At 52.4% G+C, this 57,671-nt stretch carries 52 protein-coding genes (1 of these 52 running past the window's edge); 28 read left to right on the top strand and 24 right to left on the bottom strand.

What is annotated here, in order from left to right; genetic code table 11:
- The 3 genes from trbC to A3OW_RS29205 all read right to left on the bottom strand — a co-directional run.
- Window positions 1-347: the 5' portion of a conjugal transfer system pilin TrbC gene (gene trbC, locus A3OW_RS0123590; RefSeq protein ID WP_026223898.1), read on the bottom strand. The gene continues 34 nt to the left of window position 1, outside the view; 347 of the gene's 381 nt are visible here — the first part of the coding sequence; it begins with the start codon at window positions 345-347; its stop codon lies off the left edge, out of view.
- Between the two features lie 18 nt (window positions 348-365).
- Window positions 366-1,343, bottom strand: a complete 978-nt coding sequence (gene trbB, locus A3OW_RS0123585; protein ID WP_083918302.1) for a P-type conjugative transfer ATPase TrbB — start codon at window positions 1,341-1,343, stop codon at window positions 366-368.
- A gap of 106 nt (window positions 1,344-1,449) precedes the next feature.
- Window positions 1,450-1,719, bottom strand: coding sequence for a helix-turn-helix domain-containing protein (locus A3OW_RS29205; protein WP_083918301.1), 270 nt, complete (start codon window positions 1,717-1,719; stop codon window positions 1,450-1,452).
- Window positions 1,720-1,991: 272 nt separating this feature from the next.
- On the opposite strand from A3OW_RS29205, the gene A3OW_RS0123580 reads away from it, so the two are divergent.
- Complete coding sequence (locus A3OW_RS0123580; protein ID WP_020565927.1) at window positions 1,992-2,300, top strand: hypothetical protein; 309 nt, start codon at window positions 1,992-1,994, stop codon at window positions 2,298-2,300.
- 15 nt (window positions 2,301-2,315) lie between these two features.
- Here the strand turns inward: A3OW_RS0123580 and umuC are convergent, their stop codons facing one another.
- From umuC to A3OW_RS25780, 5 genes are all read right to left on the bottom strand, one after another.
- Window positions 2,316-3,611, bottom strand: coding sequence for a translesion error-prone DNA polymerase V subunit UmuC (umuC, locus tag A3OW_RS0123575; protein ID WP_020565926.1), 1,296 nt, complete (start codon window positions 3,609-3,611; stop codon window positions 2,316-2,318).
- On the bottom strand, window positions 3,592-4,029 hold the full coding sequence (locus A3OW_RS0123570; protein WP_020565925.1) for a LexA family protein: 438 nt from the start codon (window positions 4,027-4,029) through the stop codon (window positions 3,592-3,594). Before A3OW_RS0123570 ends, umuC begins: the two co-directional genes overlap by 20 nt.
- 171 nt (window positions 4,030-4,200) lie before the next feature.
- Entirely contained in the window at window positions 4,201-4,938 is a 738-nt protein-coding gene (locus A3OW_RS25785; RefSeq protein WP_020565924.1) for a DNA methylase, read from the bottom strand.
- Between the two features lie 64 nt (window positions 4,939-5,002).
- Window positions 5,003-5,569, bottom strand: coding sequence for a recombinase family protein (locus A3OW_RS0123560; protein WP_020565923.1), 567 nt, complete (start codon window positions 5,567-5,569; stop codon window positions 5,003-5,005).
- A gap of 140 nt (window positions 5,570-5,709) precedes the next feature.
- On the bottom strand, window positions 5,710-6,093 hold the full coding sequence (locus A3OW_RS25780) for a helix-turn-helix domain-containing protein (protein WP_033413154.1): 384 nt from the start codon (window positions 6,091-6,093) through the stop codon (window positions 5,710-5,712).
- 247 nt (window positions 6,094-6,340) lie between these two features.
- Between A3OW_RS25780 and A3OW_RS0123550 the strand changes: the two genes are divergently transcribed.
- From A3OW_RS0123550 to A3OW_RS0123485, 14 genes are all read left to right on the top strand, one after another.
- Window positions 6,341-6,685, top strand: coding sequence for a TrfB-related DNA-binding protein (locus tag A3OW_RS0123550; RefSeq protein ID WP_020565921.1), 345 nt, complete (start codon window positions 6,341-6,343; stop codon window positions 6,683-6,685).
- 16 nt (window positions 6,686-6,701) lie between these two features.
- Window positions 6,702-7,790, top strand: coding sequence for a hypothetical protein (locus tag A3OW_RS25775; protein WP_020565920.1), 1,089 nt, complete (start codon window positions 6,702-6,704; stop codon window positions 7,788-7,790).
- Window positions 7,791-8,670: 880 nt separating this feature from the next.
- Entirely contained in the window at window positions 8,671-9,648 is a 978-nt protein-coding gene (locus A3OW_RS0123540) for a DNA-binding protein (RefSeq protein ID WP_198291396.1), read from the top strand.
- A 16-nt stretch (window positions 9,649-9,664) separates the two neighbouring features.
- A complete protein-coding gene (gene kleE, locus A3OW_RS29200; RefSeq protein WP_020565918.1) occupies window positions 9,665-9,997 on the top strand; it encodes a KleE stable inheritance protein in 333 nt (110 codons plus the stop codon).
- Between the two features lie 26 nt (window positions 9,998-10,023).
- Window positions 10,024-10,260 carry a hypothetical protein gene (locus A3OW_RS0123530; protein ID WP_020565917.1) on the top strand — a complete coding sequence of 79 codons (237 nt, stop codon included), beginning with the start codon at window positions 10,024-10,026 and terminating at the stop codon, window positions 10,258-10,260.
- Window positions 10,261-10,345: 85 nt separating this feature from the next.
- On the top strand, window positions 10,346-10,777 hold the full coding sequence (locus A3OW_RS0123525) for an antirestriction protein (protein WP_020565916.1): 432 nt from the start codon (window positions 10,346-10,348) through the stop codon (window positions 10,775-10,777).
- A 41-nt stretch (window positions 10,778-10,818) separates the two neighbouring features.
- Window positions 10,819-11,970 (top strand): hypothetical protein, encoded by a 1,152-nt coding sequence (locus A3OW_RS0123520; RefSeq protein WP_020565915.1) that lies wholly within the window; start codon window positions 10,819-10,821, stop codon window positions 11,968-11,970.
- 472 nt (window positions 11,971-12,442) lie between these two features.
- A complete protein-coding gene (locus tag A3OW_RS0123515) occupies window positions 12,443-12,754 on the top strand; it encodes a TrfB-related DNA-binding protein (protein ID WP_020565914.1) in 312 nt (103 codons plus the stop codon).
- The gene (locus A3OW_RS0123510) at window positions 12,751-13,512 is read left to right on the top strand and encodes a ParA family protein (RefSeq protein WP_020565913.1); all 762 of its coding nucleotides are present in this window, start codon (window positions 12,751-12,753) and stop codon (window positions 13,510-13,512) included. The genes A3OW_RS0123515 and A3OW_RS0123510 overlap by 4 nt, the downstream gene beginning before the upstream one ends.
- Window positions 13,509-14,570, top strand: coding sequence for a transcriptional repressor gene korB (locus A3OW_RS0123505; RefSeq protein WP_020565912.1), 1,062 nt, complete (start codon window positions 13,509-13,511; stop codon window positions 14,568-14,570). The genes A3OW_RS0123510 and A3OW_RS0123505 overlap by 4 nt, the downstream gene beginning before the upstream one ends.
- A 26-nt stretch (window positions 14,571-14,596) precedes the next feature.
- Complete coding sequence (locus tag A3OW_RS0123500) at window positions 14,597-15,076, top strand: hypothetical protein (protein ID WP_020565911.1); 480 nt, start codon at window positions 14,597-14,599, stop codon at window positions 15,074-15,076.
- Window positions 15,061-16,242: a nucleotidyl transferase AbiEii/AbiGii toxin family protein gene (locus tag A3OW_RS26720; RefSeq protein WP_083918299.1), complete on the top strand. Its 1,182-nt coding sequence runs from the start codon at window positions 15,061-15,063 to the stop codon at window positions 16,240-16,242. Before A3OW_RS0123500 ends, A3OW_RS26720 begins: the two co-directional genes overlap by 16 nt.
- Window positions 16,243-16,722 carry a hypothetical protein gene (locus A3OW_RS25760; RefSeq protein ID WP_020565909.1) on the top strand — a complete coding sequence of 160 codons (480 nt, stop codon included), beginning with the start codon at window positions 16,243-16,245 and terminating at the stop codon, window positions 16,720-16,722.
- A 12-nt stretch (window positions 16,723-16,734) separates the two neighbouring features.
- Entirely contained in the window at window positions 16,735-17,085 is a 351-nt protein-coding gene (locus A3OW_RS0123485) for a hypothetical protein (protein ID WP_020565908.1), read from the top strand.
- Between the two features lie 16 nt (window positions 17,086-17,101).
- Here A3OW_RS0123485 and A3OW_RS0123480 read toward each other — a convergent pair whose 3' ends face one another.
- The 3 genes from A3OW_RS0123480 to A3OW_RS0123470 are packed head-to-tail and all read right to left on the bottom strand — an operon-like array spanning window position 17,102 to window position 18,674.
- Window positions 17,102-17,536, bottom strand: a complete 435-nt coding sequence (locus A3OW_RS0123480) for a hypothetical protein (RefSeq protein WP_020565907.1) — start codon at window positions 17,534-17,536, stop codon at window positions 17,102-17,104.
- The gene (locus A3OW_RS0123475; RefSeq protein WP_020565906.1) at window positions 17,533-18,258 is read right to left on the bottom strand and encodes a nucleotide-binding protein; all 726 of its coding nucleotides are present in this window, start codon (window positions 18,256-18,258) and stop codon (window positions 17,533-17,535) included. The genes A3OW_RS0123480 and A3OW_RS0123475 overlap by 4 nt, the downstream gene beginning before the upstream one ends.
- Window positions 18,258-18,674, bottom strand: coding sequence for a TraK family protein (locus A3OW_RS0123470; protein WP_020565905.1), 417 nt, complete (start codon window positions 18,672-18,674; stop codon window positions 18,258-18,260). The genes A3OW_RS0123475 and A3OW_RS0123470 overlap by 1 nt, the downstream gene beginning before the upstream one ends.
- A 316-nt stretch (window positions 18,675-18,990) precedes the next feature.
- Here A3OW_RS0123470 and traJ point away from each other — a divergent pair, with 316 nt between their 5' ends.
- The 12 genes from traJ to A3OW_RS0123410 all read left to right on the top strand — a co-directional run bounded on the left by traJ (window position 18,991) and on the right by A3OW_RS0123410 (window position 39,918).
- Window positions 18,991-19,362, top strand: a complete 372-nt coding sequence (gene traJ, locus A3OW_RS0123465; protein WP_020565904.1) for a conjugal transfer transcriptional regulator TraJ — start codon at window positions 18,991-18,993, stop codon at window positions 19,360-19,362.
- Between the two features lie 25 nt (window positions 19,363-19,387).
- Window positions 19,388-21,583 (top strand): TraI/MobA(P) family conjugative relaxase, encoded by a 2,196-nt coding sequence (gene traI / locus A3OW_RS0123460; protein WP_020565903.1) that lies wholly within the window; start codon window positions 19,388-19,390, stop codon window positions 21,581-21,583.
- On the top strand, window positions 21,580-23,436 hold the full coding sequence (locus tag A3OW_RS0123455; protein ID WP_020565902.1) for a type IV secretory system conjugative DNA transfer family protein: 1,857 nt from the start codon (window positions 21,580-21,582) through the stop codon (window positions 23,434-23,436). The genes traI and A3OW_RS0123455 overlap by 4 nt, the downstream gene beginning before the upstream one ends.
- Window positions 23,433-23,954, top strand: coding sequence for a conjugative transfer signal peptidase TraF (traF, locus tag A3OW_RS0123450; protein WP_020565901.1), 522 nt, complete (start codon window positions 23,433-23,435; stop codon window positions 23,952-23,954). Before A3OW_RS0123455 ends, traF begins: the two co-directional genes overlap by 4 nt.
- A gap of 7 nt (window positions 23,955-23,961) precedes the next feature.
- A complete protein-coding gene (locus tag A3OW_RS0123445; RefSeq protein WP_020565900.1) occupies window positions 23,962-26,145 on the top strand; it encodes a DNA topoisomerase 3 in 2,184 nt (727 codons plus the stop codon).
- Between the two features lie 3 nt (window positions 26,146-26,148).
- On the top strand, window positions 26,149-26,367 hold the full coding sequence (locus A3OW_RS0123440) for a hypothetical protein (protein WP_020565899.1): 219 nt from the start codon (window positions 26,149-26,151) through the stop codon (window positions 26,365-26,367).
- Between the two features lie 5 nt (window positions 26,368-26,372).
- The gene (locus A3OW_RS28975; protein ID WP_020565898.1) at window positions 26,373-34,784 is read left to right on the top strand and encodes a strawberry notch-like NTP hydrolase domain-containing protein; all 8,412 of its coding nucleotides are present in this window, start codon (window positions 26,373-26,375) and stop codon (window positions 34,782-34,784) included.
- Between the two features lie 316 nt (window positions 34,785-35,100).
- On the top strand, window positions 35,101-35,787 hold the full coding sequence (locus A3OW_RS0123430) for a Fe(II)-2OG oxygenase family protein (protein ID WP_020565897.1): 687 nt from the start codon (window positions 35,101-35,103) through the stop codon (window positions 35,785-35,787).
- Window positions 35,788-35,790: 3 nt separating this feature from the next.
- Entirely contained in the window at window positions 35,791-36,750 is a 960-nt protein-coding gene (locus tag A3OW_RS0123425; protein ID WP_020565896.1) for a hypothetical protein, read from the top strand.
- Window positions 36,751-37,117: 367 nt separating this feature from the next.
- Window positions 37,118-38,026 carry an S-4TM family putative pore-forming effector gene (locus A3OW_RS0123420; protein WP_020565895.1) on the top strand — a complete coding sequence of 303 codons (909 nt, stop codon included), beginning with the start codon at window positions 37,118-37,120 and terminating at the stop codon, window positions 38,024-38,026.
- A gap of 27 nt (window positions 38,027-38,053) precedes the next feature.
- Window positions 38,054-39,496: an SMODS domain-containing nucleotidyltransferase gene (locus tag A3OW_RS0123415; RefSeq protein ID WP_020565894.1), complete on the top strand. Its 1,443-nt coding sequence runs from the start codon at window positions 38,054-38,056 to the stop codon at window positions 39,494-39,496.
- A gap of 158 nt (window positions 39,497-39,654) precedes the next feature.
- Complete coding sequence (locus A3OW_RS0123410; RefSeq protein WP_020565893.1) at window positions 39,655-39,918, top strand: WGR domain-containing protein; 264 nt, start codon at window positions 39,655-39,657, stop codon at window positions 39,916-39,918.
- Window positions 39,919-39,930: 12 nt separating this feature from the next.
- Here A3OW_RS0123410 and A3OW_RS0123405 read toward each other — a convergent pair whose 3' ends face one another.
- The 7 genes from A3OW_RS0123405 to A3OW_RS0123375 are packed head-to-tail and all read right to left on the bottom strand — an operon-like array spanning window position 39,931 to window position 52,872.
- Window positions 39,931-41,775, bottom strand: a complete 1,845-nt coding sequence (locus tag A3OW_RS0123405; protein ID WP_020565892.1) for an ATP-binding protein — start codon at window positions 41,773-41,775, stop codon at window positions 39,931-39,933.
- Window positions 41,775-43,028, bottom strand: coding sequence for an SIR2 family protein (locus tag A3OW_RS25755; protein ID WP_020565891.1), 1,254 nt, complete (start codon window positions 43,026-43,028; stop codon window positions 41,775-41,777). The genes A3OW_RS0123405 and A3OW_RS25755 overlap by 1 nt, the downstream gene beginning before the upstream one ends.
- Before the next feature lie 23 nt (window positions 43,029-43,051).
- Window positions 43,052-45,850: an ATP-binding protein gene (locus A3OW_RS0123395; protein WP_020565890.1), complete on the bottom strand. Its 2,799-nt coding sequence runs from the start codon at window positions 45,848-45,850 to the stop codon at window positions 43,052-43,054.
- Window positions 45,851-45,869: 19 nt separating this feature from the next.
- A complete protein-coding gene (locus tag A3OW_RS0123390) occupies window positions 45,870-48,758 on the bottom strand; it encodes a DUF1156 domain-containing protein (protein ID WP_020565889.1) in 2,889 nt (962 codons plus the stop codon).
- 13 nt (window positions 48,759-48,771) lie between these two features.
- Entirely contained in the window at window positions 48,772-52,293 is a 3,522-nt protein-coding gene (locus A3OW_RS0123385) for a helicase-related protein (protein WP_020565888.1), read from the bottom strand.
- 37 nt (window positions 52,294-52,330) lie between these two features.
- Window positions 52,331-52,618 carry a type II toxin-antitoxin system RelE/ParE family toxin gene (locus A3OW_RS0123380; RefSeq protein WP_020565887.1) on the bottom strand — a complete coding sequence of 96 codons (288 nt, stop codon included), beginning with the start codon at window positions 52,616-52,618 and terminating at the stop codon, window positions 52,331-52,333.
- Window positions 52,615-52,872: a CopG family ribbon-helix-helix protein gene (locus A3OW_RS0123375; RefSeq protein WP_020565886.1), complete on the bottom strand. Its 258-nt coding sequence runs from the start codon at window positions 52,870-52,872 to the stop codon at window positions 52,615-52,617. Before A3OW_RS0123375 ends, A3OW_RS0123380 begins: the two co-directional genes overlap by 4 nt.
- A gap of 351 nt (window positions 52,873-53,223) precedes the next feature.
- On the opposite strand from A3OW_RS0123375, the gene A3OW_RS0123370 reads away from it, so the two are divergent.
- Window positions 53,224-53,619, top strand: coding sequence for a group I intron-associated PD-(D/E)XK endonuclease (locus A3OW_RS0123370; RefSeq protein WP_020565885.1), 396 nt, complete (start codon window positions 53,224-53,226; stop codon window positions 53,617-53,619).
- 156 nt (window positions 53,620-53,775) lie between these two features.
- On the opposite strand, the gene A3OW_RS0123365 is transcribed toward A3OW_RS0123370, so the two are convergent.
- The 6 genes from A3OW_RS0123365 to trbJ form a co-directional block, all read right to left on the bottom strand.
- Window positions 53,776-54,207 carry a hypothetical protein gene (locus A3OW_RS0123365; RefSeq protein ID WP_020565884.1) on the bottom strand — a complete coding sequence of 144 codons (432 nt, stop codon included), beginning with the start codon at window positions 54,205-54,207 and terminating at the stop codon, window positions 53,776-53,778.
- A gap of 156 nt (window positions 54,208-54,363) precedes the next feature.
- Entirely contained in the window at window positions 54,364-54,807 is a 444-nt protein-coding gene (locus A3OW_RS0123360; RefSeq protein ID WP_020565883.1) for a lysozyme family protein, read from the bottom strand.
- A 13-nt stretch (window positions 54,808-54,820) separates the two neighbouring features.
- Window positions 54,821-55,132: a TrbM/KikA/MpfK family conjugal transfer protein gene (locus tag A3OW_RS0123355; protein ID WP_020565882.1), complete on the bottom strand. Its 312-nt coding sequence runs from the start codon at window positions 55,130-55,132 to the stop codon at window positions 54,821-54,823.
- Between the two features lie 51 nt (window positions 55,133-55,183).
- Window positions 55,184-56,557 (bottom strand): P-type conjugative transfer protein TrbL, encoded by a 1,374-nt coding sequence (gene trbL / locus A3OW_RS0123350; RefSeq protein ID WP_020565881.1) that lies wholly within the window; start codon window positions 56,555-56,557, stop codon window positions 55,184-55,186.
- A gap of 21 nt (window positions 56,558-56,578) precedes the next feature.
- Complete coding sequence (locus tag A3OW_RS28095; RefSeq protein ID WP_020565880.1) at window positions 56,579-56,755, bottom strand: hypothetical protein; 177 nt, start codon at window positions 56,753-56,755, stop codon at window positions 56,579-56,581.
- A gap of 8 nt (window positions 56,756-56,763) precedes the next feature.
- The gene (gene trbJ / locus A3OW_RS0123340) at window positions 56,764-57,537 is read right to left on the bottom strand and encodes a P-type conjugative transfer protein TrbJ (RefSeq protein ID WP_020565879.1); all 774 of its coding nucleotides are present in this window, start codon (window positions 57,535-57,537) and stop codon (window positions 56,764-56,766) included.
- Between the last annotated feature and the right edge of the window lie 134 nt (window positions 57,538-57,671).

Raw genomic sequence — 57,671 nt, 5'->3', positions numbered from 1 at the left:
GCGGCCGTGAGTTCAGCGCCCTTGCCGAAAAACGTCGTCATCATGTTCTGTGCGCCGACCAGCAAGGCCATGACTAGCACTAAGAAAATCAACGTTCTGAAAAAGGCATTGAGTTCGCCGCCGAAGATCAGGACGCCGCCGGCGACCACAATACCGATAATCGACAGCGAAAAGGCAACAGGTCCGGTCACGGAATCCCGCAAGCTGGTCAGCCAGGACTCATACGGCAGCGAGCCGCCGGCGCCGGTGGCCGCCATGGCATCGGGCACGATCGCTAGAGCTAGAAAAATTAAAAACGCCTTAACTAGGGCCGAGTTAAGTTTTTTAGCGGCTAAAATAGACATCATATATTGCTACTCCTGAGATTAAATGGTTTGGGTTTGATACTGGCCGTTCGAGTATCCCGACACCTCAAGGATGTCGCGGATACGGCGGCCGGTCGGGGTTCTGGCGATATGGATAACGACATGAACAGCCTCGCCAATCAGCGGTTCAATGGATCTGGGTGATTCCGAGTGCTGCGACACGTACATGGCAAGTTTCGTCAGGCCGGATCGGGTGTTGTTGGCGTGAAGCGTGCCGATTCCGCCCTCGTGGCCCGAGTTCCAGGCCAGGAGCAAGTTCAGGGCCTCCGGCCCCCGAACTTCGCCCACGATGATGCGACTAGGCCACATACGCATGGCGATCCGCAGCAATTGGGTCATATTCACATCGGTGGTGGCGACGTACTGGACGACGTTCTCGCCGACGCATTGCAATTCAGCCGTATCCTCGATAATGAGGAACCGCTCATGAGCATCGAGGTCGACCATAGCCCGGATGATGGCATTGGCCAGGGTCGTCTTGCCGGAACCGGTCCCGCCGATAATGAGGATATTGCGATGCCCCTGCACGGCGCGATCAATGGCTACCCGTTGATCGGCAGTCATGATGCCCTGCCCAACGTAGTCGTCGAGAGTATGGACCGCGATCGCCTTCTTCCGGATAGCGAAACACGGAGCCGAAACGATCGGCGGGATTTGGCCGGCGATGCGGCTGCCGTCGATAGGCAGCTCGCCCTCGACCATCGGGTGCGAGCTGGTGATGGTCGTATCGAGTGCCGCTGCGATGGTGCGCAATGCGCCTTCGGCGCGGGCCGGCGTCATCGTTCCTATTTTGCGGACCGGCTCTCCGAGGAGTCCATGCCATAACGTTCCGTCTGGGTTGAGTAGGATGTCTGTAGTCCGTGGATTACGGAGCGCGGCCATAACCTCCGCTCCCAGGTCCCTCTCCAGCTTTACAAGCAGGCGCTGACGCGATTGGCTGATTTCAGCATCGTGGATTTTGTGGTGATTCGTAGTCATTTCGGTGTTATTCCGTTGCCATATGATATAACAGATTCGATATTACGTTATCAAATCAGGCAACGTCATGCAAGTTTTTTGTTGCCTATTATGGCAACGAATATTCCTAACGCGAGACAGGTTTTAGTAATTTGTATAACGGTTTTCCAACCGTTGTCGCTAGGATTGCCATGTTATCCAAGCCGACGTTTTGCAAACAATTTTCGACTCGGGATAGGTAAGCGTATCCAATTCCAGTTTTTTCGTGAATATCTCTTAGACTCAATCCGGCCGCCTCACGGGCCGCTTTGAAATTTCGCGCAAAAATTTCCCGTTCTATCGGGTACTCTTTTTGCTCTGGCGGTGGAGATTCTGGATGTTGTTCCCCTTTACCCATGATACTCCATATTTTCACACCCCAATCAAATTGATTATTTAACTGAGTGTTATCATAAAACGTAACAATAGACGGGTCAATTTAGGGTGCGCGTAACGCGCGGGATGGACGCCAGGAGTAAAAATAGCGTCAACCCATTCGATACAGGCCAGATCCTCCCTCGCCCTTTCTGACGATGCTGCAGCATCGTCATTTCCGGCGATACGCGATTCAAAAATGACTCAATAAATAAGCTAGACTCTTAGGAACACTTCTTCCTTTGTAGAGCCGACATGCTGAAAAAAATCCTGTTTGTCATGGCCTTGAGCTTTCCGGCTTGGGCCGAAGAATCCGCTTCGGAAACGAAGAATTTTTGCCTCGATCCCCAGGCCGCCCAAAAGAACGAAGCCTTGGCTCGGGAAACCCCGCGCGATCCGGTCCTGATCCGCTTAGTGGCGATGCGGGCCGGTCTGTGCGACCTGATCGCAAAGCAGGTCATTGATCTCGATTTTGCGATCGATCTTTTTAACGCCGAACATGCCAACGGCGTTCAAAAAAGACTCCAGGAAGAGCAGACTTCGAAGAAAGAAATCGGGGCCTGATCGTGGGGCGAGCGGTCACATCGCCTTGATGACGACCAATTCCCGCCAATTCGTCGTGTAGCTTGGCGAAAGCTTTTCCGCCTTGGGCCGCCAATCCTGCCGAAAGCCTTCGGCCGCGAGCGCGATCCCTTTCGGAAAACGCCGATTGATCTTGTCCACGGCCGCCATGAGTTTTTCGCTCTCGACAAGCCGGGGCGGTCTGTCATTGAACAGGTCCAACTGGGCGGGAATAGCGGCGGGCTGGATGTGGCTGAGCTGTACCCCGCATTTTTGATAGGCATAACCGGGCCTGAATATCTCTTTTAATAAGCGATTGGCAGCGCCGACGATCACGCGGGTATCCGGCGTAGGCGTGGGCAGTTTGATGCCGGCAACGCGCTGGTATTGGGGCTCCTTCGGGTTGAAAAGATTGGTCCGGAGGAAAATAGTGATCCCGCCGGCGACGGAATGCTGGCCGCGCAGTTTTTCGGCGGCGCGGCTGCCGAAGGCGGCCATTGCTTCGGCCAGTTCCTCGTAGGTCGTGAGGCGGCGGCTGAAACTTCGCGAACAAATAATTTGCTGTTTGTCCGGCGCGACCTCTTCCCAGGCCAGGCAGGAAACGCCGTTCAGTTCCAGGACGGTTCGCGCAACAACGACCGTGAACTGTTCTTGCATCCGGTCCGGTGACTGGCAGGCCAAATCCCACACGGTTCGAATCCCGAGCTGGTTGAGTTTGGCCGCGGTGCGGCTGCCGATGCCCCACACTTCATCGACCGGGACGAGTTTCATCAACCTTTCGCGGCGCACCGGGTCTGCCAGGTCCACCACGCCGCCGGTCTGCTTCCACTTCTTTGCGGCATAATTCGCCAATTTCGCCAGGGTTTTGGTCTGTCCCATCCCGACGCAGACCGGGATACCGGTCGCGCGGAACACCGTCATTTTGATGTGCTGGCCGTAGGCGATTGGGTCCGGGTCGCAAACGCCGGTCAGGTCCAGGAACGCCTCGTCAATCGAATACACCTCCACGCTCGGCGCGAACTGTTCTAGCGTTGACATCACGCGGGCTGACATATCCGCGTAAAGCGCGTAGTGGGAAGAAAACAGGTGAATCTTGTGCCGCTTGATCAAATGGCGGACCTGAAACACGGGCGCGCCCATTTTGATCCCCAGGTCTTTCACCTCTTGGCTGCGGGCAACAAAAATTCCATCACCATTGCTCAGCACGCCGACCGGCTTGCCGATCAGATCGGGCCGGAACACCCGCTCACAGCTTACATAGAAATTGTTGGCATCTACCAGCGCGAGGCGCGTTTTACAGGGGGTGGATTGCATAGGTTACGATGCCCCAAATCATCGTCTCCAGCTCTTCGTTGATCGGAATATCGGGATACTCCGGATTTTCGGCTTTCAATTTCCACTGCTCGCCGTCGCGTGCCAGGCGCTTGACGGTCAGTTCGCCGTTCAACGCACAAACGACGATCTTGCCCGGCAGCGGCTGGATCGCGCGATTAATCACAAGAATATCGTTCGGGAAAATGCCGGCGCCGATCATTGAGACGCCTTCGGCGCGACCGAAGAACGTCGCCGCCGGGTGTGTAATCAAGAGCTCGTTCAAGTCGAGCGATTTTTCCACATAGTCGTCTGCCGGGCTTGGGAAGCCGGCCGCGATCTTGCTGGTGAATAACGGCAGTCGCCAGTGCTTCAAGCGGGTCAAGCGCTGGGGATTGGTCAGGAAGGTGTGGGATGGCATCGGTCGAAATCCTGTTCTCTATTTGTTCTCTTTTGGCATTGTAGTCGGCTTTTCCCGATACGCCAACAATAATTCACGAGAATGAGGATGATCTTAGGATGAACGCCAGGAGTAAAACAGATTCAACGCATTCGATACAGGCCAGATCCTCCCTCGCCATTTTTGGCGATGTCAGCTCACATCGTCATTTTTAACGAGGTGGGCCGCTATCGCCATTTCTGACGAGGGTGGATCATTAGCATCCAGCTCGCGCAGGCATTCCATAATTGCTGCACGTTCGAGGGGATCGAGTTTGGCGAGCCTGGCTTTCCATCTGGCCTTTTTGCGCTTAATGCGCTCGCGCTCGCGGAAATTGCTGCCGAGGTAGCGCAGATCGTGCAGATCGGCCGGCGGAGGATAGTTCATCCAGAGCTTTTCGATTGCTAATCCCTGCCTCGTCATGGCGTTAAACTCTACTGTACGCCAGGATGCCAACGGCGAATTGTCATAGAGTGCTGAGCTGTACCCCGAAACCATCACAGGACACGGCAGGCCGGCCAATACTTCGAGCAAGCGTACGTGGTCGGCGTCGGCGTACTCATGTTGATACAGCAGGCCTCCGCGCCTGCTGTCCATTACGTAGGGCGGATCGGCATAGACGAACTCGTTACCTGTAAATGTGTACGAATCCAACCAGCCCACGGCATCACCGCAGTGCAGTTCCAGGCCAGGCACGTCGAGTTGCTGCCGTCGCCACGCCTCGATGACGGTGGGATCAATATCGATAGCGATGCTTCGCGCTGCGGGCCGCTTACGCTCCAGGATATTACCGCCGCCCAGATGCGTTTCTATGTAAGTGTCGTGGGGCGGAATGTTGTTGATGATCGTCTGGTAGACGCCTGAGCCGCCCTTGCCGCCGGGATAACGCATTCTCTACTCTTGTTGTCTATTTAGATCCATCATCGTCATTTCTGACGATGCTGTCAATAGCTTTTCAAGAGTCGGTTTCGCTCGCCGCTTGCAAGGCGGCGTATAGAGCCGTTTTGCCAATCTTAAGGCGTGTCGCAGCCTCGCGGACGTTTAATCCGCTGGCGATGTAGCCTTGTGCTCGTTGCAGCTTTTCGGCAGTGACGACAGGCTTACGGCCGCCTTTTCGTCCGCGTGCAGCAGCAGCCATCAACCCGGCTTTGGTGCGCTCACGGATCAGATCGCGCTCGAACTGACCCAATGCGCCGAACACGTGAAAAATGAGTCGACCGCCTGGAGTGGTGGTGTCGATATTTTCGGTCAATGACCGGAACCCAACGCCTCGCGCTTCCAGCGTGCTAATCGTCTCGATCAGATGCGGCAGGGAACGCCCGAGCCGATCCAGTCGCCACACGACCAGCACGTCGCCGTCACGCAGATAAGCCAAGGCGGCGGTCAAGCCGGGGCGCTCGGCCTTAGCTCCGGATATTGTATCTTCAAAAATCCGCTTGCAGCCCTCTTTGCGTAGCGCATCCGTTTGCAAGGCGGTATCCTGTTCCGCCGTCGATACTCTCGCGTAGCCGATTAATGCCATTGTTGCCCTCTTGTCCGCTATTCCGTCCGCTTATCTTAATGTCCGTAAACCCATAAAACAAGCCTATTATCGGACATTGTCCGGTATGACCGGATAATGATCGTTTTCCGGACAAGAATTAGGTCAACCGAAAAGGGCGTTTAAGATTTTTTGCTCGGCCTTTTTCTTTTGCTCGTTTTTGATTTTAATTTGTTGAGCTTCATTTGAGTTTCCATCGCCTTTTTTTTGACTAAATAGGCATCAAATGTAGGCAGGATTGCACTAACTCGCTCATAACCGGGCGGTAATTTGATTGCATCGCCGATCCACGTATCGTTCACATGATGCTCTAATAGGCGCGGGGCTTCGACGTTGAGCGCCTTCGCAATCGCTTCCAGGGTTTTTATCGATGGATTGCCCGTACCGTCTACTATTTCACAAATAAACGCGGGGCTTATCCCGGACTGTCTGGACAGTTCCGCCTTATTCCAGCCGCGTTCAATCATAAACCGTCTTACATTTATTTTTAATATTTCCAGGTACAAGGGCTGCCTTTTTAGCGGCTAAAGTTAATAAAAGCGAAGTCGGGAATTTGTAAGAATTGGATTACAAGGATTACATTTCGCGCATATAGTAGACCATCCAAAACATTTTTTCAGTTATTTTTAAGAATCTAAAATCAAAGGCATTTTATTGATGAACACTATAAAAAACTATTGACAATTTAAATATGAAAAATAATAATTATGAAACCGCTTTTTTCAGCATAACATACAACTGCAAGGGTTATTAATGGCGCGTTTATCAAAGATGGCCGGTGCGCTCACTGCTCAGGAATACGAAGACGCAGCTCGACGGCACCCAAGGCTATCGGCGAAGGCGAAAAATGTAGCCAAGGCTATTTTGGTTGACGGTTGCACCCTAGATGATGTTGCCGAAAAGCACGCAACTAGCAAACAACTGGCTCATGCGTGGGCCAGCAAAATCTACGATGTGTTCGCGCCGGAGGGCTGGGTAACAGAAACTGTTATTTTGCCGCCTGAGATGATGGAGCAGGTACGGATAATGGAGCAAGAAGCCCGCGAAGCATGGCAGGCGTCACTTGCCAGCCCGCGCATTGTGCGGAGAGCTGGATGACATATCGGGAGGTTGAGTGATAAACACTAACGATGATTTGCCCAGGCCATCAAAACTGGCTAGAGCTGAGAGTCCATATAACTGTGCGCAGATCGATCTATTCAGCGATTTCATCTGCAATACCATCGAAGAGCGAGATCGATTATCTAATGCTATCGATATTTGGGATAGCACACCTCGGTATTCAATATCAAAGAAGGAGCAAACGAAAAGGCGGGACGGCAACGGCAGCCTGCCTTTGCTAACGATTCCCTACGAGTATCGGGGACAACGCTACACCGCAATTATACAGCCTGCAATGATTCAGGATGGCGACCAGATGTTAGCGTTCTATCCCAGTGCAAGCGAGGAGCTGCTCGAGGACGCGCTCAGAAAAATAGCCGTGCGTCAGAATCAGGGATTTTTCGAAAAACAAGCAGCACAAGCAACGCGAAGCGGAGTCTCGTTTTCTTTGCATGAGCTACGCGAGGAACTGGCGGATCGCGGTCATACGCGATCGTATTACCAGATCATACAAAGTCTCACGATTTTGCAACGCAGTCATATCGAGATTCGATCCGGCGACGGCCGAGGGGAAAGGTTTATCGCAGCAAATTACCTGCCGGCCGTGGCCGCAGTGTCGGCAAAACAGCTTGCGGACGATCCTTCCTCTCGTTGGGTCGCTCAGTTCCATCCATTAGTTACGCAATCAATCGATCGCCTCACCTACAGGCAATTCAATTACGATCAGATGATGCAGCACTCGACTCAATTGGCGCGGTGGTTGCACCGGCAATTGTCGCTCAAATTCACCTTTGCCGGATTGATGGCTCCAGACTTTGAAGTACGCTATAGCACAATTAGGCGCGATTCAGCTATGCTGAACCGGAGCCAGGAACGAGACAACCGCAAAGATGTCGATGAAGCGTTTGCAGAGCTAGTCCGAAATGGAGTCCTACAAAAATTCAGCAAAAAATCGCATACGGCCGCACGCGGCAAAGTCGTCGACGTGACGTATATGCTGAAACCGTCACCAGAATTCGTCCGAGAAATGAAAGCGGCGAACAAACGGGCCGGCGACCAGGCAGCCATAGCCGACAGCACAAAGAAAACCGCTAAGCGGTAGTATTAAGGCGCACCTAACCTAAGTGTGTGATTTCACGCAGTTTTGTAAGATATAGATTACAAGCGCATAAATCAGCTTACCGGGTCTCGGTAGTTTTAAGACGCGGGTGATGCCGGTTTTCGGTAGTTTTAAGGCGCGGGTCCCGGTAGTTTTAAGGCGCGGCCGGTGCTTATCCACAAGCTCAACCGACAAAGCACGGTAGCTTTAAGGCCCACCTCGATCAAAAAACGGTAGCTTTAAGGCGCACCTCGATCAAAAAGCGGTAGTTTTAAGGCGCGGGTGATGCCGTTTTTCGGTAGTTTTAAGGCGCAGGTCGTATCGGAAAACCGGAAAATCCGACCCTGGCGGTAGATTTAAGGCGCGTAGAAATCGATTTACCTTTAGATAATCAATTGTTTGCAACCCTTTATTCTTTATCCTTTATTTATCCTTTTTAAATTATCCTTATTATTTGGATGATGGCATTGACCTGATAAAGGAAAAAACGAAAGAAAACGCGCCTACCCTCCGCCATCCATGGCTCCGCCCCGCGCTATCGCGCGGCCTATGCGCGGCGTCCTGCCGCTTCAAAAGCATAAGGAGCCGCAAAGCGGCAACCATTTTGATAAGAAAGTTACTTCAACTCAGAACCAAAAACAACATCACTCATAACCAAACCCTATAAAAGGCTAAAACAAGCAGTTGTGTTACCAGCCGCCACTTTGACTACGGCAAGTAAATTCGAGTATTCAAAAGCAATAAGCGGCTATCGCCGCAGTTTTACGCCAGGGGAGGGTCCGGCCTTTTTCATATAAATAATAATAATCTTATTATTATTATTTATAAATCCGTTAATTTACCTTATCATCTTGATTTACAATAACATAAATGGGTTTTTTGCTTGACAAATAAGAATAATATTATTATTATTCAATCTAACGTAGTTCATTTTTTAAAGGTACTCTCTATGACGCAGATTCCTAGTGATATTCAGACTCGCATTGTTCGCGTGGCTAATGAGCTGTTCGAGCAAACCGGCAGGCAATCATTTCCAACGGTCGACCAGGTGCGCAGAAACGCCCGAGTAGATATGAACGCGGCTAGTGCCGTGATGCGAGAATGGCGGCGGGCTCAAGTCGCACAAGTGACGCCGGTCGCGGTACAGGTTCCGGAGCCCATTGCCCAATTACACCAACAGGGGTTAGCGGCGATTTGGGCTAAGGCTCAGGAATTGGCAAACGATAGTCTCCGCGCAGCTCAGACAGGCTGGGAGACAGAGCGGGAAGAATTGGAGGTCATCCGCCAGGAGCTGGCGGAAGCGTTCGAGGACCAAGCCGCCGAACTGGAACAGGCGAGGGCAAGCTTGGTCCAGGCGACGGCAGAACACGAAACGGCCATAAAGCTGGTCAAGGACGAATTGGCTGTCGCCAGGACCGAGATCGCGCAAGCGGTCACTCGGGCTGACAGAGCAGAGGCCAAGGTATCGGAAATCGAACGTCGTGCGAACGATCTACATACTGAACTAGAAAGATCCCATCAGGAAGTCGATCAAGCTCGTGGGACCATTGCCGAACTGACGGTAACGCTTCGGGCGACGCAGGATAAAGCCGTCGCTTTGGATGCGGAAAAACAGGCTGAAATCAAGGCCGTGCAAAACTCATTGGATCGGATGCGCGATACAGCAAATCAGGAACGTGAACGCCAGGACGAAGAGCTGGCAAAACTCAGGCTTGAAGCAAATCAAGCTCGCGAAGAATCGGCGAGGATGAGCGGAGAGTTGGACGCTCTTCGGACGCAAAATTCCGCATTGTTGGCGGCATTAAAACCGGCAACGGCCAGGAAAGGCAAAAAGGTGCTGGATACGAAGAGTAATGAATGACTGAGAGATATGAGTTATGGAGCAAAACAAAATTGTTCAATTTCCACGAGAACGTGTGTCAAAGGAGCCCGCCCCGGCGTCCGCTACGCCTATGGAGCCAAGGAAATCGTTGCCGCTGGTTCTATGGGAAGTGTCGATAGCGATCATTTGGATGATGGTTTTTTTTGCATGGCGTATTGCCCGATGGCCGTATGCCATATTCTGCGCTTTCCAGTTTCTGCGCATGCTGATTAATTGGAGCACGCCGGGAATGCATGCAGGATGGGTGTTTCTTGGCTATTTTGCGGTCCTCTGTTTCTTTGAGAATATGCCTCTGATATATCGGCCCAAGGCGTTCGATGACAAATAATTTTAGCGGCTAAAACAGGAATCAAAATGAGTGATTATTTAGAATGGGTTGGTTCATTGGCCGGTTTGCTAGGGTCTTTCCTTTTAGCGACGCATACACGGGTTTCCCGTTACGGGTGGTTGGCATTTTTGATTGCCAATATTGCGATGATTGGTTTTGCGTTTATGGGGCGTCATTATGGTCTTTTGACGCAACAGCTTGGATTTATGGCAACCACATTGCTAGGGGTTTATCGGGCAGGGTTATTGATAAAGTTTAGCTAAATTATGTTGATTTATTAGGGCATAATGCCCTATAATATCTTTGAAGGCCGGGCATCCCGCCATGGTCAATTACCGGAGAAATCTGATGAAACCTCAAAATCATAGCCCCATAACCGCGAATCTAGTAACCGGAGATAATCGCCTCGACTTTTTGCCTACTATGTTCGGGGCGCGTTTAATGTTGCGCGGCGAAATGCTAGTGTACGAATGGATGGATCGTCTGTCCGAGGACTACGGCGGGGGATTATGGAATTTCTACACTTTATCAAACGGCGGTTTTTACATGGCTCCGGTCCTGGATAAGCCTCTGAGCCTGGCGGTGTCTGATAATTGGTTCGAAGGCGAGCTTTCGGCCGATGCGGCTGGTATTGTTGCGACTCTATTCGCTCTATGCCAACTCTCTGAGGAAACGCAAGGCACTGAGGCGGGTGATACCCTGATTGATCGGTTCTATTTCCTGCGCGGTTATGCCGCCGATCACGCCGAAGCTCGCTTGATCTTCGCTGCTATCGATTAGGAGGAAAGGCCCCGGTCGCAAGCCCGGGGCTTTTAAAACGTATGAGCAACGAAACAACTATAGCTGTAAGGCGGAAGATAAAAAAAGCGGTGAAGAAAACTGTCGCTCGTGATCGGACACGGGAAAACGCCAGGGATGTAAGGGCATCAGAGATTGCCGCCTTAATGCCGTCTGATATGGTGGGCCTGCTGGACGCTGCGATGAGCGCGGTTCGTGATCTACATGCCGCCGTCCTGGCGTCAGACAATCAAGCGGCGGAAGCCGCTGAGGAGCGTTATGAGGCGATCGTTTGGAAGCTAAACGACGGTCAGTTTTTTGCTTGTCGGGCTGATGAAGACAGTCCCGGCTGCATAATTGACCGACATTGCGCGGCGATCCCCGGCGAGATTCCTATGTGGGGTCAGTATGGCGAATTTATCATTCAGGTCGATGGTGTCCGCGCCTTGGTAAAGTTTGGCGATGGCTATGGTGTAGGGCAAACGCATTTTACGTTTCATGCCGTAGACTTGGATCGGCCTTTTATTTCTGAGACCGGTTACCGCTCGCACTTCGATGTGCCATATGCTGGTCGCACCGTAGATGAGGCGGCGGCCGCCATTTTCGGCACTTACCTCAAAGATTCCAAGCCGCGCAAAATCGCCGATGCGGACCGTGACAGGCTGGCCGACGATCCCTTGCCTGCATGGTGTATAAACCTAGTGCCGCCGGCATCGCGGTCTCCGGCAACTGTTGTTGTGCCGATAGGGTATGTTCTGGTCGATGTGTATCTTCCGCCTCAGAAGGCTTATCTCGCTCGCAAATGGGCCGAGCAGGCGCAGGTCAAGATTAAGGCTGACAAAGCCGATCAGTCAGGTTCAGATCCGGCATCGCCAATTATGACGATACCCTGCAGTATCGCCATAAACAACGATGGTGAAAAACTACCGTTCCAAATAGGCCAGAGGTGCGAAATTGTGAGTATTCATCATCCGTGTTTTGCCAAGATGATTGGCAGCCGTGTCGTAATCACTAAGGTCTGCCCAGATACGTTCCAGGTGTGGGCGCATGACGATAAACCGGTCCGGTATCGCATAAATAAACAAGGAAGACAGGTGATCGATTATGACCCGAAATGCGTGCAGTCCCTGTACAGCTTCGACCAATTGAAAGTTTTGACCATAGGAGAGCAAGAGCGTGAGCCAAATAACGATTAGGAATGAATGTCTGCAACCTGCAGAGAGTTGGGCGCAGCCGAAAGGCGAAGAAGTTCGGGAGGTTCTACGACTCGCAGGCTTTAGCGGCAGCAAGGCTGCCAGGGTATTGGGGCTTGGAGCGACAGGCGGTCGAACCGTAAGGCGTTGGGTTGGAGATGACTCCCCGATCCCTTATGCAGCCTGGGCGCTGCTTTGCGAATGCGCGGGGTTAGGAATAATCTGGAAAAAAGAATAGAGTTGCCCCGGATAAATCCGGGGCGATGCCCTGGTGCGGGAACACATGGGCGTAACTTTCTCATTGGCGAGGAAGTCGCGGTATTAAACACGGTGCAAGGTAATGGGTCAAGCTGTGTTGCCTTTTTTAGCGGCTAAAATTCTTGACATTAGTTTATAGTTTAGCTAAACTGGCGTTGTGGTTGGCGGCGGGAACCGCCTTTTTTCAATAATCATGGCGAGGAGTTAGGTGTGATGTATGGCAAAGCTTATGTCGATGGACGAGTTTCGAGAAGCTATAAAGGGCCTGGACATGGGGTCGCAGAACCTGGAAATAGCCGAGGGTGTGCTGGTTCGAGGCGAACAACAAACGATGTACATGCAGAAATTCGGGTTATCGCGGGGAGCGGTGTCACAGACGGTCAACCGGGTACGGAAAGCGCATCAGGAGCTGTTAATCAATCGCTCAGGAATGGAGCGGGTAACGGTGGTGTTGCCGGAACATCAGGCGTTCATCGTCAAGAAATGGGCGGAAGACGCCCTAAAGAGAAAAAAACGGAACGAATCATGAAAACATTGGTTACTGCAATTCAGAAGGGCGGGCAGGGGAAAACATTTGCAACGTGTCATCTGGCGTTTGATTTCGCTGAGCGTGGCCTTCGTGTTGCAGTAATCGACCTGGATACTCAGGGTAATGCATCATTTACGCTGTCCGATCATCAATCAGGATTCGTATCCAGTCAGCTATTCGCTGGCAATGTCGATGAGCTTCGCGGTTGGTTCGATAACCGCGATAACAACGGTATTGCCCTGATTGCCGCTGATGCCGACTTAGCCAATCTGGACAAAATGGATTTATCTCATGCTGCCGGTGCGCTGCGTAATAGCGTTGCCGCGTTGGGGGATTATTTCGATGTGTGTTTGATCGATACGGCCCCTTCCCTTGGTGTCGGTATGACAGCAGCGGTATTGTCCGCTGATTACATGCTATCTCCGGTAGAAATGGAAGCGTATAGCCTACATGGGATGCGGAAGATGGTTGCCGTGGTTAGCAACCTCCGCAAAATGAATCCCAAGCTGCGCTTTCTGGGAATGGTGCCGAACAAAGTGGATGCGCGGAAACCGCGGCATATCGCTAACCTGGCGGCTGTGCAGGAAGCGTATCCGCAGCTCGTTCTGCCGATTAGCATCGGGATGCGCGATTCGATCGCCGAGGCGCTGGGCGAACAGATGCCGGTCTGGATGATTAAAAAAACAGCCGCTCGGCTGGCAACAAAAGAAGTCCGGGCATTGGCAAATTACGTTTTTGAGAAGATGGAGATCAAATGATGAAACCGATGAAGAAAGTAGCGGCCGGTTTGGGGCTGGATAGTTTGGGCGATCTTTCCGGTCTTCTCAGTGAACCTATGACCGTAGGTGATCCGAAAAAGCCGTATGAGATTTCTCTCGATTTAATCGATGAAGACCCGGATCAACCGCGTCATGCAGATAATCCGGGGTTTTCGCCTGAAAGCATTGCGGAAATAGGGCAGACGATCAAAGACCGTGGCGTAAAGTCGCCGATATCGGTACGGGAGAATCCTAATGTAGAGGGCCGCTACATCATCAATCATGGCGCCCGTCGATACCGTGGCTCCAGGTGGGCCGGAAAGGAGAAAATCCCGGCATTCGTCGACAACGACTACAATCACGCTGACCAAGTGATTGAAAACCTTCAGCGCAATGAGCTGACGCCGCGCGAAATCGCCGATTTTATTGGCCGAGAGCTGGCGAGCGGCAAGAAGAAAGGCGATATTGCTCGCGAGATCGGAAAGTCGCCGGCATTTGTTACTCAGCACGTGACGCTGCTCGATTTACCGGAGTCGATCGCCGAAATATTCAATAATGGCCGTGTCAGAGACGTTACCGTGGTCAATGAGCTGGTCAAAGCGTATGAGAAAAACGAGGATGATGTTAAGGCTTGGCTGGAAGACGATTCTCAGGAATTCACGCGCGGATCGGTCAAATTGTTACGCGAGTTCATTGATTCGAAGAGCAGTGGTAGTGCAAAAAACCTGCCGAGTTTTGTCAGTAGCCGCGATCCTCACCCGGTTGATGCCGTCTCTGGGGGCAAGGATGCGGAAAAAACAGAAAATCAAAGCCAGGATCAAACTACCCCGCCCGTAGTAGATCAGCAGACTAAAACCTCTGAGCCTGAGAAAACTCTCGATCCTGAGAAATTCAAAAAAGCAATTGTCCAGGTGCGGCATGACGATCGGCCCGGTCGTTTGCTGCTCAACAAGCGCCCGCCGGCGCATGGCTTTGCATGGGTGAAATACGACGATGACGGCCATGAATTCGAGGCTGATTTGTCGACTGTTGAACTGGTTGCCGTCATCGAGGGATGACGGCGTTTTCAGTCGAGGATAATTCTATGGTCATTTTAGCGGCTAAAAAATCTGGTTTCCCCAAAACATCCCAGGAACGCTATCTCACCGGATTGACGGCGCTGAACATCCCCTCGCCCGAGGGGACCGGCGACTGGCATTTTTCCGAGACATTCGAAGGGGCTGCCGGCCGTCCGCCAGGGCCGTACGAGCTCGCAGGCGACGGCTTGCTGAATACTCGGTCCTTATTGGGCGATGCAGGTATTTTCGATGCGCGGGAACGCTTAGAGCCTTATCGCTTGGAGATGCCGCCAGGACCGATTTATGCAGCCGACCATTACCGGGCAATCGCCGATATGGTTCTGACTGCTATTGTTGCTGGTCAATCGTTCGAACGATCAATCATTCTCGACGATTGGCTTCCGGAAACTGATGAGCAGATGCGCCTACAGCGACTCCTTGAAATCGCAAAACCGTCATTAGCCTCAGATCAGTGGAGAAGGATCGATTTATGGATTTCTCACTAGATGATGTAACGCCTCGACAACTCCAGCACTTGGCGTTCATGCGGGCTATAGTTAGGGGCGTAGCCGATACGCCCATGACGCTCAAAGGCGGAACAGGGCTATTGTTAGGGCACGGGCTAGACCGATTCAGTGAGGACCTTGATTTCGACTCGACCGCGCCGATCAACCTGGAGGCTCGACTGCAAAAAGCCGCTGATGCGGCCGGGGTTGAGATAACGGGCGTCCGTGTTAAAAAAGATACTGCGACCGTTAAACGCTACATGGTTTCATTCAAAGGTCCAGCCGGTCCTGGAACGCTGAAAATCGAAACCTCATTCCGCACTGTCGATATCGACCCGCAGACGGTAGTAGTTCGCGACGGAATGCGAATCTATGATGTCGGCACTTTGATCGATCAAAAGCTGAACGCCGCTGAAGGTCGGGCAAAAGTGCGCGACCTGTACGACCTGGAATTTTTAGCCAGGACTCACCGCGACTGCTTTACCCTTGCCCGTGCGTTGCGATTGTCTGCTCTTGCAGGTAATCCCGACAACCTGGTCGGCCGCTACGCCGCCGACCATCAAGGCGACGCATTACTGTCCGGCCGCTCTCTGGATGACATGGCCATCAGTCTCAGCCTGATGGCATCGGAGATTGCCAAAGGAGCCGAGCGGGCTGGGAACATTGTCATGGATGCGGCCGTAGAGGCTGAACGGCAACAAGAAGCGCTGCTGGACACTCCGCCGATCGAGGAGCGGTATTCATCCACACTGGCGTCCTATGTCGAAGCGAAGCAAGAACAAGTCGAGCGGCTGGAAAGTCGCCTCGAATCGCTGATCGAGCGGCAACAAGCGCAACTTGCGCAGTTCCAAAGCTCGCCGCCCGGCCTTTTCTCGCGGCCCTCAACTCGTGCCGCTTGGAGACAAGCACAGGCCTCTCAGCAATCTACCATTCTCAGCCTGCAAAATCGGCTGGAAGCGGTGCGGGAGCTGAGGGATTCAATGGGATTGCATGCGCCGCGCGTCGAGGAAATGGCACACCGTAAAATGCGATCGCATCATCCGGAGCTGGCCCAAGAATGGGATGCCTTCCAGGTTGAACAACGCCGGCAGCAAACAGAACAACGAAACGCCCGCACGAATCAGCAATCCACCGGGCGCGGCCTCGGATTGAAACGGGAGGCATAGATGATGGACAATCGATATAGCCCGATGACGGCCGTTCGCGACCTGGCTGCTCAACTGCCTGAACTGATCTTGGTACGGGAGCATGAATTACAAAATGCCAAGGAACGGATGCTCACATTGAAAGCGGCTGGCCTGATCTATGCTGCTGAACATTGGCGCAAGGGTAAATATCTGTATTTGATTTACCCGCAAGTGAATGGACAGCGGGAGCGGAAATACATCGGCGCCGATCCGGCCCGGATTGCTGAAGCTAAAGCCGGTATTCAGAGAGCCATTGAGTATGATCAGTTAACTGCGAAAGTGAAATCCATGGAATCGCGACTCAGCATGGCGCAATCGCACCTTCATTCCATGCTGAGATTTTTACGGGTTGATGGTGACAGCAGCGAGCTGGCTAGGCGCGGTTTTTGTCATCACGAAAATGGTGTCACGACACGGCCAGTGCCGGCATCGACCGCCGGCATGTCTGTCACCACATGAAGGAGAAAATCAATGAGCGACACATCCTGGTCCTACGGCTGGACATTTTTCAAAACTGGGCGAACCGGTATGCCACCGGCCGACATTGAGGCGGCCGAGCTGACGGACTGGCTTAAAGGTTTTTGTGCGGCGATGGCGGACTACGGCCTAGACGGTGAACATCCGAGCATCCAGGCGGCGCTGCTACATTACGGGATCGACGGCGATTTGCTCGAAGAATGCTTGAAAGCGGCCGAAATAATCATCGATGTAAACGAGTTCAACCGCTGGCCGTCTGTGCCTGTGCGTGGATTCGGCGCAGGTAATTTAAGGTCCTGGCCTTTTGTTATGGTGTTGCCGGATGCGGCGAATGATGAATCTTAATGTTTCGGCACACCGCCTAGATTTGGCCGCTGAGAGCGAGCACAGCCGCTCCCAGCGCGACGACAGAGGCGACCACGTTAACCATAACGAGCCAGCGTAAGCTGTTCACCCGGTCGGTCACGACATTTGCGCCCCGCTCCATTTCCTTGCGTACAGCGTCGACGGCGCTCTTTGCGCCGATCGCTGCCGCCTCGTCCAAAGTCTGCCGGCTGGCATCCAGGGCCGCATTGACGATGCGCTCGGCCCTCGCTTTGGATTCGTCACCCCAGCGTTTTGTAGCTGCTTCGAGATTCTCTTCGAAGCGCCGCAATAGCTCCTGTTGGACGTTGTGGCTGTCCATTAAGAGCCGTTTGTTGAGTGTGTGCAAAATCATGATCGGGTCGTCGCGGCCCACGGCGATACCGTGGTTCGCCGCAATCTCCCGAATCAGTTCCTCTACTGGCGTACTCATAGAACGGCTGCCGCTTCGAGCTGTTCGAACAGTTTGCCTTTGAATATCTTCAATCGTTGACGTGTCATGATCGTCAGCGATTCCATAGCTAACGCCTCGTCGAATGTCTGCCTGGCCTGGAGCATTTCGGCAATGTCACGGCCATACGTTTCTTCTTTCAGTTGCGGGATCATTACGATCGCGGATACACGATCTTTGTGATCTTTGTAAGCCTTGAGTTGTTCGAACCCCTTCCCTTCATGTTCGATCGGTCCCCAATATTGATTCAGCCAGACAACGAACGTCGACGGCATAGGGAATTGACTGACCAACGCTCGGAACCCGCTCACTGTGTCTTCGAGCGCTTGTCCGCCTGTTATAACAGTGTGTATGACTAGCTCATGACCTAACTCCTCCAGCAAAGCCGGGACCTCGTTCGATATGAGATAGTGGGACAGCGGGACGAATGAACTCGCGCCGTTGTCGATGATGACATCACCTGTGGCTGCGGCCGCCAGTTCGACGACCGCATCGAACGCCCGAGGATTAATTTCATCGCCCTCCATGATTTCGAGTTTGCGGACGTTGAGTGCCTTGTAACCCCAGAACGTGGCGTTTACCGGGTCCGTATCGATGCATAACGGCTTTTGCCCTTTGGATTGTTTGTACTGAGCGATTACCGAGCTGATAAAACTCTTCCCGACACCGCCCTTGCCTTGCAAAACCATGTGTATTTTTGACATCAGAATAACTCCTCTTTGTTAGGTACTGAATTGAATTTGAATCCCTTCACTCCGCCTTTGTCCTTTTCCGGCGTTGGATCTGATGCCGGCAACTCATTATCTTCTTTGGCTTTGGAAGCTGCGCCCTTCCCCTTCCTTTCGTCATCTCGTTTTCCAGCATCAGCCACAACTTCTTTTCTTCCGCCCTGGCCTATGTGCCGTCGCGCTTTCTTTCGGAACGTTTCATATCCGAATTTAATCATGCCTTTTTCGTGCATGTGTTCCCATATCGTCGTCAGCGCATAGCCCGCCTCTATCGCGTCGATGACGTTTTCCTTAACCGCTAGGAACTCAACGGTCGCCGAATCTTGCCTAGGTTTCTCAGCTTCGCGCTGTTTTACCCAGGCGCTTAATTCATCGATGTAATTTTTTGCCATCCTCTGTAATCTCGATTTGAAACAATACGTAAAGCATATGTAAAGTCTTTGTGTATCGCTGTATTTTAGCGGTATTTCGTTGCATTTTAACTATAAAACGGATTGCAAGCCACTTTTTTAATGATATACATGACTTTCCAATTAGGCATGTGTAAACTATCCATGGAGTAAACAACGCCGAAAGGCGGGCAGGATATGTGAAGTAGGCCCACCAGTAAACCGGAGTTCCTACTTCACTTCCCTTATTCGCACTGGGTGCTCAACGGGAATCCTGCTCTGCGAGGCACCGGCTACCGCCGGAAAAAGCGATTGACCTATGGAAGAGAAAAAACCAACCACAAGAAAAAACAGTCCACCGATCAAGGTCTATTGCCTGCCCGAAGAGCGGCAACAGATCGAGTCCAACGCTGCTCGCGTTGGATTGCCACTGTCGTCGTACCTGCTGACCCTGGGGCTCGGTTACGAACCCAAGGGCGTCGTCGATGGGGATAAGGTGGACGACCTGATGCGAATCAACGGCGATTTAGGCCGGCTGGGCGGCTTGCTCAAGCTGTGGCTGACCAACGACGCCCGAACCGCCCAATTCGGTGAATCGACTATTCGAGCGCTGTTGTGGAAAATTGAGGAGACCCAGGCAGTGATGCGGGATGCAATTAAGAGCGTGGTTCGGCCGAGGGCTGAGTCGTGATTTTTTTAGCCGCTAAAATACGGCCATGATTGCCAAGCATGTTCCGATGAGATCAATCCAAAAAAGCGACTTTGCCGACTTAGTGGATTACATCACTGACGAACAATCGAAACGGGAGCGTGTCGAGTTTGTGAATGTGACTAATTGCCATACCGATGATCCGGCTATGGCAATCCTGGAAGTCATGAATACGCAATCGCGCAATATCCGCACGACCGACGACAAAACCTATCACCTGATCGTCAGTTTCCGGGCCGGCGAAAATCCAGACACCGACATCTTACGAGCAATCGAATCGCGCATCTGCGCCGGACTCGGATATGGCGAGCATCAGCGTGTCAGTGCATTGCACACTGACACTGATAACGTACATCTGCATATTGCGATTAATAAGATTCATCCGACGCGGTTTACTATCCACACTCCGTACAACGACCACAAAACATTAGGTGCATTGTGCGAGCACATGGAATGCGATTACGGTCTGGAAGCGGATAACCACCGGGCACAGAAGACCGGCGCAGAGAACCGGGCCGGGGACATGGAACGGCACGCTGGCGTAGAAAGCCTGTTGGGATGGATACAGCGGGAGTGTCTGGACGATCTAAAGGCGGCTCAAAATTGGGGCGAGTTCAAGTCGGTATTAGCCAACAATGGGCTGACATTGAAGTTACGCGGTAATGGGTTTGTGATTACCGATGGCGAGGGAACGATGGTGAAAGGCAGTTCCGTTGCCCGCGAATTTTCCAAGACAAAACTTGAAAACCGTTTCGGCCCATTTGAAGGCGCACAGCTTGAAGCGGGTGAAGAGTTACCGGCCCGCAGCTATGCTCCACGTCCCTTGCGGCTCCGGGTCGATACAACCGAACTCTATACCCGCTATCAGGCCGAACAGTTAGCGCGGAAGGATGGACGGGCTATCGCCTGGTCAAACGCCAAGGAGTGGCGCACAACGGCGATTGAAAACGTCAAACGGACCGCGCGATTAAAACGGGCGGCGATAAAACTCATGGGTGGTTCCGCATCCACGAAGCGAATGCTGTATTCAATGACCAGCAAGAAGCTGCTGGCGAATATAGAGAAAATCAGTAAGGACTACCGCTCCCAACGCAACACCATCAATGTCCGGTATCAGCGGCAGGCGTGGGCGGATTGGCTGCGCACCCAGGCGGCGCAGGGGGATCGCGGGGCGCTGGAAGCGCTACGGGCTAGGCCGTCGGCGCAGACGCTGAGCGGCAATACAGTGACCGGCTCGGGTACTACAGCGCCCTCCTCCGTGCCGGCAGGAATCCTTCAGGATTCGGTTACTAAAAAAGGGACGGTGGTCTATGCAGCAAAGGGCGCGATTATTCGGGATGACGGCATGCGTCTCAAGGTGGCGAAAGGTACGAGCCACCAAGCGGCATTTACCGCGTTACGAATGGCAATGGACCGCTACGGTTCCCACCTGTCGATTGCTGGAACGGACGAATTCAAAAACCAGGTTGTCAAGGTCGCCGCGTTGGCTCAGCTCACCGTGACGTTCGACGACCCCGAACTCGAACGGCGCCGCAAAGCGCTAATAGATCAACATCAGGAGGTATCAACTCATGGCGAAACAAATGACCGAGGACGAGGAACTCGAAGCGGCGTTAGCGGTGCTCGACCAGCCGATGCCAGAAGCGAGCGAGGACAGCGAGAACACGGACGCAGCGATAGCGCAGCCGTTCGAGCCGGGGCCGGTAAGCCCGACGTTGGCCGGATTGGACGAAGCCCGCCGCCCGAGAGTCAAAACCGTTTGCGAAGCTTGTCCGCACTCGGTGTGGTTCGCTTCACCGACGGAGGTGAAGTGTTACTGTCGGGTCATGTTTCTGGTCACATGGAGCACGAAAGAGCCCAATCAACTGACGCACTGCGACGGCCCGCTGATCGGCCAGGAATGACAGATACCGCATGGACCGCGGCCGATGCGTACATTCAAGAGCGCAATAGAACGCGGCTGTATATCGTCGATATTCCAGAACATAAACGATATACTATAAATGTTGGTGAGAGCATGATATACGGCGGTCTTCGGACAATCGACGGGCAGGCACTCGCCCTCCTCCGCAAAGAAAATCAAATATTCGTGTTACCGGTAGACAATGCCGCCGCCATACGCCTGCGGCGAATTATGGTGGGCTCTAACGTGTCGGTCATCGACGGCGGCATTGTCCAGCCAACAAAAGGACGGAAAAAATGAAAAACAAACGCAACAACGCGATTGGCCCACAAGTGCGGCAAGCCAATACCCGTTCCTCAACCACTCCGCACGCCATTGGTGCGCTACTGTCGCTCGTGCTCGGCATGGCGACGGCAACACAATGGTTCGCCCATCAGTTTCAGAATCATCCGGCACTCGGTACGCATGTCGGCGGCATCTATCCGCCGTGGCAAATTCTGTCCTGGGCTCATCACTGGTACGGCAAATATCCGAACGCAGTCATGCAGGCCGGCAGCGTGGGTATGTTGGTCGCCGGCGTCGGGCTCGTGATCGTCGTCATCCTGAAGATGGTTGCGGCGAATACGTCGAAGGCGAACGAATTCCTGCACGGATCGGCACGATGGGCGGACCGTAAGGACATTGAGGCGGCCGGATTATTATCGAATAATGGTGTTTATGTAGGTGCTTGGATGGATAAGGCCGGCAAAACGCATTATCTACGGCACAACGGGCCGGAGCATGTTCTGACCTATGCGCCGACTCGAAGCGGCAAGGGTGTCGGGCTAGTCATCCCTACCCTGCTTTCGTGGCCGGCAAGTGCAGTCATCACCGACTTGAAAGGCGAGCTGTGGGCGTTGTCGTCCGGGTGGCGTAAACAACATGCGCACAATAAGGTGTTGCGGTTCGAGCCGGCAGCCGGAACCGGTAGCGTATACTGGAATCCGCTTGACGAAATCCGCATGGATACCGACTATGCAGTCGGCGACGTGCAGAATCTTGCAACGCTCATCGTGGACCCAGACGGTAAGGGACTCGAATCTCACTGGCAGAAAACCTCTCAGGCGCTACTCGTGGGTGTGATTCTGCACGCCTTGTACAAAGCTAAGCACGAAGGCACGCCGGCAACATTGCCCGCTGTCGATGCCATGCTTGCCGATCCGACGCGGCCGGTTAGAGACTTGTGGGTGGAAATGACCAGCTACGCCCATGTTGACGGGCAAACACATCCCGTTGTAGGAGCTGCCGGGCGTGACATGATGGATCGTCCGGAGGAGGAGGCGGGATCGGTGCTCTCCACGGCTAAATCGTACCTCTCGCTGTATCGCGATCCTGTCGTCGCTCGCAACGTCAGCAAGAGCCAGTTCAAGATCAAGGACCTGATGAATTATGACGATCCCGTAAGCTTATATATCGTCACTCAGCCGAATGATAAGGCCAGACTCCGGCCCTTGGTGCGCGTGATGGTCAACATGATTGTGCGGCTGCTTGCCGATAAAATGGAGTTTAAAAACGGGCGACCTGTCGCCCACTACAAGCACCGACTGTTGATGATGCTGGACGAATTCCCGAGCTTGGGGCGACTCGACATCCTACAGGAGTCGCTGGCATTCGTTGCCGGTTATGGCATCAAGTGTTATCTGATTTGCCAGGACATCAATCAGCTCAAGAGCCGGGAAACTGGCTACGGTCACGATGAGGCTATTACGTCGAATTGCCACGTACAAAATGCCTACCCGCCGAACCGGATCGAAACCGCCGAGCATCTATCGAAGCTCACGGGGCAAACGACGATCATCAAGGAGCAAGTGACGACCAGCGGCGGCCGTGCCGCTGCTTTACTCGGCAATGTTTCTAAAACGCAGCAGGAAGTTCAGCGGCCATTGCTGACGGCCGATGAAGCCCTGCGGATGCCCGGCCCGAAAAAGGACGCATCCGATCAGATCGCAGAGCCCGGCGACATGGTTGTTTATGTTGCCGGGTTCCCGGCAATTTACGGCCGGCAGCCGCTGTATTTTAAGGACCCTATTTTTCAGGCCCGCGCGGAGATTCCCGCGCCGACTACGACCGACCGGCTGATACGGTCAACCGAGCAACAGAGGATTACGCTATGAAAATCCTGCGCCGTTTCGCGATCGCTGCTCTCGTTGCGACCGCCGGCGTCGGGTCTGTCGGTGTGGCTGGTTTGCGCATCAACACTACCCATAGTATTCCGCCGGGTATTTATTGGCTCACAGACCGGCAGGTCACGACGGGCGCTACTGTGTTGATGTGCCCGCCACAAATCCCGTTGATTGCCGAAGCTCATCATAGAGGCTATTTCGGGGCCGGTTTTTGCCCGGGCGGATACGAACAAATGTTCAAGAAAATTTTAGCGGCTAAAAATGACGTGGTTTCCATCGATGCTGCCGGCGTGTCCGTTAATGGTTCCCGCCTGCCGAACACGGCTCAGGTATCGACCGATCCTGCCGGCAGACCGTTGCCGGATTACCGCGTCGAGAATTTACGGTTGTCTGGTGACGATGTTTTACTGATAGCGGATAACAGCCCGCTGTCATTCGACGCCCGTTACTATGGCCCGGTCGATCGTTCACATATTCGCGGGGTGGTTGTCCCGCTTCTCATTTGGTAGGGGATATATGCGTTTATTCATTGCGGAAAAGCCCGACCTTGCCCGCGCTATCGTCGAAGGACTGGGCGGCGGCAGTCGGCAGACCGGCTATTTCGATTGCGGAAACGACTACGTGACCTGGTGTTTCGGCCACATGCTGCAATTGCTCGATCCGGAGGACTACGACGCGCGTTACAAAACGTGGTCGATGGACGACCTGCCTATTGCGCACATTCCTTGGCGAAAACAGCCTGCCGGCGACAAGAAAGACCAGCTTAAAATCATTACTGGCTTATTGAAGCAGGCTGACAGTGTGGTACACGCTGGCGACCCGGACGACGAAGGCCAGTTACTGGTGGATGAAATTCTGGAGTATGCCAAATGCCGAACGCCGGTCATGCGGCTGCTCATCAACGACAACAATACCGCCGTTGTGCGCCGTGCCTTGGCGAACATGCGGGACAATCGCGAGTTTGCCGGGCTATCGGCCGCAGCTGAGGCGCGCAGTGTCGGCGACCAGCTCTACGGTTATAACCTCACCCGCGCTTACACACTGGCGGCTCGCAAAGCCGGCTATCAGGGCGTGCTGAGTGTCGGCCGTGTACAGACGCCGATTCTCGGGCTGGTCGTGCGCCGTGATCGCGAATTCGAAGCTCATACCAAGAGTTTTTATTATATTGTCGCCGGGCAGTTCCAGATTCAGGGACTGGAATTTCCGGCCCGGTATCAGATCGCCGACGGCGATCCGGTGGACGACAAGGGGCGACTCATCGATCCGGTTCACGCGAACAGCATCGCGGACGCCGTTCGCGGCAAGCCGGCCCGGATTGTGTCGGCCGACACCAAACAGAAAGAGCAGCATCCTCCCCTGCCCTACAATCTGTTGAAGCTGCAAACCGACGCCTCACGGAAGTTCGGGTTCAAGCCGGACCAGACCAAGGACATCACGCAAACGCTGCGGGACAAGCATCGGCTCATCACATACAATCGTAGCGACTGCGAATATCTGAGCGAGGAGCAGCACGCGGATGCGCCCCAGGTTCTTGCCGCGATCGCGGTGACCGCACCCATTCTGGCTCCGGTTGCGCAACGCGCTGACCCGGCGCTAAAAAGCCGCGCGTTCAATTCCGCCAAGGTATCGGCTCACCACGGCATCATTCCAACCGAAGCGACGGCCGACCTGTCGAAATTGACTGACGGCGAGCAGAAAATATACCTGCTGATCGCCCGCGCCTACATCGCACAGTTTTGGCCTAAACACCAATACGACCAGACAGATATTCTCGTCGAGTCTGAGGGCCACCGGTTTGCCGTGCGTTCCAACGTAACCACCCGTACCGGCTGGCTTACCCTGTACAAAAACGACGCGGGGAATGAAGACCTGGAGGGCGACGAGGACACGCTCGCCGCTGACCTTCGCAACGCATGTGCCGAACAACAAGGCACGTGCGTGGAAGCCACCGCCGAGCAGATGGAAACCAAGCCGCGACCGCTCTATACGATGGCAACCTTGCTCGCTGACCTGACGCGCGTAGCCAAGTACGTGCGTGATGATCGATTGCGTAAGCTCCTTATAGAAAAAGACAAGGGCAAGGAAGGCGAGCACGGCGGCATCGGTACGCCGGCTACGCGCGACACGATCATCGCTACGCTGTTCGAGCGCGGCTATCTGGCTGAGAAAGGCAAGAGCATCGTCAGCACGCCGACCGGCCGGGAGTTCTACGACTGCCTGCCCGACCAGGCGAAATATCCGGATATGACCGCTCTATGGCACGAACAGCAAAAGGCTATACAGGCCGGCGAACACAACGCCGAATCGTTTGTGCGCGAACTCTTGGCCTACATCGGCGAGGAAGTCGATGCGGTCAAAGTCAATGGGATCGGAATCAAGACCGATACCCATCCATGTCCGGATTGCGGCCGTCCGTTACGCCGTATCAAGAAAAAGGACAAAAACGAGTTTTTTTGGGGCTGCACCGGCTTTTCCGAGGGCTGTAAATATGCCTGTGAGGACAAAGCCGGCAAGCCGGTCCCGAAGGAAGCCGCAGCGGTATCCACGCTGCACAAATGTATGGCGTGCGGAAAGGGGCTGACTCGCAGGCCAAGTAAAAAACGGGGCGTGTTCTGGTGGGGCTGTAGTGGTTATCCCGCCTGTGACAAAACCTATCCCGACATCAAAGGCCGGCCCGATTACAGCAAACGTAAGGAGTAAGTCATGAGTGAGAACAACGTTGTTTCTATCGTTACCCCGGATAACGAGCTGATCCCAAGCGGTTCCGGTGCGGTGGCCGAAAAATTGGCCGACGCCATGATCCCCGGTTATGTCGTCGAGTTCGATCCCGAGGAGGCCGAACAAGCGGGCGCATTCGTTGAGGATGCCCTGACCGAAGAGGATGCCCTCGAAGGTGCGGCAGATTTGGCGGATGAGGAATAAGCTGGATGGCAAATAAATCACAAAATAATACAGGTCAGCTAGACCTGTTTAATGATTGGCTGATCGTGGAGCCGGCTGCGGTCGGGCAACCTCAAGCCGTTCTGGAACCGGTTCCAGAACCGTTACCGGCGATTACAGCCGCCCCGACCTTCGACGAATTTCGCCATCGGCTTGCAATCGAACTGGCTGCAAAACTCGGCCAGGACGGCGAGATCACGAGCGCATTCCTCACCCAGACTGCTAACCGAGTTTTCGGCGGCACCCAGGCCGATGGAACGTATTCGCCGAAAGACGCTTACGATGCCATGGAAGCCGCTTTTAATATCCATTTGTTAGCCACAGAACCCGCCGACTGGATTGACAACGGAGCTGATTGGGCGCAGGCGAAGGCGGCGGAATTGACTCAGCGCATCCAGCGGTTGCCGACCCAAACCCGACGCGATCCGGAAATGGACGAGTGGCAGCAGTTCAGCACGCCGCCGGCACTTGCTTTCGTTGCGAATTGGGTTGCGGCTATCCGGCCTGACGATCGGATGATGGAGCCGTCCGCCGGCACCGGCGACCTGGCTATCTGGTCCCACATCGCCGGCGCCGATGTCGTGCTGAACGAACTCGCTCCACGCCGGCAAGCCTTGCTGGCTCAGTTGTTCCCCGACGCGACGCTGTTCCGCGAGAATGCCGAACAGCTCGATAACGTGCTGCCGGCCGACACCATTCCTACCGTGATCGTGATGAATCCGCCGTTTTCATCGACGGCGGGCCGTGTTCAGGGCCAGCGTAGTAACGCGAACGGTGCGAAGCACATCGAGCAGGCGTTACGGCGGCTTACCGACGGCGGGCGTCTGGTGGCGATTGTCGGCCAAGGCATGGCCGCCGATCGGCCGGCATTCAGGGCTTGGTGGTATCAAATCGAGGCGAAATACACCGTCCGCGCGAATATCGGGATCGACGGCCGGGAGTATGCGAAATACGGTACGAGTTTCGACAACATTATTCTGGTGATCGACAAAACCGGACCTACTATTCAACCCGTTTTAACAGGGCGTGTCGCGACCGTCGCCGAACTGCCCGCTTTACTGGAGAACATCCGCAATGAACGTAAACCTCTACAACGCGGACCCGTTGAATCAACAGGCCGCGACGATTCTCACACAGTACAGGATTCCATTCGACCCGAGCAGGGAACTGGCGGCGCTGGTACTGATTCGCGAAGCGCTCGAACGAAGTCTATTGGAGACGCCGACGATTCCCGAGCCGTTGCTGCTGATAGCGAAGCTGTCGGCGAATCCGTCTCTGGCGATGAGCCTGATGACCGAATCGGAGCCCGGAGTGACGTTCGAGATAACGTTACCGGAGAGCCTGGAGGAAGCGGCGGCGGCGATCTTGGAGGAGCTGGTAGCGTCGTTGAAAGCTCAGGAACCGGCGGCTTTGCTATAGAGGCGACGAAGACCGTTGCCGGCGAATTTACCGATTCCGTTTTCGCGCGTTACACGCCGCAACGGTTGAGCATCCCGGATGCTCATGCGCACCCGGGTAAATTGGTCCAGTCGGCCGCCATGTCGGCCGTCGAGCCGCCCGCGCCGACCTACACCCCGGCACTGCCGGCCCGCGTCGTTCGGCAGGGGTTGTTATCGATCGCGCAGCTTGAGTCCATCGTTTACGCCGGCCAGGCCCATTCGGAGCTGTTGCCGAACGGTTCGCGCAAGGGCTTTTTCATCGGCGACGGGACGGGCGTTGGCAAGGGCCGTGAAATCTCAGGCATCATTCTGGATAACCTCATGCAAGGCCGCAAGAAGGCGGTATGGGTCAGTTTCAACGAGGGTCTTCTCAACGATGCCCGCCGGGATTATTCGTCTATCGGCGGCGATCCGGACCGCATTTTCTTTCAGGGCAAGACCAAGGCCGGCAACGAACTCTCGCAGACCGAGGGCATCCTGTTCACGACCTATTCTACGTTACGCGGCGGCGAGAAAAAGCAGGCCACCGATCTAGGGCAAAGCGGCGGCAAATCCCGCTTGCAGCAGATGGTGGAATGGCTCGGCAAAGACTTCGACGGCGTGATTGCCTTCGATGAGGCGCACAGCATGGGCAACGCGATCGCAATCAAGGGCAAGAGGGGCGTCCGTAAACCGTCACAGCAGGCGATGGCCGGCATCAATCTGCAACGCGAATTGCCGAACGCCCGCGTAGTGTATGTATCTGCGACCGGCGCGACGGAGGTCAGCAATCTCAGCTACACCGACCGGCTGGGCTTGTGGGGCGAAGGCACGCCGTTCGCCGATGTGAATGCGTTCGTCAATGGCGTATCCGCCGGCGGCATCGCATCGATGGAACTTATTTCGCGCGACATGAAAGCGATGGGCATGTATCTGGCCCGTTCACTGTCGTATGACGGCGTGAGCTACGAGCGCATGGAGCACACGCTGAGCGAGTTACAGGAGGATATTTACAACGAGCTGGCCGGAGCCTGGCAGATCGTGCTGAACAACGTTGAAACGGCGCTGGAGATTACCCAAGCCGGTAAGAGCGGTCCAGGCAAAAGTGCGGCTCTTGCGCAATTCTGGGGCGCTCACCAGCGCTTTTTCAACCAGATCATCACTGCGATGCAGACTCCGGCCGTGATCGAGCATATTCAGCAGCAGCTCGATGCCGGCCATGCCGCCGTCATCCAGATCGTCAACACGAACGAGGCAGCCCAGGAGCGCATCATTGCCGATGCCATGGCGAACGATGCCGATCTGGAGGACCTGGATTTTACCCCGCGTCAAATGCTGATGGATTATGTCCGCAACGGTTTCCCTGTTGCTGCTTACGAGGAGTCCGTGGACAGTAACGGCAACAAAATCTATGTGCCGGTCCGCGATTCCGAAGGCAATCAGGTGTTCGACCGCGAAGCCATCGCGCTGCGCGATCAACTGCTGAGCAATCTGCAACACATCCGGGTTCCGGAAAACCCGCTCGATTCGATCATCAACGCCTTCGGCCCGGATATAGTGGCCGAAGTGACCGGCCGCGGCCGGCGCTTCGTCCAGGTACGCGACGACGACGGCAATTTGAAAGTCGTCGAGGAAAAGCGTGGCAAGAATTCCTCGCGTGTCGATGCAGAGCTGTTCCAGGCTGACAAGAAAAAAATCCTCATTTTCTCCGGTGCCGGTGGAACCGGCTATTCGTTCCACGCCGACAATACGGCGGTGAACACGCGCAAGCGCATTCACTACATTCTGCAACCCGGTTGGCGGGCGGATGCGGCCGTTCAAGGCTTCGGCAGAACCCATCGGACGAATCAAGCAACTGAACCGCATTACGTGCTGCCGACAACGAACTTGAAGGCGCAGAAACGTTTCGTGTCGTCGATCGCTCGCCGGCTGGACCAGCTCGGCGCGCTGACCCGAGGGCAGCGTCAGGCGACTAGCCAGGGCATGTTTACGGCGGCCGACAACCTTGAAAGCGAGTATGCCAAGACGGCGCTGTATACCTTCTTTACCGACCTTTACCAGAACCGGACGGGCCTGAGTTTTCAGAACGTCACGCGGGAAATGGGGCTTAATCTGCTCAACAGCGACGGCGGTTTCGAGCAATCCAAAATCCCGGATATTCCACAGTTCCTGAACCGCTTGCTGTCGCTCAAGACCGACCAGCAGAACGCCGTGTTCGAGGAGTTCGAATCGCGGCTTGTCGAGGCCGTGGAGTACGCGAAACAACACGGGCTCTATGACGAGGGGCTGCAAACGTTACGGGCGCTCAACATCCAAAAAACCCGCGATGAAGTTGCCTACGAGGATGCCAAGACCGGAGCGCAAACGCGCTACGTCGAATTGGCCGTTACAAACGCTCTGCACTATATCGAGTGGGACGAAATCGCCGCAATGGCCCGTCACCGGCAGCAGTCCGGAAAGCTCAGCGGCTGGTTTGTCTCCGAGCACGGCCGGAACAAAGGTGAAGTGTTTTTTATGGATGATCGGGGCGAGCGGATGAATTCCGAGGGCGAGCTGACCAGGCGTGGAACGATCTACGGTATCAAGAAGAATGGGCACCGCTACATCGACAACGCGGACGTTATTCATCGCGGTTGGGAATACCGTTTTGCTAACGGTTCGTCTACGAAAGTCACATTGACGCGGCAGATTGACGAATCCGAAGCCGAACGGCTTTGGAAAGATCAGCTCGAAGCGGCACCGAAAACTGAGACCACAACAACAAGCATGCTGGTCGGCGTCATCCTGCCGATTTGGGATCGCGTGGAGGGCTCGGAAACGATTTACCGACTCCAGACCGACGACGGCGAGCAACTGCTCGGCCGGTTGCTTGGGCCGAACGCCGCTAAACAGACTTTGAAAAATCTGGGCTTGGATTCAGCAACGGCAAAAATGTCGACTGCCGACCTGTTCGCGGCCATCCAGGCCGGGCAGCGGGCTGTGCTTTCGAACGGCTGGGAAATCTCGCTGGCCACCGTCAACCGGGAGGAGCGAGTCGAGGTCAAGGGGAGGCTTTCCGATGCAGAGAAGCGCGTGCTCACCCAGCAAGGTGCGTTCGTCGAGCGCATCAACTGGCAGGAGCGCGTATTCATTCCGGCCGGCGACATAGGGCTGCCCGTGTTCGAGCGCATCACCGCATCCAAGCCGGTCGTCGACCTGTTTCACAAAAAGGACCGCGATATCGCCGATCCGGATAAAGGTGTCGGCGTCGAGTTGTCCGTACGGCTTCCAGAGCCAGGCGCACAGCCGTTTAACGAGTCTATAAAGCTCGGCGAATCCGGTCGGGACCAGTCTTCTCCTTCAACCAAGCAACAGGATGGTACACCTATGGCTGATAAAACATCCGATAAAAAATCATTCGCTCAGGTTGTCGCCGACAAACTGATTACGCAACTCGAACAAGGCAGTGCCCCATGGCAGCGACCATGGGAGTCGGCGCCGCCTGGTTCGACATTTCCGATGAATCCGACAACGGGAAAACGCTATCGCGGCATCAATGCGATTTATCTCATGTCCCAGGAGTATTCCGATCAGCGTTGGATGACCTACAAACAGGCTGCCGCCGTAGGTGCTCAGGTGCGTAAAGGCGAGAGAGGCACACCTGTTCAATACTGGAAATTTTCGGAGCAGCAGCCGAAACATGATGAAAACGGCCGTCCTGTTCTCGATGCGGACGGAAAGCCGGAAACGGTAACGGTCAAGCTGGAACGGCCGCGTGTGTTTTTTGCTACCGTGTTTAATGCTGAACAGATAGATGGTTTACCTCCATTGGAGAAAAAAACGCAGGAATGGGACGCGTTGGAACGGGCTGAGATCATACTCAAAGCTTCCGGTGCGGATATTCGCCATTCCCTCCAGGATCGCGCGTTCTATCGACCGTCAACGGATTCCATTCATTTACCCGATCGCGGCCAGTTCGAAAGCGCGGATCGTTATTACGCAACCGCATTGCATGAATTAGGGCACTGGACCGGGCATGAAAACCGGCTAGGCCGCGACCTGTCGCATCCGTTCGGTAGCGAAGGCTACGCGAAGGAAGAATTGCGGGCCGAAATCGCGAGCTTGATGCTCGGCGACGAATTGGGGATCGGGCACGATCCCGGACAGCATGCCGCCTATGTGGGATCGTGGATCAAGGCCCTGCAGGAAGATCCCACGGAGATTTTCCGGGCGGCGGCCGATGCCGAGAAAATCCACGAGTTTGTGCTTGGTTTCGAGCAGCAGATTCTGGAGAACGACCAAGAGCAGGCCATCGATCAGCGGCCGCCGCATGAACTGACCCTTGCGCAGTTTGCCAGCCTGGCAACGGTCGAAGAGTTGACCAACCACGGTCGTAAATGGAATGTGAGTCATGGCGACTATTCCGCGTTCTCCGACGCCGCCACGGCCCAGGAGGCCATCGCCGACGTGCATCATGCAGCCGTCAACAATGCGTTATACATGAACAGTCCGGAGGGACGCACCTCGAAGACGCTGAGCAGTACGTTCCCGCCTACAAGCGTGCTCGCCGAGTATCCCGACCTTGTGGCGAAGTTCCCAGATGCGACACCGACACCTAAACAAGAGCCACTCACTGTGTCGGCTCTCACGTCCGAGCAGTACAAAGCGATGAAGGCTGCCGACGACACCTATCAGCGCGAGCTGGTTCGCGTCTACGGCGAAAAGAATGCTCGCGATGCGCGTTATCATTTTACCCATGACGACCCAGATGTTCAGGCCGCTGCCAATGCGTTCCGTACGGCATCAGAGGTTTGGCGAACTGCCGTCGCCGATGCCCGGAGAACTTTGGCTGAAGCTCCTCGGACGGATAACAAAATGGAGGCCCCGATGAATGATAAACCAAACGCAAGTTGGAAACTGGCCGGGGATTTGGAACCCGGTGATGCCATCGTATCCACGATTCCGGGTCATGCCGCATTTGTGGATCGTGTAGATGAGGTTAGTGTAACCAATGACAACAGAATCAAGGTACATGTTAATAATTTTACTGCGACCCAGTATTACGGGCTGGATGAACAGGTTCGAGTTTCTCCGGCTCTGTATCGTCGAAATCAGCAGTCGCCGCAGGAGGCGGCTACACAAGAACCGCTAGCCCCTAATGCGGCGGTAACGGTCATCTATACCGTCAACAGCACAGACAACCGGGATAAAACTGTCGAAACCGAAAACCCGCAAGAGGCGGCCTGCGCATTCTTGGATATACCCGGCAGCGAACGACCGTATGTGATTCGCACGCTGAAGCGTGCTGACGGCCGCGAATCGGCCGATACCATTGCGTCAACGTGGTCGAAAGATGACGGCGGACAAAAAGAGTTTTTCAAGTCTTGGGGCGATAGCCCCGATCAGGCACTGAAACAGGCGCTCGACAGCGAGGCACAAAAACGCGCGAACACGTCGACGGCGGCACAACCACAGGGCGCTGCTTCGAAAAAAGGGGAACTCACTTACATCAACGTCCCGTTCCGTGAAAAAAACGACGCGAAGGCGCTCGGGGCGAGATGGGACCGGCAAAAACAATCCTGGTATGTGCCGCGCAACCTGGACCTTGCGCCCTTCGCCAAATGGACGCAGGGAGCCCCTAACGGCTCGACGGCTGACCCAGTGGCCCGCCAGGATGACCAGGAACGCCTCTATCTCGCTGTGCCGTATGCCGAACGCCTCGAAGCCAAGGCGGCGGGCGCCTTGTGGGATAAAGGTGCGAAATCCTGGTACGCCGGTCCGTCTGGAGATATGGGCAAACTGCAAAAGTGGCTGCCTGATAATGTCGCGGCCCAACAAGGGCCGGCAATGACGCCGATCGAAGAATTCGCCGAGGCGTTGCGTGCAATTGGCTGTGTAGTGACCGGCGAGCATCCCAACATGGATGGCAAACGTCATCGGATTGAGGTCGAAGGCGATAAGGGCGAAAAATCGGGTTTCTACGTGGCGCACCTGGACGGTCATCCGGCCGGTTATCTGAAAAATAACCGGACCGGCGTCGAAATGAAATGGAAGAGCAAGGGCTACACGCTGAATCAAGAGGAAAAAGCCCGGTTGCAGGCCGAGGCGGCGGCGAAGCTACAGCGGCGCGAGGCGGAGCAAGAGGCCCGCCGTGCTGTTGTTACCGAAGCGATTCGCGACTTGCTTGCGATTGCACCTGTTGCTCAATCCGATCACACATACCTGAAAAACAAGCAGGCGCGGCCTGATGGCTTACAGGTCGTGCCAAACGATTCAAGCGATCTGCCGGACGATTCGATCGTTCTGATCGGGAAGAACTGGCGGGAGTCCAAGGAGCTGCGCGAGCAGAATCCGGACAAATTAGTGTTTACGGCCGGCGATTTGCTTCTGCCTGCCCAGGACATCGACGGCCAGGTCGTGAGCGTTCAATCCATTCAGACAAACGGCGCAAAACGGTTCGCCAAGGATTCGGCGAAAATCGAGACCTTCCACGTCGTTGGCGGCGAGGGCCTGGCCGCACTCGATGCCGCGCCCGTCATCATCATTGGCGAAGGCTACGCCACCGCCGATACGCTCTCTCAAGCGGTAGATGTGCCGGTCGTGTCCGCGTTCGATTCCGGCAATCTGCCGCACGTCGCCAAGCTGCTGCGCGAGCGATTTCCGGACAAACCTATCGTTATCGCCGGTGATGATGATTTGTCTGTGATGCGGGAGTACGGAAATAATCCAGGCCGGGAGAAGGCCGAGGAAGCGGCTAAGGCGGTGAACGGTCACGTCGTGTTTCCGATTTTCGCTCCTGGAGAGCAATCGGAGAATCCGAAGTCGTTCAGCGACTTCAACGACCTGGCTGTGAAAAGCAGCTTGGGTGCTGACGCCGTTAAACGCCAGGTAAGGGCCATGGTGGGTATTGTTGTGGCGAATCATCGCCGAGCAGAGCAGTCCGAACGGCAGGATCTGGGCCAGGCTCAGGAACATGAACAGCGGCGGGCGATACGGCGCTAATTCTCCTTAACGTGGTGACGGGAGCAGCTGGCTCGATCGGCGATTCTGTCACCACTTATCATATGTGGGTGACTGTAAGGATTCGTGAGAAAATGGGCAATAGCTGTAACGGCTTGCATTTGAAAACGGCCGGGCTCGCATTTGCTATTCTCTGGCTCACTTTGGCTGCAAATATAAACTGGTTACATTCGTTCGAAAAAGGAGCAGAACCGACCCTTTGTTGCCGCTCGCCTTGGGTCACTTAGCCACTTCAACTCAGCCTTTACCTGCCGCTAGTTATCGACATATAGGACGATATACAGGAAAGAAAAACCTTATGGATGCCGAAGAAATTATTCAACGAGTACGCTCAACAGGGTACGCAGTAATACGGCGATTAGCCCCGCGCTTATCTACGGAACAGGTAGCACTGAAGCTTGGCTCCATCATGGATGTATCGTCAAACTTACCTGGCGTTCCTATAGTCCAGATCCTCCAGCCCCGTAAACCTGATGCGCGCTTGATGAATCAATACAGCGGGACGTATGGTATTGAAGAATTTCCATTGCATTCTGATCTCGCTCATTGGTATTTACCTCCTCGGTATCTGATGCTCAGATGCAAAGTTGGAGCAAAGGATGTTGAAACAAAGCTTATATCGTATTCGGCCATTGTGTCGGCGATTGGTGAGCGCACTTTAAAGCAAGCCTTGGTCGTACCAAGACGGAAGAGCAATGGGCAAAAAATTTGCCCCCTCCCCGTGTTTTTTTGTCAGGATGGATCATGGGGGATAAGATGGGATTTCCTTTTTCTATCGCCGCTCAACGATTCTGCTAAGCGCACCTTTGAGGTGTTCGCTTCTCACTCCTGGCATGATGAGGAGATTATTTCAGTGAACCTACTCCAGTCAGGAGACACTATCATTATCGACAACTGGAGAATGCTTCACGGGAGATCGGCGGTTCCAGAAGGCTCGATGAATCGAGTAATTGAGCGTATTTATCTAAACACTTTAGGAGCGTAGTAAATGTCGAATGCAATCGAACCGAATCCATGGTCTTCGGATACCTTGCTCGCGAAAGCACAACTATATATCGAACAGATGAATTCAACTGTGGCCGATGAATGGAAGTATGGCCTTTGGTCTGCGCTCAGTCTGGAACTACTCGCTAGGGCTGCACTGGCTCACATCTCTCCGGTTCTCCTGGCAGATGCACAAAATTGGCGAAATATTATGCATGCGTTGGGAAAGGCACCAACAGCTAAGAAATTTACTCCGACATCAATTGGGACAAAAGAAGTCTTGGTGCGCTTGAATGAGTTATTGCCAGACTTTAATCAAGAGGTAGCCGGTTTCTGCAGTAAGCATGTAGAAAGAAGAAACGCGGAACTTCATTCGGGAGAAATCGTATTTACCGGGTTAGGTACTGCGGAATGGCTTCCAAAGTTTTATCGCTCCTGCAAAATCTTATTGGAATCGATGGGCAAGCAGTTGGCGGACTTTGTTTCCGATCCAGAACGAGCGCTTGAAATGATTGCATCACTAAATGACGCAGCGGCAAAGGCAGTTGATCAAGACATAAAGGCACATGCGACGGTATGGTCGAATAAGCTGGAGGAAGAACGTAAATCTGCAACTCTTCAGGCAACTGCATGGGCAACACGCCACGCAGGGCATCGCGTATCCTGCCCATCTTGTGCTTCCCCGGCAATTTTACATGGCAATCCAAGTGGTCCGGTGTCTACAAGGGTCGGCGACGATGAAGTGATCCAACGCCAAACAATGCTTCCGTCCGCATTTGAGTGCATTGCGTGTGGCTTGAAAATCTCCGGATACTCGAAGCTTTCTGCGTGCGGGTTAGGTGATGCTTTTTCTTCGACAACAACATACACAGCGGCTGAATTCTTTGATTTATATACAGAGGAGCAGCTTGAAGATGCCCGCAACGAAATACCCGAATACGAGCCTGATTTCAATGAATATTAAGTGAGGGAATCGCCCAACTGTGGCTCCAGTCAACCCGCTGCAACGGTTAACTTAGCCTTACGTTGATTGTCTACTCAGGGGGGCTTTCACGTGTCGCATAACTGTAACAGCTCGCGTTTGAAATCGGCCGGGCTCGCATTTATCGCTGTTTTGGGCTCGAATTAATTGCAACTGAGCTTGCATTTACCGACACCGGCTTGCATTCCATTTTCGTGGAACTTGTGCTTGCGGTAGACTCAGTTTCGGCGTAAATATACCGACCGGGATAATCACTTGTTAGGCTCAAAACCAGCCAGGTAGGGTACGCACGAAGGTACACGTAGCCACCCTACCTGGCTGGAAGCTACTTCATAAGTATGGGTTATAGATGAACGAAATAGAAAAAATACAGAATCAACCTGAAATGATCAGGATAGTTCGCGCTTTTATCGTGATATATAACAGGTCGAAACAATACCAGGCAATCGCATTGCTAGTGACGATGCTTTTGCCAATACTCGGGGGTATAGCAGCGGTCTTTAAGCCTGACCTAAAGCCTTTTATTGCTATTTTCGCATTATCCTTCGGATTTATAGACGCTCTTCTCATTGACCGGTCGCATAAGGTGCGGATGAAAACTGCGGCAAAACTGCAAGAAGAATTCGACTGCCACGTCCTATCCCTCGAATGGAATAAGTTTCTTGTCGGTAGGGCGGTTGACCCGGAGGATGTAGCGCGGGAATCCTCCTGCAAGCTAAGCGCCTCAGACGAAAGGCGGCTAACAGACTGGTATCCAACCGTAGCTAAAGAACTGCCTATCCATTTGGCAAGAATCATTTGCCAACGGACAAACCTATGGTACGACAGAGAGCTAAGAACAAGGTACAGAAACATCATATCCTGGTCGATTGCTCTTATCGTTATAGCTTCGACGGTAGTTTCTTCGACCGTAGGCTTTACCGTGACTTCCTTCGTAATCACCATTCTTGTACCCATATCCCCGGCGCTAAACTGGGCAATACGAGAATACTATCGTCAAACCGATGCGATGAAGACTTTGGAGAACCTGAAAAGCGAGATAGAGAAGCTATGGGACAAAGCGCTGGGAAATGCTACCGTAGAAGAAGTGACCGAAGCTTCCAGGGAACTACAGGACGCGATCTTTGCTCACCGGGCGTCCAGCCCCTTGATATTCAACTGGCTTTACAAGCCTCTGCGGCCAAAGATGGAATCAAACATGAACAGCGGCGCTGAGTATTGGGTAAAACAGGCCAAAACGGCAAAAGGTATAAATTGAGTCTAGGACCGCATTCGAGGGCAAGTAATGAAGTTGATAACGCATTTCGACGATTTCTTAAGGGATACCGTCAATCTGAACCAAACTAGAGTGACTCTTCTTGAGGATAGCATCGAAGCAATAAAGACATTTATCAATAATTCGGATTGGAAGCCAGAGATTATAGAGTTTAAGCCCCAAGGGTCATGGGCACATAAAACCATCATAAAGCCGTTGACGGATTACCCATTCGATGCCGACCTTATCGTTTACGTCAAGCCTGTAGACGGATGGGAGGCCAAGGATTACGTCAACAACCTCTATACGGAGTTCCAAGGGAGCGGAATTTATAAGGAGAAAACACGGAGGTATTCTCATTGCGTGACAATCGAATATGCGGGAGAAAGGAAAATAGATATAGCCCCGTGTGTCAAAGACAGGCTATATTCTGGCACATACGAGGTTTGCAACAGAAATTCAAACGAATTTGAGAGATCCAAGCCGGGAGAATACACGGACTGGCTCATCGATAAAAATTCTATATCTGGGAAGAATAACCTCAGGAAGGTGACGCGACTTTTAAAGTACATGCGCGACATCAAAACAAACTTTATTTGCCAGTCATTCCTCCTTACAACTCTGCTTGGGGATCGGATTTCCTATGTAGACAGCATCAACAAGCCGTTTACCGACGTTCCTACGAGCCTGAAAATACTTATTGGCAGGTTGGACGACTGGTTGCAAGCCAATCCGACCAAGCCAACGGTCAGAAACCCGGTACTGTACGAGGAAATCCAGAGCAACGCATGGGATGAAACCAAATACAGCAATTTCAGAAATAAGATCAACCTATACAGAGGGTGGATCGATGACGCCTACGACGAATCTGACAAGGAAGAGAGCATTGGAAAATGGAGGCGCGTGTTTGGGGATGACTTCGCAGCGGAAGAGACGGTTGCTAAAGCGGCATGTGTTAGTGAATCGGCTGCCCTAGAATTGAGTGGCAGGTCACTCGCATCGGCTGGTTCCGACCTTGTCACCTTAGTGAGAAGTTTAGGTTCCATAGCTTTGCCAAAGGGATTTAATCGGCTTCCACATATGCACCGTCCCAAATGGCGTGCAAGTTCTAGTGCCGGAGTCGCGGTGAAAGTTTCTGCGTATTTATATACGGGTAGATATGGACAGCCAATAAGGCAGATAACAAGTTTAGAGCCATTGAAAAGTGGTTACTGGATTAAATTTAGTGCTTCAAGTGGTTCGGGTTTGCCATTTCCCAATGAGTATTATGTTATGTGGAGGGTGACAAATACGGATAAAGCGGCCCAAAAGGCACAGGCATTGAGAGGAGAGTTTTACGAAAGCGACAGCAACAATTCGCGTTGGGAGGGTTTACAGTATCGCGGGGTACATATTGTGGAGGCTTTTCTCATTAGGAAAGCAACTGAGGTTATGCAGGGGAAAAGCGATCCTTTTTATGTAGTAATTGAATAAGTGAATGCAAATATCGCCGATTAAAATTACTAGCCCGCTTAGGGCGCGATAGGGTACTCCGGTATTGCGTCGAATGAAGGCCGGTATGTCATGGGTATCCATCCGGCCTAATATAGCGATGCCGTTACATATAGTGGAGACATCGTGGAGAACGCCTCATGCTGAAGCCTGTTGCCTATTTGGAAGCACGAGATCCTGCTCGCAATATTCACCGCGCTTATTCGATTGCTTATGGGCAGGACCTCTTCGGTAATTGGATCGTCGAAACGACTTACGGGCGCATCGGCGGCAAAGGGCGAATCCTCGTTACTATCGTCAATAATGAAGACGAGGCAATCAAGCACGTGCAAAAAACCCTTAAACGGAGGGAGTCAGCTCCCAAAAGACTGGGAACTGCCTATAAAGCGAAAATGGAAAAATAAATAAATTTATTTTTACTGACTTTCTCTTCGCCACCGACGAACAACTTTCTCAATATCTTCAATTCCAATTGGAGGCTTTGCCCAGCCATCAGCAAAGGTAATGTCATTAGAATCTGGAAGTTGATCTTTAGTTAGTTCTCGTATTTTTATGCGAGCAGGGATCGCCGCTGCTTCTCCAACAAATATCGCTTCACGCCTAACCAGGGAAGGCAAAAGTTTGGTTAACCCAGATAGACTATCTGGCAAGAAACGTGATACATGCTCCTGATCAGCCGAATTTGTTAGCCTAAGAATCACCCATGAATTGCATTGCGACAGAACTGTACTCTCAACATCCGCTGGACGCTGGGAGACTAACATCAAACCAAGTCCATATTTCCGCCCTTCTCTTGCTAATCTCCGTATTGCCGTCTGGGCTCCTTCGTACTCGGCCTGCCCATGGTTAGGAACGTATCGATGAGCCTCTTCGCAAACTAAAAGGACCGGGTCACGCTCTCGTTCCGCCCGAGTTTGCCAGACTTTATACTGGAACAGTAACCTGGCTATTACTGCAGTTAAAGGCCCGGCCACCTCGTTAGGAAGACCGGAAATATCGATAATACGAATATCACTCTTCTTATCTTCACCCGGGGCGCCTACAAACTGTTCAATAATTTCCGCAAGATCAGGCTCCCCCTCAACATATGATTTCATCATAAAATCAAGGCGAGGATCAGCTCTAAGTACATTTAATTTATCCAATATCGAGCGATGTGATTTAAAGTCTGTTGCCGATTTTTTATCCCATTTATTGGTTTTCCAGTTAATCCCTTGTTCTTTAATAATATGGTCTTTAAACTCATCTAGTGAAAACGGGTAAGGCATATCTCGGTCAAATGCTTCTATTCGACTAGCCTCGATTCCGCTCAGTGGCCTTGGTGCATCAGGCTCTGCATCTTGTGTCGTATTCCCAACCCATTCCTTAGCCGGCTCAATCATATTGAGTTGGACCATTCTGGCATGTGCTAGCGATTTATAAACGATGTTATTCTGTGAAGTTGCCTCTTCCTCGGTTTTTCCGATAATAAGTGATCTAAATTCATCTCCTGACATGAGCCAGTATGGCAAACGCAAAACAGGTCTGGACGCTTCTTCGCCGCCTGCTTGAGTTTCATAAGCGCGGTAAACAATTGCCCTGTCACCGAAAGCCTTTGCATATTCACCGTGAGGGTCGATCACAATAATTCGTGGTCGCCATGGACCATCGGAAGACGGCTGATTTAGAACTCCATGTAATAATGCGGCTACTGTTGCCGATTTTCCCGAACCAGTAGAACCGAGGATGGCACAATGTTGCCCAAACATTTTGTTGATGTTTGCACGAGCTATCGCCGCTTCAGCTCCGACATAGCGTCCAAGCTCAACCAATGGATTCTCTCCATTACCTCGTTGATTCTCAGCAGCACTAAATACGGCCTGCACCTCATGGTGCGACATAAGATAAACACCTTGCAATGGCAAAGGATAGGTCGTTACACCTCTTGAAAAATCAAGGCTATTTTTATTGGCGTGCCAAATACCTTCTCCAAAAAGATCAACCTCCATAATTCGCTGATCACGTTCAGGAGGGAGGGGATTTGCACCTGCTTCAAGTTGTAAATCTGATCGCATTCGTAACAACCGCACATAAGCGAACAAGATACGACGGCCAAAATGTATTTTCACGATACTTGCAATTTGTCCAACAGCATAGACACGTCCTTCGTAGGATCGAGTAAGTTCCGTGATTCCTCCATCTAGCTCGACACGTACAGACGTGCCACTTACCTCAATAATAGAACCGATCTTAAGGTCTGGAACGACATCAAAAGGCCTCATTATTGAGTCTCCTCAGTCCCTACTACATTGCTCGTTTCATCGTTGCTATCAGGTATAGGCTTAATCTGTTGCGGGCCGTCGCTCAAAAATTTAGTAACACCTTCAAATGTCCACCAATCAAATGTTCTTGGTATTTCGCATAAGTTATTTAAGCTCCCATGATATAACCCGCGGCTGGTGATAGCAAAAACACGCCCTCTCCATGGCTTCTCGCTTAACCACTTAATCAAGCGTGAGGGGAGTTGGAACCCTTCGTCCGTTTCTATCTCCTGAACAAAGGCAACAATAACTGTTCTTGAATCTGATCGAGCCATTGCAGACTCAATCTCAAGATCAACATGTTCATCACCAAAACTATAACCACAGATCGCAAGTACATTCCCAAAATTATCTGTTAATGCAGACCTGAAGTGTTCGAATAATTTTGCAAAAGGGTCTTTCTGCGTTGCAAGATATTTCGTGGATTGAGGATAAATCAGGACATTACCAGCTCGTTTTGGATAAGAACGTCCATCTCGACATCTATAAACAAAACCCTGTTGAAAATCCGAATGCCAATCTACAGATCCATGTAGTTTATAAACATGGGCGTTTATCCGATGAGAAACTCCCCATTCGCTATAGGAGATCTGTGGAGACCAAAATGCCATTCCCCCACCGCTAAAACCGTCAACAAATGCAACGCGTTCCATAGCCAGTGCATCCTCTAATAATGTGTCATAGTTTAGTGTGAAGAACTGAATAGGCCTCTGGGATCGGCCAGGTTTTTCGCGCACAGCAAAGAGCGTTTTTATAAACTTTTGATGTAAATCAACACTTACAACTTTGTCACTCTCGCAGGCAATTCTTATCTCTTCATCACCATTTCTAGCATGATATCCATACCGAATGATAGCTTGGATAGCATCTCGGATATTGCCGTGTAATTCTTTTAAAGATTCAGAATTTATGTCTTTATTATCAATACGCGTCACACCATCCCGTGATCGTTCAGCAAGAGCTATTAGATCACCAATCTGACTTAATACATGCTCAATATGGCTGGTTTCGGGTAGCTGATTGCGAATTTGGCAAAATAAGCTATAAGTATTGTCTTTACTGTCTTCCAAACGTAAAGCGACTAGTTCAGTGAGAGTACCCATCAAAGGTAAACCAGAGCAACAACTGATTCCCGCACCAAAAAGCCATACCTGCCGTTCGGAAGTTAAATGTGCGGTAATATCATCCAGCGCAGTATTAAAATCAGCATCCACATTAACTCTCCGGAACTATAAGGCTACTCAAACTCTACATTGCCGAATTTTAGAACATTGCAGTTTTCCTTGATAGTCCGCTGAACGGTCTCATCAAATCCATCCCTTGAAGTCGCCCGGATTTCGATCGAGATTTCGACATTGACGCCGATTTTGGCCGTGAATTGCTGAACTACCTCATCAACAATGGTGGCAAAGTCCATTTTTGCCTTGATCGGATCGAGGTTAATAGTCCCATAAAACTGTTTCTTAGCAGCGTGAACGGTTGTTGGCGGTAAGGGTGGCTCTGGCTGAGGTTTCGCCCCTGATCCAGGCTCATTTATGCCACCAAGAACTACTGGGCCAGGCTGCGGCGCAGGCTTTGGCTTCGTCCGCTCCTTATATTGCAGTGCTGCCTCTTTTTCGATCAGTAAGGCCGAATCATCGATCGTCACAAGCGCATTACGACCAAAGGCAAACCCTAAATAATTATCGCCATCTTTGCCGCTTGCGTAGCCAAAGAAATCTTCGGTTTCGAGCCCTTGGGAAATCGCTCGATCAAAAACTTGGCTGTTTACCAGCCTGGGCAGATACAAATAACAATTGGTATCCTGCCAGACTTTCAAGGCGCTAATTTCCTGCATGCCGTCCTTGAAATACCATTGTTTCAAAATGTTCATCAGGTGGACCGGGGACCAGTCGGTAATCAGCCACTCTTCTTCTCTGAGCTTATTCTCGATCTCCTGTACCAGATTAGAGGAGGCCGTAGAAACTGCGACGGCTTCCCAGTTCAGTGTTGGCTTACCCTTTACAAACTCTTCCGATGGGCAAATGAGCCATTTGTAAGTATCGCGAACCATCCGCAGCAACGATTGATCGGCGTCGTCCTTCTGCTTTTTAGCCTGCTTCACCTGGATCGTATCGAGCACCAGTTTTTCCGCCTCGATGTCCGAGACGATCGAAGCCCATGCCAGGTAACTTCGGGCTTGCTCGCGCAAACGACTGACCACATCGTAATCCGGGGCAAGAAATAGCAACCGGTTTTGCTTTTGCCGGGGTTGGTCGCCTCGATTTCGTAAAATCTCCTCGGCCGCAGCGAAGGCCGTATTGGATGCGCCCTTGCTGAAAGCCGCATTGGGGGCGAGTACCACCAACCGAGGGCCTACACCATATTCATCAGGAACATCTACTGATGCTGTGAACACATGAATACCCGCAAAAACATGGCCTTTAGCCATGACCCGATTGACTCGATCCTTCAAAAGCGGGATCACATCGTCACGTTCGGTGAAGCGCTGTTTGCGGGTTTCCATTTCCCGGCGCAGGTTCGGCGTAATGTCAAACCAAAAACGGCTATTTTCATGATTAATGTAGTTGAGCTTATCGAGCAAGCGCTTTAGCGCATCCTTATAGTGACCAATGGCTTGCTCCGGCTGGGCCACCCCCAACAGGATATGCTCCGATTCCAGGCCTTTGGTCATTTTCCCGGCTGATCCCGGAGCGCTGCCCAAAAACACTGTCCGGGTTAAGCGTCGGCCGGCCTGGATCTTTCCGAATAATGGCTGTTTATCCAGATCGGCAGGACGGGAATGCTCACCGTCAATGTCTTGGTCGATCACTGGGTCCCAGCCTTGAGGCAGGAAATCCAGGCATTTATTTCTAACCGTCGCATCGTACAACGGCAGACTGCCTGGCATGATCATCAGATCAGAATTTCCATCCTTCCAAAGGCGGTGGACGATCTGTGCCAATAACTGCAATACGCCCCGCGTCCGCTGAAAACCAGCCAACGTGGACCAGTCTTCGTAAAGCCGGTCAAAGATTTCCGGATGAATCGGATAGGCTTGCTTCATTCGATCAAGATAGCGTCCTTCCTGCGTTTCATTCGGCAGCTCGGTTTTGTTGGCGATATAAAAATCGGCAAAAGCGCGGCATACATCATCCATCGATAATTGATCGTCGATTCGATCAAACAAACGCCGACGTACAATGCTGAACGCTTCGTCTTTCGATACCGGTTTCCAGATTTTATGTAAACGGCGGAAATAGTTTTCCAGCTCGGCCAAAACGACCTGGCCACGGCCTTCACCGGCATTATGCGAATCTGGCAAAGACGCCAACATGATCGCTTTCGGAACGGATTTAATACCTTCGGTCAGCGCTTGAATAAAGGTCATGTTGGTTTCGAAGGTGCCGGCCGGATAACTCCGTCCCTCCTGGAATTGCCGGTAATAAGCGACCAATTCGTCCATTAAAATGACGCAGGGCGCCGCCTGGGAGAGCAGGACAATGATGGTGTCTTTATCGGGCGAAGTGCCACTTTCATCCGCTGCACGGACCAGCTCATAGCCGCTTTCGCCGCCCAGCTGCCAAGCGAGCTCACCCCAAAGCGTATGGCAGCGAATAGCACCGTGCGGCTTGGGTTCTGAGACGCTGAAATTGATCCCGTCGATAACAGCGACACGGGCTTTAGGCAGTTCGGTAACCCCCGCCGCATCGACAATGACAGATATCCCATTCAGTTCGCTGACCGGCCGTTCGCCTTTAGCCAAGTGATAAACGGCCAGCATGGTATGGGTTTTACCACCCCCAAAAGCCGTTTGCAGTTGAATGACCGGATCGCCGCCTTGTCCACCCAAGCGTTTGACGACGCTATCGAGCAATAAAGCCATGCCCTCAGTGATATAGGTGCGCGCAAAAAACTGGCTCGGGTCCTGATATTCAGGCGAAGCCTTGCCTTGATGAACCTGCGAAATATCGGCAGCGAATTCGGATTCCTGGAAAGTGCCTTTCAAAACATCCTGATGGGGAACGGCGATCTCACGCCAAGGTTTTATTGTCATTATTAATTCGCCTTTTATATTATTCGAACAGGTCGTTTTGTGTTCCTTTATGGCCAACTTCGTGAGAAGACGAGACAATACCGTGCCACGAGGTAATCAGTTCGTTATAAGCCCGCGCTTCTTCCGCCCATTTTTTACGTTCGCAGAGGGTATAAAGGTGATAGGCCAGTTGACGAATGTGCTCGCCTCTTTCTGGCATACGGGCTAATAAAGTTCCGGCTTCGCCTTCACCTTTACGGTTCAATGTTCGAATCATGTGATGCAGGGCTTCCCAGATCGGCATCCGGTGATCGGTTTTCGGGTCCCAATCATCCGGATAATCTTCCCATTTTTTCAGCTTCACTTTGCCGCCCCCGGATTCAACCACCCCGGCTTGTTTGACGCCATCCACGGTCGTACCTTTGGCGCGGGATAGTGTATCGGCTTCACCGAACGGCCCGGTACTCCAACCGTATTGATCGAACCAAGACGAACAAAACAACGTGTCATTATCAAAATCACCGGAATCAGGGTTCAAATAATCAGTGATTTCACGGTTAATTAGAATGAGTGCGTCATGTACGCTCATTGGTGAGCCATCCTGATTCAGGACAGCCTGGTATTTTGAAAAAATCCCCATGCCCGGACCAATCGCGGCTTGCGCCAAATCCACGGGAGCAATGGGTGTTGAGCCTTCAGCTCCTCCAATCATCGTTTCCAACGCTTCTGGCATTTTTTCGCGCAATTCTTTTTGGAATTGGCGGCGGGAAGTGTTTTCTGCGTCTTGATCGCGTTTTTGACAGACGAGAATAATGCTAGAGGCTAATGCGTTGTTGTCTTTGGCAATCAGTCGACCTGAGCCTTCCGTCCTCATTGGCCAAGTACCGGTTATGGAAAAATCGGCGTGTAAAACCGCTTCCAAAAAAGTTTCCCAACCAGTAGATATTGTGCTCATGTCCTTTGTTTCAGACTGTTTGAAAGCATAATAAATCGTGACTGGAAAGGCTGGATGTGCATGTTCGGCCAAATTATGGAAGGCTCGTGTCATGCCTTCCATAAAAAAACGCTCGGCTTTTTCCTTAGAACCATGACGATAAGGATTTGCAACCAATTCCTCTTCTTTAGGAACTGCTAACGTGCCAAAAAGGCTAGGATAAATTGGTTTCAATGAACGACGTAGCCAGACATAGAAAAAATCAGAGAGGTCTGCATAGCCAATATTGTCATAGTAGGGGGGATCAGTAGAAACGAGCTTAGATTGACTTATATTCTGTAATGAAGCATTAGCTTGAAACACTTTCCCGCTTGTATTAGTTGGAAGGTGTGAGATAGCCATTACACCCTTGCTGATAGCCGTGGCAAAACTACCACCAGCATCGGCAAATAGGTTAGCCTCAGCATAATCCCATGTCATGGGTATAGCTTGTCGTGCAAATGTTTCGCGGAATGCCCCTCTGTCACTCATCCATGTTGCGATGGATGAACCAATATTTGCGATTTTTCCAAGCGCGCAAGCTAAATATATAGCCAAAGCATCCCCATAAGCCGTGGCTCCTGTGCCATTTTGATCAAGCCCTTTGCCATCATCCAATATCCCGGCGGCTTTAGCGTCTTCAATGGCTTTAACTCGTACTTCCTGCACAAGATCAGAAAGTGTATTAAGAGCAACCAGTTGGCGAGAAGTAAAAAGATGCTTGAAATGTGTCATACCGTATAATGGTGTAAACATCGAGCGTTTATCATGAGCGATTTCGGCTTCTGGCATCCACTCAGGTTTCGCTTGGCTGGCGATTAACTCCATTTCTTGCGTTGGCGACAAATAAACTCGGCTACCCTTTCCTTCGGCGACAATCGCCATCAGCTTTTGTCCCATACGTCCTGCTTTGCCTTCGCCTTTAATGTGCTCGCCTGCTATGGGCGTGTTTGAAATCAAACAGCGAAAGTTAGCTCCACGGGATAATTTTGTTCCCTCTTTAGCACCATCCGGTATTTTTCCTGTTCGCACTTCAAACCGATACTGATCACCTTCAATAATCGGTTCAACCCAAGCCTCTTTGCCATTTTTGCTAGACAAAATAAAACTGGATGCCAGAGGCACATCGACATGACTAAAAGCCGGGTTCGGGCTTTTCACCGTCCTTACCCAAAGCCAGGCTATCACGGTTAATTTCTGCCCCACCAGGCCTTTCAAATCGGGACGCTCTTTGGCTATATCAGCCGTTATCTCGATTTCAGGATAAAGATGGCCGATACGCTTGAAAGCTTCCTCTCGCATCCAATGCCCATAGCGTCGCACATCCTCAGCTAGACCTTTGGCACCAGACCAGTCTTCATGCAGATGAGTTTGTTTTTCATTCGGTGGAATTGGACCGATCGGCGCACGTCCAACAAATTTTGGCGGGATTTCGATCATCGCTTTATTGATCATCACCGCCACGGGATTGAGATCAGAAGCATAAGACTCTAGACCCAAACGCTGCGCCTCTAAAGGAAGTGCTCCGCCCCCAGCAAAAGGATCATGAAAAGCGGGCAATTTTTCGGGATCAAACCCAGGTTTACCTTTATTAAGTTGGCAGGTTTCCCGCCAACTTTGCCAGATCACCTCACGGGCACGGTTCAAAATTGCCTCGTTATTGGTGTTTTCCCATTTCACCAGTTCGCGAATGATGTCGAACAGTTTTTCCCGCTCCTGGTCGGCCTGTTTCTTGGTTTTTCCGGCGTAATAACCGCGCTCGCCGCCCGGATCATTAACCATTTGCGCAAAAATTACCGCCCTTGCTGCCGCCAAGGGACGACGGGCCCACCAAAGATGCAAGGTGCTGGGATGGCCATGTCGAATGGATTTTTCCCGCGCAGCCGCCTCGTTGATGTCGTCCAAGGGCAAAGCCACTTCGATCAGTTTTTTGGGCACTTTGATATTCGAGCTCATGCTCTATTATTCCTTATCGTGTTTGTTCCGGTGGGAGTGCTTTGGAAAGCAGCTCTTTCAAATCATAGTTGATGCTGGCCACGCCGAAATCCGGTTCTTGCTGGAAGGGGTTACGAATATAATGCGGCCCCTCGAACTCGCCGTTTTGATCGACCTCGACGATGGCCAAAAGAAATTTTTCTTTCTGGTTCAAGCCATAAATGATTTCATTGCGACTCACGGTAACTGTACTTTGGCCTTTGGCCCGGCCTTTGACTTCGATATGACGGTCTTCGGGCAGCTTGTCGTCCAGTCTGGGCGGCCTGGCAGTTACGTCCCAACCACATTTTTCCGCCGAGACATCGAAAACGCTGTGGCCTAAACGCTGTTCAGCTTCCATCACCGCCCGCATGGCAATCTGCTCGATACGTGCGCGAGCCATGGCATCAGCGCAAAATGTGGTTTCTCCTTTGCGCTGCGCTAAAAGTCCTTGTGGAATGACCAAGGCTCCGCCAATTACAACCGGCGTGCTGGACACTACATGACGCATGGTTTCCAGTTCTTTTTTGCGCTGCTCCAGGCGGGCGGTTAATTCCTCGACCCGGCGTTTGGCATTGTCCGGCTGCAACTTTGGCTGCTTGCCGGCAGCCACATCAATGCTGAGCTTGATATAGCGGTCCGACCAATAATTGATCTCCTTGACCAGGCGTTCATTGACGGCCGCCAGGATTTTATCGACTTGTCGTTCCCGCCGTGTTCTGACTTCGTCAAAATGTTCTGGAGCCAGCTTTTGTGAGGCCTGCGCCAAGGCTAAAGCCTCCAGATTGTTGGTAATCCAAGGCGCATTCAACACATCGGCAACCAGTTTGAGGTCGTAGTCATCGATCGGTTGTAAATCGAGGTGAGGCGCCCAACCCGCATGCACGGTTTGGCCCCGCTGATTGATCTCGACAAATTGCAGCCGCCGGGACACGTCTTTACTCGCATCGCCGGAACCCTCACGTATCCGATGATCAAGCATGAACAACACTTTTGGCTCTAATGTGTCGTCATTTGGATCGACCAGGATAGCGCCTTGTTTGAGCTTGTTGCGATGGGCTTCCAGGGTCAAATCAATGATCGCATGCATTAACGGGTGTCCCGGATGAATCAAACTCGCCATCGGTTTGCCGTCCACGCGGATATGCTGCTTTTCAAAGCAAATCCGTTCATATTTCGCCACTACGGGCGTTCGGGTTTCACCGATTACCCGATCGCGCTCGCGGATCACGGCCGGAACATGGCGAATTTCGTAGCGGCCTTCTTCGCGCGGCCGCATCTCGCCATTCAGCAATTTGAAACTTTCGGTGAAAAAAGCCCGGATGAAATAAGGCTGGAGTTTACGGGCTTCCGCTTTCTCCATCTCTTCCTTGATCGCAAAAAGCTGTTCCAGGCCCATGTGTTCTTCACATAAAGCATTGCGGTCCATAATCGCTTTGAGATGCGAGGTATCGAGTGCGCCCTCGATCACTTGATGAAGCTTGGCTTTAACATCGGGCCGTTCGCCATAACGAATGGCCTCGATCAGCAAATCCTTCAGCGAATGGTTTTCAAAGGCCTCGCCCAGAATATCGAAAACTCGGCCACCCAAGGCTGCGCGCTCGACCTCCAATTTGTCGAATAGGCGTTGAAAGACTTCGCCCTCGCGGGTTTCTTTCGCCACCATGTTCCATAAGTGGCACACTTCGGTTTGCCCGATACGGTGAATACGACCAAAACGCTGTTCCAGCCGATTAGGATTCCAGGGCAGGTCATAATTGACCATCAGATTGGCGTTTTGCAGATTCACGCCCTCGCCGGCGGCGTCGGTCGCAAGCAGAACCAACACATCGGGGTCGTTGCGGAAGCGTTCCTGCACCTTACGGCGGTCGTCGCGGTTGACCGCTCCATGGATGACCACGACCGCATCCTGTTTGCCCAACAGACCTGTGATCCGGTCATACAGGTAATTCAGGGTGTCCTTATGCTCGGTAAAAAGGATCAGTTTGCGCCGGGAGCCGCCAGATGTGTACATTTCCGGGCGGTCCTGAAGCAGGGAAGACAGTTCTTCCCATTTGCGATCCTGGCCGGAATGCACGACTTTCCTGGCTTTCTCTTCCAAGCCCTCTAATATAATGATTTCAGCCTGGAGCTCCTCGATCGTCCGCGCCGCAGTCGCCTGATCGACGACTTTATCGACCCACTGCTCGTAATCGCTATCGGGCATTTCTTCGGCGGCTTCGTAAACGTCGTCGGGAACATCCTTGTACACGTCATAATCAGCTAAGGTTTCGGCGACACGATGGCCGCGGTTGACCAGCTTTTCTTCGCGCAGGCGATTTTCGAGTTTCTTCCGCCGGCGTTTCAATGACTGATAGATCGCTTCGGGACTGGAAGCCAGACGCCGCTGTAGTTGCGTCAACGCAAAGCCGACCGTACCTTTACGCTTGCCGTCCAGATTGTCCGCACGGTTCATCTCTTCCTTCACATAATCGGTCACATCAGCATAGAGCGACGACTCCAACTCGGAAAGCTCATAATTGGCGGTATAGGCGCGCCGTTCAGGGAAGAGCGGCGTACCGTCGAACTTGAGCAAGTCTTCTTTGACCATGCGGCGCATCATGTCGGAAATATCGACTTTATGAGCGCCCTCGCGGAATTTGCCATAAAACCGGTCGCCGTCCAGCAGCGACATGAACAACTGGAAATCTTCTTCCTTGCCATTATGAGGGGTCGCGGTCATCAGCAAAAAATGCCGGGAAATCGAACCCAACAGCTTGCCGAGCTTGAAGCGTTTGGTTTCGTTGATCTTGCTGCCGAAATAATTAGCCGACATCTTGTGCGCTTCATCGACCACGACCAGATCCCAATCGGTCGATTGCAGCTTGTTTTGCAGCTCCTCGCTCCGGGATAGCTGATCCAGACGCGCGATCAGTAACGCATTTTCATTGAAGGCATTGCCGGAATGGGATGTTTGATCCAGCTCCCGGCTGAAAATCTTGAACTCCACACCGAATTTTTCATAAAGTTCGTCCTGCCACTGTTCGACGAGGCTGCCCGGCGCCACGATTAGAATGCGTCTGGCATCGGCCCGCATCAACAATTCCCGGATAAAGAGGCCAGCCATGATCGTTTTACCCGCCCCCGGATCGTCGGCCAGAACGAACCGCAACGGCTGACGCGGCAACATCGATTCGTAAACGGCAGAAATCTGGTGCGGTAACGGTTCCACGTTCGAGGTATGAACCGCCATCATCGGGTCGAAAAGATGGGCGAGCTGAATGCGATAGGCTTCAAGCCCCAGTTTGAATTGATCCCCCGGCGCATCAAAAGCCCACGGACGTCCAGCTTCGGCCAATGAAAGCTTGGGCTCATCGGTGCGAAACAACATCCGTTCCGCCAGTTTTCCATCGGCGGTACGGTAATAGACGGTAAGCGCATGATCGCCGACCGGTTCGGTCGTCACCACGCGGACAATTTGATCCGGTTCTATTCCGCTAAGGGCGGCATCTTTACGAATGTCTTCAAGTTTCAGCACGTAGGTTATGGCTCCATTCTTTGGGCTTTTTGCTCAATCAATTGAAATGCTCAGGCCATCGTCTTGCGCTGTGAAATACCGCCAAGATTTGAATTTGGTTCTCTTTCAGGCGATACGGCAGAATGTAAGGGGAGCCCGTAATGACTAATTCCCGCGTTCCGTCGACTCGTCCCATTCGGCCGAGGAGGGGGTTATCTTGAAGTAAAACCGTGCGCTCTTTAATCAGCGAAAGCACCTTGGCTGCCGATTTCGGACTATCCTTGGCTATATAAATAAAGATTTGTCGCAAATCTTGGCGTGCGGGTTCGGTCCAGACGATTTTCACAAGTTGCCTTGGGCTTTACCGGCGATCAAGTCTTCCATTTCGCGCATCACGTCCTCATGCGCGATCAATTCGCCACGCTCCGCCGCCGCAATACCTTGGGAAATTTTCTCGATCTGCCAAGCATGATGCTCCAGGTACTCCTTGAGCGCTTGATTCACTAAATAGTTACGCGATCTGTCCAACGAATCAGCCAAATGATCAAGTTGATGGACAAGTTCTGATTCTGCTCTGACGGTAAATGCTTCTGTAGCCATGATTGCTACTCCGGTTTAAAGTGGTTCGTTTGTAATCATATAGCATCCTTTATACATTCGCTAGTCTGGAATGCCGCCCTTACAAAACAATTTAACTTCTTGACAAGCGAGATATCCTGCATTTATTCTTTCGGTTCATCGCATCACCTGTCAGCTATCGCTGCGAGTAGTCTTAATACAAAGATAGGGCTTATCCTGATTTGTAAGGTGTGGCAACCTCTGCTGCTCTACACTGTTTTTCCAGTAAGTGATGTTCACTGGGAGATTGGCTGTTGGCCATCTCGGACCGTATACACATAGGGCCACCGCTTAGAACGGGTGTCATACGGCATTAACCGCTAAGGTAATGCCATGCCTGTAAAAAATTCCACTATTAAGCAACAAACCCTTGCCGCGCACAAACAACTTTCCTATGAAAGTCTCGTCGCTTCTTGGCTTACAAGTGACGGCTGGGAAGTCCTGATTCCTGCAATCGATCACGGCAAAAAAACGGACTTAGTGATTGCCGACGACACCAACTACTACCGAATCCAAGTTAAATCGATTGAATCGAACGACGAGTCGATAAAAGTAGAGAACAGGTGGAAAGGGGCAAAAATCGATTATGTGGTTTTTTTCTCCCGTGTCGGTGAATGGGGCTATATCATGCCTGCGTTTCAGGAAAGCTTTAAACGACTCAATGCCGATGGCCACATTCGTTTCCATGCCCACCCCAAAAACTTCCTGAAGGCATTCAAGAAAATTTAAAACGCCCAATAACCGCGAAGTTACAGGTAGGACTTGGCGAAATGACACTCGGCTCGATCGGTAAGTTAGTCCACCGGAAATCCTGGATTGATGACAGACATGCCGGCGATCGCGGCCGGTGCCGGCGGGGATGTGTCACCAATCGCAGCGGCTCGGTTAGTGTAAAGCCTTTTTGTTGCTCGCTTTAATTTCATCCAATGTCATTGGTTTATCACCACGGAATCCCCGCCATTTATCCGTTTCATTGTCTCTCAGCACGGCAAAAAAATTATCGTCATTTTTGAGGCCGTCGACCGCGCTATCAACAAGCCATTCGATGCAATGAGCAGTATGCTCTGCAACGCCCTCATGATAATCACTCAAATATTGTTTGATCCCATCACCAAACAACATAGTTCGGCCCGCGAATAATCCGATATTGATCGCATCACCGGATAAAAGGAAAATCACTATGGCGTCGGCGTCCATTTCTACACCTATTTGCAAGGCGTCTTGCATGTATTCCTGAAAGGTCGAGACCAGCGAAAACGATCCGCCGCCACTGTTCAACTGCTCTCTAATTATCCGTCGAATTTTTTTTATTTTCATTGTTACCTTTGGGCTTTTGCTATGGCGAAACGAGCTGGTTTTGAATCCTGAGTTTTGGCCTGAATAATGTCGTTATTTTAGCGGCTAAAAATAAAACCCGCTTCCCCATCCGTGGGAGCAGCCGGGTCTCGGTAGTTTTAAGGCGCGTCTATTCATTCATTGGGAGACTTCCCGCACTTTGAAGCGTTCGGCGATCCATCCGGCCCAGCGGCTGGCTACGGTCATCAGCTTGCGGCGGTAAACGCGGTTGTATTTCGGGGTTCGAGAATGGTAATTGGCGGCGCGTGTCCATAAATCGCCGGTATCTCTGACCAGATGACCTTTGAGCCGCCAGGTTGCCAGTTCGTAGGGATAGCAGCCTGTAGCGGCCACGTCTGCCGGCGTAATTCCGAACCGGCTAAGCTGGTTCAGGTACGCCGTATTGAACTGCATGGGACCGACATCGTGAGTGCCATTGGTATTAGCCACCCATTGGCCAGGCCGGCCGTTTTCGATTTCCGCGACAGCGAGGACGATGTTCGCGGGAACCTCGTACCGGATCGCCATCGCGATCGAGCAGACAATCCGTTCTTCGAAATTTGGCGGAACATCGGCAAGCATAATTATTCTCTTACTATCCTTGGATTGAGCCGTATTTGTTGTTTATCCCATTTTTCCAGGCGGGGTCTGCCGACTGACAGCCGTTGAGGAAATCGAGACGGTCCTGTGCGGTTTGAGATGGATCGAAATCGCCGTCGCCGTCGAATGCGTTAATATCGAAATAACGCTGTATAGGCCCATTGCATTGACTTCCGCCGCTCTGCCCTTGGTATGGCCCAGCAAGGCATAACATGGTTTCACATGCGGACTGGTTTTCGGCATACACGGCCGGCGATGCAATTATCGCTAGACTGATAATCAATGAAAGAAGGTTTCTGTTTTTCATAGGTATCTCCTAAATAGGTTAGGTTCATCCCCGCGCGTGCGGGGAACGGACTCATCCCTGACCTTTGTTCACGAACGCCGCAACCTCTGGGTCCATTGATTGCTGCCCAGGGCCGATGCTGTTTTCCGTAGCGTTCGGGCTCTCCGATACCGCAGGCGATCCCGATCCTTGGTTACTGCGATTGTCTATGGCGGTCGATACTTGGCCGGGGATGGTGTCGTGTGCGGATTCAGAAAACGACTGAACCATGTCGCCAACCTTTTCCTTGCCAACATCCCACGCCCCCTTAGCCAGATTTGCACCGACATCAGCGGTAAACCGGGCTGTATGCCCCATGGCATCGGCATAGCTGCGCGGACTACCGCTATTACTGCCGGCACCGGAGAACATACCCTCTCCGGTTGCAGCATGGGCCGAAGCGGCCTGCACCGCAGATTTAAGGGCCTGGTATCCCCCGCCGATGTTATGTGCTCCATTCATGAGCGCTGCCCCGGCTACACTGGCACCGGCCGTAGCCATGCCCACGGCACCCATGGCCGATCCTGCTCCGAACGAGCTGATGCCCTGCCCGATGCTGGCCCCGGTGATGATTCCGGCAATGATTGTCGGCACCTTGTCGACGAGATACAGCAGCACGATCGAAGCGATCAAGACGACGGCCATCTCCCGGAAGTCAACCCCTCCTGACATGCTCTTGTAGTATTCGTCGAGAATGTCCACGCCGATGCCGACAAGGAGTGTCATCGCGAACAGGCTCGCGCCGATCGCGAACACCGCCTTGTAGTAATTGATGGCGAAATCGCTTGTCCAGCGCGATCCGCCGAACCCGAGGAAAATAATGCCGGCATACATCAGAATCCACGCGGTGATAAGGGTTACCACGATGTTCACGGCAACGATGGTCAGAATAACGAGGATCAGCAAGCTTAGGATGAAGCCGATGATCGAATCGGCGAAATCCCAAAAACTCAACTGGTCGACGGCACGATTGAATATATCGAATCCTATATTCACGATGTATGCAGGGGAAAAATCAGTGCCTAAACCGGATGCCTCGCCGCCGAGTTTTCGCATCGAATCGACGATTCCGGGCGCGAACTTCAGACTCGATGCCGCGTTGTCCAGCAACCACCAGTAAAAACCCGTAAACAGGGTGAATCGTACAAATTCGGCAAAAAACTCGTTCAGCCCGGCTTGACGAACGGCCATGATGCCAAACGTCCAGACCATGCTGATGGTAACAAGTACCCAAAATAGCCAGGTGGCGTGTCCCTCGATTTTGGATGCCCATTTGCCGGCCGCTGTGGAATAGCGGGTAATCACGTCGTGGATAACGTCGTTGGTTCCGACTGCTGCACTGGCGGAACCGCACATAGTTAACAGCAGTAATACAGTAAATAACGATATAACAGTGCTATTTTTCATCGAATGCCCTCGGTCCGAAAATTAAATGCGGTCGACCTGGCCTGGTTTTATGTAATGAGATTTAGCGCGTGGCCGTTCCGTTTTTTGCGGAGCCTGGGCCTCGGTCGGGCCGTCCTTGACCAAAATCACGACCGTGCCGCCAATAGCGCCGCCTAGTACGCATGCAGTAATAATCACCACCAACAATTTCCAGCTCATATAATCCCCTAAATTTTGTCGACAGTCCCCGCCGCGACTTGCGCTGATGTCGATTGCCGATGAGCCGCCAATTCCTGAGCTTCCCGATCGGATACCGCTTGAGCGCGGGCCGCTTCAAATTGTTGTTGTTGCAGCAGCAGCGTGCGAATTTGCAATAACTGCGCCGATTGGTTACTCGCAAGCTGAACGCCCGCTTGAATCGCCTCCATTCGACCGCCGGCCGAGCTGGCTTGGCTTTGCAACCGCTCCAACTGTCTGGCGTCATCCCTCAATTGGGAATCTTGTTGCTCGATACCTTTCCATACCGCGTCATTGGCCCGTTTTTGTGCCATCGATGAGTCCCACGTGGATTGTGTCAGCGCGGTGCGTTGCGCGGAACTGCATCCTCCCGTTCCCAGGCAGGATGAGTTCTGGTAATAGTTGGCGTCTTGATACTTAGCGAGATAACCGTCCAGGTTTCCGGCGACCGATTTGTAGTAGCTCACCTGATCCACCAACCCCATGACTTTTCCGATCGTTGCGTTTGCCTGATCCCAAATGTATTGGGCCGGCGCTAACGTGTTGGTAATCTGATCCTGGTACTGTTGCAACTGCGTTGCGTATTCATCGATTTGCTTTAGCGTCTGCGCTACGTTTTCGATGGCGGAGACGGTGGATTGTAGGGCTGTGTTTGTGTTTTGTCCGAGGTTAGCCGCATCGAAGACCGGAATGCCGGTCGCCGAAACATTGACGGAAAGCAGCAAGCCAATTTTAGCGGCTAAAATGCGATGACGGAATTTCATGTTTTTCCCCTGGTGTTAATCAATAATTAAAACTACGGTATGGTTTAGAAAACGTCAGGTCTTTGGATACCATAACATTGAAACGGTAGCCTGGTCTAATTTCTATAGTAGGGCTTATGCTCAGGTTTTTCATG

The sequence above is a fragment of the Methylosarcina fibrata AML-C10 genome (assembly GCF_000372865.1).
GTDB classification, from domain to species: Bacteria; Pseudomonadota; Gammaproteobacteria; order Methylococcales; family Methylomonadaceae; genus Methylosarcina; species Methylosarcina fibrata.
The sequence above is the reverse complement of the archived record's forward strand: the minus strand, read 5'-3'. Positions and strand labels throughout refer to the sequence as shown.

Excerpts from the sequence above, each read along its gene's own strand:
- A3OW_RS28095 (WP_020565880.1), bottom strand. The coding sequence starts at position 56,755 with ATGAGCTGGAAATTGTTGGTGGTGATTATTACTGCATGCGTACTAGGC.
- A3OW_RS0123355 (WP_020565882.1), bottom strand. The coding sequence starts at position 55,132 with ATGAAAAACAGAAACCTTCTTTCATTGATTATCAGTCTAGCGATAATT.
- A3OW_RS0123500 (WP_020565911.1), top strand. The coding sequence starts at position 14,597 with ATGGTCATTTTAGCGGCTAAAAAATCTGGTTTCCCCAAAACATCCCAG.
- A3OW_RS0123470 (WP_020565905.1), bottom strand. The coding sequence starts at position 18,674 with ATGGCAAAAAATTACATCGATGAATTAAGCGCCTGGGTAAAACAGCGC.
- umuC (WP_020565926.1), bottom strand. The coding sequence starts at position 3,611 with ATGCAATCCACCCCCTGTAAAACGCGCCTCGCGCTGGTAGATGCCAAC.
- A3OW_RS26720 (WP_083918299.1), top strand. The coding sequence starts at position 15,061 with ATGGATTTCTCACTAGATGATGTAACGCCTCGACAACTCCAGCACTTG.
- A3OW_RS0123505 (WP_020565912.1), top strand. The coding sequence starts at position 13,509 with ATGATGAAACCGATGAAGAAAGTAGCGGCCGGTTTGGGGCTGGATAGT.
- trbJ (WP_020565879.1), bottom strand. The coding sequence starts at position 57,537 with ATGAAATTCCGTCATCGCATTTTAGCCGCTAAAATTGGCTTGCTGCTT.
- A3OW_RS0123455 (WP_020565902.1), top strand. The coding sequence starts at position 21,580 with ATGAAAAACAAACGCAACAACGCGATTGGCCCACAAGTGCGGCAAGCC.
- A3OW_RS0123530 (WP_020565917.1), top strand. The coding sequence starts at position 10,024 with ATGAGTGATTATTTAGAATGGGTTGGTTCATTGGCCGGTTTGCTAGGG.
- traI (WP_020565903.1), top strand. The coding sequence starts at position 19,388 with ATGATTGCCAAGCATGTTCCGATGAGATCAATCCAAAAAAGCGACTTT.
- A3OW_RS0123390 (WP_020565889.1), bottom strand. The coding sequence starts at position 48,758 with ATGAGCTCGAATATCAAAGTGCCCAAAAAACTGATCGAAGTGGCTTTG.
- A3OW_RS0123510 (WP_020565913.1), top strand. The coding sequence starts at position 12,751 with ATGAAAACATTGGTTACTGCAATTCAGAAGGGCGGGCAGGGGAAAACA.
- A3OW_RS0123415 (WP_020565894.1), top strand. The coding sequence starts at position 38,054 with ATGAAGTTGATAACGCATTTCGACGATTTCTTAAGGGATACCGTCAAT.
- A3OW_RS0123425 (WP_020565896.1), top strand. The coding sequence starts at position 35,791 with ATGTCGAATGCAATCGAACCGAATCCATGGTCTTCGGATACCTTGCTC.
- A3OW_RS0123430 (WP_020565897.1), top strand. The coding sequence starts at position 35,101 with ATGGATGCCGAAGAAATTATTCAACGAGTACGCTCAACAGGGTACGCA.
- A3OW_RS0123580 (WP_020565927.1), top strand. The coding sequence starts at position 1,992 with ATGCTGAAAAAAATCCTGTTTGTCATGGCCTTGAGCTTTCCGGCTTGG.
- A3OW_RS28975 (WP_020565898.1), top strand. The coding sequence starts at position 26,373 with ATGGCAAATAAATCACAAAATAATACAGGTCAGCTAGACCTGTTTAAT.
- A3OW_RS0123445 (WP_020565900.1), top strand. The coding sequence starts at position 23,962 with ATGCGTTTATTCATTGCGGAAAAGCCCGACCTTGCCCGCGCTATCGTC.
- A3OW_RS0123480 (WP_020565907.1), bottom strand. The coding sequence starts at position 17,536 with ATGAGTACGCCAGTAGAGGAACTGATTCGGGAGATTGCGGCGAACCAC.
- A3OW_RS0123395 (WP_020565890.1), bottom strand. The coding sequence starts at position 45,850 with ATGACAATAAAACCTTGGCGTGAGATCGCCGTTCCCCATCAGGATGTT.
- A3OW_RS0123520 (WP_020565915.1), top strand. The coding sequence starts at position 10,819 with ATGAGCAACGAAACAACTATAGCTGTAAGGCGGAAGATAAAAAAAGCG.
- traF (WP_020565901.1), top strand. The coding sequence starts at position 23,433 with ATGAAAATCCTGCGCCGTTTCGCGATCGCTGCTCTCGTTGCGACCGCC.
- A3OW_RS0123375 (WP_020565886.1), bottom strand. The coding sequence starts at position 52,872 with ATGGCTACAGAAGCATTTACCGTCAGAGCAGAATCAGAACTTGTCCAT.
- A3OW_RS0123370 (WP_020565885.1), top strand. The coding sequence starts at position 53,224 with ATGCCTGTAAAAAATTCCACTATTAAGCAACAAACCCTTGCCGCGCAC.
- trbL (WP_020565881.1), bottom strand. The coding sequence starts at position 56,557 with ATGAAAAATAGCACTGTTATATCGTTATTTACTGTATTACTGCTGTTA.
- traJ (WP_020565904.1), top strand. The coding sequence starts at position 18,991 with ATGGAAGAGAAAAAACCAACCACAAGAAAAAACAGTCCACCGATCAAG.
- A3OW_RS0123365 (WP_020565884.1), bottom strand. The coding sequence starts at position 54,207 with ATGAAAATAAAAAAAATTCGACGGATAATTAGAGAGCAGTTGAACAGT.
- A3OW_RS0123410 (WP_020565893.1), top strand. The coding sequence starts at position 39,655 with ATGCTGAAGCCTGTTGCCTATTTGGAAGCACGAGATCCTGCTCGCAAT.
- A3OW_RS29205 (WP_083918301.1), bottom strand. The coding sequence starts at position 1,719 with ATGGGTAAAGGGGAACAACATCCAGAATCTCCACCGCCAGAGCAAAAA.
- A3OW_RS0123360 (WP_020565883.1), bottom strand. The coding sequence starts at position 54,807 with ATGCTTGCCGATGTTCCGCCAAATTTCGAAGAACGGATTGTCTGCTCG.
- A3OW_RS0123515 (WP_020565914.1), top strand. The coding sequence starts at position 12,443 with ATGGCAAAGCTTATGTCGATGGACGAGTTTCGAGAAGCTATAAAGGGC.
- A3OW_RS25785 (WP_020565924.1), bottom strand. The coding sequence starts at position 4,938 with ATGCGTTATCCCGGCGGCAAGGGCGGCTCAGGCGTCTACCAGACGATC.
- trbB (WP_083918302.1), bottom strand. The coding sequence starts at position 1,343 with ATGACTACGAATCACCACAAAATCCACGATGCTGAAATCAGCCAATCG.
- A3OW_RS0123560 (WP_020565923.1), bottom strand. The coding sequence starts at position 5,569 with ATGGCATTAATCGGCTACGCGAGAGTATCGACGGCGGAACAGGATACC.
- A3OW_RS0123570 (WP_020565925.1), bottom strand. The coding sequence starts at position 4,029 with ATGCCATCCCACACCTTCCTGACCAATCCCCAGCGCTTGACCCGCTTG.
- A3OW_RS0123420 (WP_020565895.1), top strand. The coding sequence starts at position 37,118 with ATGAACGAAATAGAAAAAATACAGAATCAACCTGAAATGATCAGGATA.
- A3OW_RS0123525 (WP_020565916.1), top strand. The coding sequence starts at position 10,346 with ATGAAACCTCAAAATCATAGCCCCATAACCGCGAATCTAGTAACCGGA.
- A3OW_RS0123485 (WP_020565908.1), top strand. The coding sequence starts at position 16,735 with ATGAGCGACACATCCTGGTCCTACGGCTGGACATTTTTCAAAACTGGG.
- A3OW_RS0123475 (WP_020565906.1), bottom strand. The coding sequence starts at position 18,258 with ATGTCAAAAATACACATGGTTTTGCAAGGCAAGGGCGGTGTCGGGAAG.
- A3OW_RS0123405 (WP_020565892.1), bottom strand. The coding sequence starts at position 41,775 with ATGAGGCCTTTTGATGTCGTTCCAGACCTTAAGATCGGTTCTATTATT.
- A3OW_RS0123440 (WP_020565899.1), top strand. The coding sequence starts at position 26,149 with ATGAGTGAGAACAACGTTGTTTCTATCGTTACCCCGGATAACGAGCTG.
- A3OW_RS25760 (WP_020565909.1), top strand. The coding sequence starts at position 16,243 with ATGATGGACAATCGATATAGCCCGATGACGGCCGTTCGCGACCTGGCT.
- kleE (WP_020565918.1), top strand. The coding sequence starts at position 9,665 with ATGGAGCAAAACAAAATTGTTCAATTTCCACGAGAACGTGTGTCAAAG.
- A3OW_RS0123550 (WP_020565921.1), top strand. The coding sequence starts at position 6,341 with ATGGCGCGTTTATCAAAGATGGCCGGTGCGCTCACTGCTCAGGAATAC.